The organism is Oceanimonas sp. AH20CE76, from assembly GCF_039654065.1.
Classification (GTDB): domain Bacteria; phylum Pseudomonadota; class Gammaproteobacteria; order Enterobacterales; family Aeromonadaceae; genus Oceanimonas; species Oceanimonas smirnovii.
This window is the reverse complement of record NZ_CP155481.1, coordinates 2555001-2610646: the sequence shown is the minus strand read 5'-3', so window position 1 is coordinate 2610646 and position 55646 is coordinate 2555001. Positions and strand designations below refer to the sequence as shown.

Below are 55646 nucleotides of genomic sequence, written 5' to 3'. Positions count from 1 at the left end.
TGCTCCTGCAGCGTCAGCCACTCCATTTCTGCCTCGGCCAGCTGTTGTTGCAGCGGGCTCTGATCTTTCAGCAGCTGCTGCAACCGGGCCTTGTGCTCGGCAGCGTAAATATCGGGGTCGGCCAGCTGCTGCTCTATAGCCGCCAGTTGCAGCTGGCAGCGCTCCATGTCTTTTTCCAGTTTGGTAATGGCCTTGCGCAGGGGCTGAGTCTGATGACGCAGCTCAGCCTGACGCCGCTTTTCAGCTTTGCGGGCCTGGGCCGAGTTGTCACCGGCGGTGCTGCTCTGAGCCGGTTGCTCGGCTTTATCCTGCTCGGTAAGCCACTGGTGATAATCATCGAGGTCGCCGTCAAACGGCTCAACCTTGCCGGCATCCACCAGATAGAATTCGTCGGTAGTGGCGCGCAGCAGGTGGCGGTCGTGAGACACGATAACCATGGCCCCTTCAAAGGCCTGCAGCGCCAGGGTCAGGGCCTCGCGCATATCCAGATCCAGATGGTTGGTAGGCTCATCCAGCAATAGCAGGTTGGGTTTCTGGTAAACGATCAGCGCCAGCACCAGCCGGGCTTTTTCGCCACCGGAAAAGGGACCTACCAGCTCTTTGACCTTGTCGCCATGAAAGTCAAAGCCCCCCAGATAATCCCGCATGCTCTGCTCGGTGGCGTTGGGATCGAGCCGTGCCAGGTGAGTCAGTGCTGACTCCTGCGGATGCAGACTTTCCAGCTGATGCTGGGCAAAGTAGCCCAGCGCCACGCCTTTGCTGGCTTCCAGCTTGCCGTGCAGGGGCGTCAGCTCACCCGCCAGCAACTTGATAAAAGTGGATTTGCCGGCACCGTTACGCCCCAGCAGACCGATGCGCGAACCGGGTACCAGGTTGAGCTTGATATTGGACAGAATTTCCTTGTTGCCATAACCGGCCGCCAGTTTTTCCATGGCAATCAGCGGCACCGGCAGGCTGGCCGGCGGACGAAAACTAAAGCTGAACGGGGAGTCGATATGAGCGGGCAGAATGCGCTCCATCTTTTCCATGGCCTTGAGCCGGCTCTGGGCCTGTTTGGCCTTGCTGGCCTTGTAGCGAAAGCGGTCCACGTAGCTTTGCATATGGCTGAGCGCTTTCTGCTGCTTTTCAAACATCGATTGTTGTAATGCCAGCTGTTCGGCTCGCATGCGCTCAAAATCGGAGTAATTGCCGGTATATTCGTTCAGCTGGCTGTTTTCGATATGAATAATGCGGTTGACCACGGCATCGAGAAAGTCGCGGTCGTGGGAAATCAATATCAGAGTACCGTCATAGCTTTTCAGCCAGCGTTCCAGCCAGATCACCGCGTCCAGATCCAGGTGGTTGGTGGGTTCATCCAGCAGCAGCAAGTCGGAGCGGCAGATCAGCGCCTGGGCAAGGTTAAGGCGCATGCGCCAGCCACCGGAGAAATCACTGACCGGACGGGCGTGAGCCTCGTTGGCAAAGCCCAGGCCATGCAGCAGGGCGGCAGCACGGGCGTGAATATGGTAACCGCCGTGGGTCTCAAGCCGGCCATGCAGCTCGGCAATGGCCATACCGTTGTGGCTGGCTTCGGCGGCTTCCAGCTCCCGGCACAGGCGACGATATTGCTGATCGCCGTCAATCACATAGTCGAGGGCGGAGCAGTCCAGCGCCGGGGTCTCCTGAGCCACACTGGCCAGCTGCCAGTCGGCGGGCAGGGCAAATTGGCCGCTGTCCACGCTCAGCTCGCCTTTGAGCAGAGCAAACAGGGTAGACTTGCCGCAACCGTTTTTACCCACCAGGCCGACTTTCTGGCCGCCGTGAATGGTGGCAGTGGCGTCTTTCAGCAGGGGGCGGCCGCCCCGGAGCAATTCAATCTGGCTGAGGGTGATCATAGAAACCCGAAGTTGTGCAAAAGCGGTATTCTAGCTGTTTTGCCCCGGCTATGACAGGGGCTGCCCAGCCAGTGCCAGCAATCCTGCTCAAACTGGGGGAAAGAAGCAAAGCCGTGAGCTTTGGCCAGGGCATCCGGATCTGCCGCCTTGGGCAACTCCCGCAGCATCTGCAGCAGGGCATACTGGCGCTGCCAGTTGCCGGCATCGCAGCCAAACAGGGCCCTGAAGTCTTCTTGCTCGTTATCGGCAAGGGTAAATCCTGCCGGATTGGCTGCCACGCGGGCAGGTAACTCAGCCATCGCCTCAAAAGGCAGTAATTGTTGTGCCGGCAGCTCATCATGCAAAGCGCGGCACAGACGGCCATAAGGTCCCTGCCAGGTCTGTTCGCCCTGCCAGCGGGCCAGCTTGCCGGTAATGGCAGCCAACAGCTCAGTGGGATAAAAGCGGCCGGCCTGCTGCGGCTGAGTCAGCCGGCAGGACAGTTCAATGCGGCTGACCCGGCTGCCTGCCAGGGCGTGCCAGGCAAACAGGGTGTCAGCGGGCAGAAAAGCGCCTTCACCCCTGGTCAGCGGAACGTGCTGGCGGCCAAGCTGCAGCAGGCCCGAGCCTTTATGCACCAGCAGCAGCACACCTTTAATATGGCGGCGGCGTTTGCCCGGGGTTAAGTGAGGCAGATCGAAAAGCTGATGATGAATACTGTAATGGGCGCTTGCGGTCATTGTGATTGGTTCGTTTTTGGCGGAAAATTTTCATCATGATAAATGGTACAGGATCCCCTTTCATGGAAACCCGTCGCAGAAAGCGGTTTATAGCCGGTGCCGTCTGCCCAGAGTGTCAGTCAGCAGATACCATGATGCTGTATATGGAGCATGGTGTCGAGAAGGTCGAGTGTGTGCAATGTGGTCACCGTAAAAGTCAGGCAGATGAAAACACCGAATCTGCTGCCGGCGGTGAGGTTATTGGTATTTTTCGCCCGGAATAATTGAATATTCCACAGTTTTTGTGTGCTTTTCGTGCGCTTGGCTTGTGACCGCTTGGTATGGAGGTGCCTTTCAGGCTAGACTGCTCTTGGCAGAGCGCAAGTTTCATTCCCTGTGTTTCCTTGAATTCTGCCGCAAATGGCCCCTCGGGGCCATTTTCTGTTTATGGCCTTCATTTCATCCCGCCGGCCCATCATGTATTCTATTCAGTACCATTTACAGGCAGGGTTAATCCCATGAAAGTATCCGATAACGCAGTGGTTACACTGGACTTTACTGTCAGCAACGCCGATGGCGAAGTGCTGGACACCACCGATAACAAACAGCCGCTGGAATATCTGCACGGCACCGGTTTTCTGGTCAGCGGACTGGAAACCCAGCTTGCCGGCAAAGCCGCTGGTGACGAATTTGATGTAACTCTGACCCCGGATCAGGCTTACGGCGATTATGACGACACTCTGGTGCAGTCTGTGCCCGGCGAGCTGTTTGACGGCATGGAAGTGTCTGAAGGCGACACTTTTGTGGCCGAGACCGATGACGGTCAGCGTCCGGTGACCATTCTGGAAGTGGCCGAAGAATATGTGAAAGTGGATGGCAACCATCCGCTGGCAGGCATGACACTGTGCTTCAAGGGCGTGGTACGCAAGGTGCGTGAAGCCACCGAAGAAGAGCTGGCCCACGGCCATGTGCATGGTGAGCACGATCATGACCACAGCGGCGGCTGCTGCGATCATCACCACTAAGAGTAATGGCAATAAAAAAGGCGCTGCGGCGCCTTTTTTATATCGTCTGTAGAGCCGTGCACGGCGAAGCAGCAGCGCGGTTACACTACGCCGACACGCTTCAGGTACATCCAGGTAACGGCTTCGCGCTGTTAGTAATGCGGCGGCGGGGTTTCTTCTGCCTGGCTGGCGATCTGACCGGGCTGAATTTCCTTGAGTTTTTTGCTCAGCAGGCTGAGCTGAAGCTTAAGCCGGGCAATTTCGCCACCCTGAGCGGTAATTTCCTGATTCAGTAGTTCTATGGTGTCGTCCTGAAAAGCCAGCCGGGTTTCCAGCTGCTCAAGCCGCTGCAGCACTTCGTCATTCATCATTCTGCTCACTGTTGGTGATTGTCCAGGTTTCGGCCAGGCCGGAAGAGCTGGCGCTGTAAAGCGTGTCGGGCGAAACAAAGGCGACACTATACACCATGGCGCTGGCGGGCCTTAGCTGAGTGTGTAAGCCAACCTGCCATTGCTGCAGGTGCGTGCCACTGTCAAGCTGCCAAAGATCCAGCCGGCGACTGGTGCCGCCGGTAGCCAGCAGGTTCTGTCCGGCATTCAGTCGGGCACTCACAAAAGTCTGGCCCCGTGCCGGTACTTTAAGTTGTGCCTGCAGCTCACCGCCGGGCAGGTGATGTATTTCGCCGTTACCCTGCGCGTCTGCACTAAAGGCATAGCTACCGTGTTCGTCCAGTTTAACCAGGTTGGCACTATTACTGTGCTGCCAGCTGGCCAGCAGGGCAGCATCTGTGGTCTGCCAGAAGTGCACCATGCCATCATGGCTGGCACTCAGGGCGTAGCGGCCGTTAGCAGAAAGATCCAGGCTGTTAATCACATTTTCATGGCCAAAATACTGCAACCGCCGGCCGGTGTTCAGGTTTACAAACTCCACTGTGCCATTTTGGTAACCCAATAGCAGCGCCTGGCCATTATTCGCCAGTGCCAGCGCTCTCAGGCTCTGCGGTAAGCTGTAAAAGCCCAGGTTCTGGCCGCTTTCCAGTGACCAGACAGCAACGGTGTGGCTGGTTGCCGTTGCTGCGGCATTACCGCCGGGGCTGATGGTCAGCAGCAATACAGGATCGGTTTCCTCGCCCTGATGCCACTGATAAAGCGGGGTGGCATCACCCTGCCGCCATACCTGTACCGGACCATTGCCTGAGGTAACCAGCGTAAAGCGGCCATTGGTTTCGGCGGCCAGTATGGCTCCGTTGGCCAGTGGTTGGCTGCTCAACGGAGCGTTACCGGCGTCACAGCCGGCCAGTATCAGGACAAGCATTGCCGCACCAATGAGGCCGGTGCCGCTTTTTATGTTTAAAGGGTTTCGCATGGACAAGTTGCAAGGTTAGTATAAATCCCTGAGTATAAGTCTCTCATTTTCCAAGGTGCCTGTGCACCCGATTCGGAGTTGATAATGAAAAAGCTGTTACAGGTCAGTTTGCTGGCTACCGCCGTGATGGCGGGCTTGAGTGGTTGTAATGACGAGCAGGCAGCCTCTGTTGCACCGGCAGAAAATGCCACTGCGGTTGAAGGCAAAGCGGCAGAAACTCAGGCTGCATCGTCAGCTGACGGTGCAGCGGAGCTGAGCAGTTTCGAGGATAAGTCTGCCTATGCCATTGGCCTGTCCATGGGGCGCTACATTGGCTCCACGCTCGAAAAACAGCAGGAGCTGGGTATTGACCTTAACAATGACGTAATCCTGCAGGGCGTAAAAGACGGTTTTGGTGCCGACGCTGACATGACGGAAGAAGAAGTCAAACAGGCACTGATGGACTATGACACTCATATCAATGAGCTGATTGAAGCCAAAGCCAAAGAAGAAGCGGCAGCCACTCTGAAGGAAGGGCAGGAGTTTCTTGAGAATAATGCCAAGCGCGACGGCGTTGAGGTAACCGAGTCCGGTCTGCAATATGAAGTGCTGACCGCTGCCGAAGGTGACCAGCCTGCTGCAGAAGATGTGGTCACGGTACACTACACCGGCACCTTGATTGATGGCACTACCTTTGACAGCTCGGTAGAGCGTGGCGAGCCGGCCAGTTTTCCGCTGAATCAGGTTATTCCGGGCTGGACCGAAGGGGTTCAGCTGATGCCGGTCGGTGCCAAATATAAATTCTTTATTCCCGCTGAGCTGGCTTATGGTGAAACCGGTGCCGGCTCCATTCCCGGTAATGCCGTGCTGATTTTCGAGGTAGAGCTGCTGGATATTGAAAAGGCCGCCGACGCTGAAGAAGCCGTGGCTGCACAGCAGGAAGAAGCTACTCAGCAGTAAGTGCAGCACTCGGGGCTGAGGCCCCGGTGAGTGCGGGGAGCAATTGTTGCCAGCCATCAGGCTGCGTCAGCAATTGCTCCTTTTTTGTTTTGGGCAGGCGCTTTAGCCGGTATTCCAGTTTCAGCGCTGTGGATTTGTCGGCCACCGGCTGTTGCCACACCAGGATAGCGGGACGTCGCGCCCACACATAGCGGGACGCCCGTCGCTGTATTTTATTATGCTCATGGCAGCGGCGTTCGGGCGCGGTACTGATGCCGCTGTAAAGGCTGCCATCCTGGCAGCGCAGCAAATAAAGAAACCATTGAGAAGGTGAGCTGGCCTGTGTCATGGAATGCGTTACACTCGAATCGTTCATAGCGGCAAATGCTAACGGGGTTTTTTATGAAAGCAAACGGAACCGGGCAGGCAGCCCTGCTGGGCGGCCTGATAGCCCTCGGGCTGATTTGGGGCGGCAGTTATCTCAAGGATGCGGTGCACATCTGGAAGCAGTCGGAGCGGGTGGTATCGGTAAAAGGGCTGGCCGAGCGGGAAGTGCGGGCCGATCTGGTATTGTGGCCCCTGAGCTTTTCGGTGTCTGCCGACAGCCTGGAAAATCTCTACACCGCCATTGATAAAGACAGAAGCAAGATCACCGGCTTTTTGCAGCAGCAGGGCTTTGCTCAGAATGAGCTGAGTTTTTCCGCACCCGTGGTGCAGGATCTGTGGGCGAATCAGTATGGCGAACAGCGCTCTCCGCTGCGCTACCGGGCCGATGCGGTTTTGCTGGTACGCAGCAATCAGGTGGATCTGGTAAAAAACTCCCAGCCCGCCGTGGCCGGGCTGGTCAGTCAGGGCGTGTTACTGACCCAGAGTTATGAGCACAAAACCCAGTATATTTTTACCGGCCTGAATGACATCAAGCCCGACATGATTGCCCAGGCTACGGCCAATGCCCGGGAAGCGGCCCGCCAGTTTGCCGATGATGCCGATGCACAGGTTGGCGGCATTCGCTCGGCCCAGCAGGGGTATTTCTCCATTGCAGATTTGGACAGTTACACGCCTGAGGTTAAAAAAGTGCGGGTTGTGACCAGTGTGGAATACCTGCTGGAATAATTCAGTCAAGCTCAAGGGTCAGCAGCTGGGGCGGATAGCATAAGCCGTTGCCGCAGCCCTGATAAGACAGAGTAAGCCGGCTGGCCCGGGTTAAATGCTGTAACGGCAGGACAAGGGTGAGGGGCTCACGAAAAACATGGCTTTTGCCAAAGTATTCGTCCTCGTAAGCCTCACCGGCAGGCAGCTGCCATTTGCCCAGCGCCAGGTTTTCGGCAGTCAGTTGCAGCTTGTCCCGGTAGAGATAGGCACCGGGAGCTATGTCGATGTTCAGCTGCAGTACCCTGTCTGTGCGCTCGTGTGTGATTACAAACGCTTGCTCTACTGGCATAACCTGATTCCCCGCAGGGGCTGATGCAGAGCGCTGCTCCAGCGCAAAGGGGGCCAGCATCAGAGTCAGTACGGCAAGGGCGACCATCAGCAGGGTGGGTTTCAAGGGCGTTCTCCTTGGTGTGTGCAGTAATATTTGAAAAACGGGACAAGTGACCCCATTTTTATCAACTTGACCCCATTGTAAGCCGTGAACGGCAAAAAGAGGTGATTGTGGGCAAAGTACTGTTGTTTTTAATTGGTGCCGGTTTGCTGGAAATTTTTGTATTTATCGAGGTGGGCTCAGCCATTGGTGCCTGGAGTACCATAGCGCTCATTCTGCTGACGGCCATTATCGGCATCAGCCTGGTACGTATTCAGGGTCTGCAGACTCTGATGGAAGCTCAGCAAAAAGTAAACCGGGGTGAAACGCCGGCGCGGGAAATGGTGTCGGGTATGATGCTGGCACTGAGCGGTGTATTGCTGTTGCTGCCCGGTTTTGTCACCGATTTTGCCGGTGTTCTTCTGTTGCTGCCGCCGGTGCGCACCGCCCTGGCGGAGCGCTTTTTGTCCCGGGCCCATGTGCGCGGTGACAAGGGCCATACCTTCAGTGCCGAGTATTACTACCACACTGAAACCCGGGTGAACGATGAGAGTAACAGAAAAGGCGTTACCTTTGAGGGCGAAGCCGAGCGCAAGGATGACAAATAACCGGCCCCTTCGGGAGCCGGAAGCCGGAAGCTCCCCAGTCCCCGGGCTTTCAACTCAGCGGATGGCGAATCTTCCAGGGAAAGCGGTGCCAGGCAAACAGGCAGGCGATGGTGCCGGCCAGCATATTGGCTAACAGAATACCGGTAAACATCCCTTCGGCACCTGCTATTTCAGCACCCAGCCAGGCCAGCGGCAGCAGCAGGCCAAATAACCGCAGGCCATTCAGCAGCAGGGAAATCATTGACACCCGCAAGCCGTTCAGTGCCGCTCCCAATAACATAAAGCAGCCCTGCAAGCCGTAGCTCAGGGGCACCAGCTGCAGATATTGCTGCAGCAGGCGGCTCACCTCAGCGCTGTCGGTAAACAGGCCGGCCAGCCAGGGAGCCAGCCACCACAGCAGTGCAAAAATAATAAACTGAAACAGCAACGCAAAACGCATGGTCAGCAACAGGCCATGGCGGCTGCGTTCATACTGGCCTGCGCCGGTATTCTGAGAAATAAAGGGGGCCAGCACCGAGCTCAGTGCCATCATGACAATCAGCACCACGGCTTCAATGCGGGACGCAGCTCCGTAGGCGGCTACCGTTTCGGTGCCAAAGTCTGCCAGTAACAGCATCAGCAGGGCGGTAGCCACCGGATTAAGCACACTGGTAAAAGACGCCGGAATAGCTACATGCAGCAACTGACGCCAGTGCTGTAACATTTCTCCCAGTGACGGAAGCTCCCAGCTCAGCAGTTGCTCCCGGCGCTGTAACAAAGTCAGGGCCACCAGCATGGCCATCAGCCAGGAGCAGGCACTGGCAATGGCGGCGCCGCGAATACCCATTGGCGGGAAAGGGCCCGCGCCAAAAATCAGTATAGGATCGAGTATGCCGTTGACCAGGCCTGCTATCAGCATGACCAGCCCCGGGGTTTTGGTATCACCGGTGGCTCGAATGGCGGCATTACACACCATGGGCACAATCAGCATGGGGCAGGCGGCATACCAGATAAACATGTAATCATGAATAAGGGGAAGCAGCACAGGCTGAGCACCCAGCAACGGAAATACAATATCCATGCTGGCCAGTCCCAGCCCAGCCAATATGAGTATCAACAACAGAGAAAACAGCAGGCTGTCGCTGGTAAAGCGGGCGGCCCGCTCGTGGCGGCCGGCTCCCAGTGCCTGTCCCAGACTGGCCGACAGGCCGGCACCCAGCCCCATGGCCAGTGAGGTCACCACAAAAGTGACCGGAAAAGTAAAGGTGACCGCCGCCAGTGGTGCCGTACCCAGCAGGCCGATAAAAAAGGTATCCACCAGGTTGAACGCCAGGATCGCCACTATGCCGAGCGCCATGGGACCGGTCATACGTGCCAGTTGCGGGCCGATTGGTGCAGTTAGCAAGGAGTTGGAGCGTTGCAAAAAATAACCCTGTGTTGGCAAACCCGTAAATGAAGAGATGGCGGTCATGATAACGCCGCTGGTGCGGGTATTTTAAAAAATTTTTACCAATCGCTCTTGAAGGCAGGAAAACCGCTCCCATATAGGAAGGCAACGGAACAGGTTTCGGCCATTGGCCGTTTATCTAACAAGGTAACAACACTCATCAGGAGAGTTATCGATGAACATTCGTCCATTGCACGATCGCGTCATTATCAAACGTATTGAAGCCGAGGCCAAGTCGGCCGGCGGTATCGTTCTTACCGGCTCTGCCGCAGAGAAATCCACTCGCGGTGAAGTGCTGGCTGTAGGTAATGGTCGCACGCTGGACAACGGTGAAGTAAAAGCCATGTCTGTAAAGGTCGGTGACAAGGTGATCTTTAACGAAGGGTTTGGCGTTAAAACCGAGAAGCTGGATGGCCAGGACGTACTGATCCTGTCTGAAGGCGACATTCTCGCCATCGTCGAAGAATAATCCGGTTCATCAACTTTAAAGGAAGATAAACAATGGCAGCTAAAGACGTAAAATTTGGTAACGACGCCCGCGTTAAAATGCTGAAAGGCGTAAATATCCTGGCTGACGCCGTCAAGGTAACCCTGGGTCCGAAAGGCCGCAACGTGGTGCTGGACAAGTCCTTCGGTGCGCCCAACATCACTAAAGACGGCGTATCCGTGGCCAAGGAAATCGAGCTGGAAGACAAGTTCGAGAACATGGGTGCCCAGATGGTGAAGGAAGTGGCTTCCAAGGCCAACGATGAGGCCGGTGACGGCACCACCACTGCTACTGTACTGGCTCAGTCTATCGTTAACGAAGGCCTCAAGGCCGTGGCCGCCGGCATGAACCCCATGGATCTGAAACGCGGTATCGACAAGGCCGTTGCTCAGGCCGTGATCGAGCTGAAAGCCCTGTCCGTACCCTGCAAAGACACCAAAGCCATTGCTCAGGTAGGCACCATCTCTGCCAACTCCGATGAAAAAGTCGGTACCCTGATTGCCGAAGCCATGGAAAAAGTGGGCACCGACGGTGTGATTACTGTGGAAGAAGGCCAGGGCCTGGAAGACGAGCTGGATGTGGTAGAAGGCATGCAGTTTGACCGCGGCTACCTGTCTCCTTATTTCATCAACAAGCAGGAAACCGGCACCGTTGAGCTGGATGATCCCTTCATTCTGCTGGTTGACAAGAAAGTGTCCAATATTCGCGAACTGCTGCCGGTACTGGAAGGGGTGGCCAAGCAGTCCAAGCCGCTGCTGCTGGTTGCCGAAGACGTGGAAGGCGAAGCCCTGGCCACTCTGGTAGTGAACAACATGCGTGGCATCGTGAAAGTGGCCGGTGTTAAAGCCCCGGGCTTTGGCGACCGCCGCAAGGCCATGCTGCAGGATATCGCCATTCTGACCGGCGGTACTGTTATCTCCGAAGAAGTGGGCATGGAGCTGGAAAAAGCGACTCTGGAAGATCTGGGCCGTGCCAAGCGCGTGGTGATCAGCAAAGACAACACCACCATCATCGACGGTGTGGGTGAAGCCGAGGCCATTAACGCCCGTGTAGCGCAAATTCGCCAGCAAATTGAAGAGTCTTCTTCCGATTACGACCGCGAGAAACTGCAGGAGCGCGTGGCCAAGCTGGCCGGCGGTGTTGCCGTGATCAAGGTGGGTGCTGCCACCGAAGTGGAAATGAAAGAGAAGAAAGCTCGCGTCGACGACGCCCTGCACGCTACCCGTGCAGCCGTTGAAGAAGGCGTGGTGCCCGGTGGTGGCGTTGCGCTGGTGCGTGCCGCTTCCAAGCTGGCCAGCCTGACCGGTGACAACGAAGATCAGAACGTGGGTATCAAGGTGGCCCTGCGCGCCATGGAAGCCCCGCTGCGTCAGATTGTTACCAACGCCGGCGAAGAAGCTTCCGTAGTGGTATCCAAGGTGAAAGCCTCCGAAGGCAACCAGGGTTACAACGCCGGTAACGACACCTACGGCGACATGCTGGAAATGGGTATTCTGGATCCCACCAAAGTAACCCGTTCCGCACTGCAGTTCGCTGCTTCCGTAGCCGGCCTGATGATCACCACTGAAGCCATGGTGACCGAACTGCCGAAAGACGATGCCCCGGCCATGCCTGACATGGGCGGCATGGGTGGTATGGGTGGCATGATGTGATTTAAGTCACATTATTGCCTGCCGGATTATTCCTGCATCAGAAACCGGACCGAAAGGTCCGGTTTTTTTATGTCTTCTTGATGGCAGATTTGAATTGCTCTTCTGTTGTCTGGTGTATTTTGGGTATGATGACCGGTGTTTTTATCGTTCACATCAGCCAGGTGAAACACCATGAAGCACATCGCTGTTATGATTTTGTGTCTGATATCATGGGGAACGCTGGCCCGGGAGCCGGTTATACTCAGTATTTCCGGTAGCATGACACAAGATGGCCATCATCATGAGCTGGCAGAATTTACGCTGTCTCAACTGCAGGCTCTGCCCGGGAAAGAAATCACAACCCAGCATCCCTGGTCTGAACAGCTCCATACCTACAGAGGCGCAGATTTATCAGCCCTGCTGGCGAATTTGTTTGCCGGACAAGATATTCATACTTTGTATCTGCAGGCTCTGAACGGCTTCAGTGTCGCCGTTGACTGGCAGCAGCTGGCTCCTTATCAACCCGTGCTGGCCTGGAGTGAGGATGGCGTTATCATGAGCCGGCGCAATAAAGGTCCGTTATGGCTGATGCTGCCTTATCATCGTCTGTCTGAAATACAGCAGGCTGAATTTTTGCACTATATGGCCTGGCAGCTCAGACATATCACAGTAAAAACGGCACTTCAGTGAAAAGATTGTTTATTCCTGTTCCCGGCACGGATCCGCTGGGGGCTTCACATTCGGTTAAACGGGCGCTCATAGTGCTGCTTGCACTGTGCATGCTGCTATTTGGTCTGGGGGCCGCATATTCTTTGCAGAATATACGCCAGCACAGCACCTTGCTGGAGCAGCGTAACTATGAACTGCCCTGGTCACTGATGCAGCTGAAGCTGGAAATGAACCGTTTTCTTGATGGTGTACGGCTGCTTCATGCCGGTGCTATCAGCCACGATGAACTGATGCTGCGTTACGATATTTTATGGAGCCGAACACCGGTGCTGCTCAGCCAGCAGCTGAAAGACACGCTGACTGACAGACCTGATCTATGGCAGCTTATTCAGCAGATTGAAGACAGGGTTCGTGGCATGGAGCCGCTGGTCAAGGCGATTCGTCCCGGTGAGCCCGGCTATCAGTTGCTGTTGGCGGAACTCAGCCCTTATGCCGAGCCGCTGGCCCGTACCATGACGGCCACCATGCACAGTAACGTGCTTTTTTATGCGGAATATGACCAGGCCTACCGTGAGCTGGGCCGGCAATTGTATATCTGTATTGTGAGTCTTGCCGTCTGCGGCGTGCTGCTGCTGTTTATGCTGGCCATGGAATTATGGGGATACCGTAAGCGTCTGCTGCATGATCCGCTCACTGGTCTGCCCAATCGTTTTTCGCTGCACTATCGGCTGGAGCATTTAATTGCCCGTCAACGGCCTTTTAGCCTTACCCTGATTGAGCTGGAAGAGGTGGCCCGCATTCGCCAGCAGTTCGGTTTTGAAGTGGCAGACAGGTTACAGCAGATACTGGCACAGCGGTTACGGCAATGTCTTCTATCCGGCGAGCATTTATCGGCTTACGGGCGTGATGGTCTGATTGTGACAACAGAGGGTATGCTGGAGCTGGCAGAAATTCGCGCTCAGCTTACCCGAATCCGCCAGAAGCTGATCACTGCGGAAAACATCAGCGGCCATGACTTTTACCCTACGCCTCAGATAGGCGTCGTATTATATCCGGCTGATGCTGACAATATGGTGGATCTGCTGGCTCGTGTTGAGCTGGCGCTGGAGCTGTGCCGGCGGGATCAGCTGCCTTATGTGATTTTTGACTCATCACTGCTGAAAGATGCCGAGCGCCGGCAACAGTTGGCGCGGGATTTGCCTGCGGCACTGGCAAGTGACAGTCTGACACTGCAGTTCTATCCACTGGTTACGCCGTCCGGGGAATGTGCCGGGCTGAGGTTGTCGCTGCAATGGCGGCATCCCCGTTTTGGTGAAGTGGCCGGCAGCGAGCTGCAGCGTATGACAGAGCAGTATCAGCTGTCGGAGCGGCTGCTGCTATGGGCAGTCAGTCGTCTTGCCGAGCGCTTACCCGAGTGGCGAATGTTTAATTCAGCGCTGTTTATTTCGCTGCCGTTACCGCTGTCGGTGTTGCGCGCGTCGTTGAGCGAGCGGCTTACCAACCTGCTTGAACGCCACGGTCTGGGAGGAGACGCGCTGATAATGGAGCTGACAGAGGCTGAACTGCAGCAAGCCGGCCAGCAGGCAGAGGCAGTGCTGACGGCACTGCAGCAGCAGGGCATAAGGGTGATGCTGACAGAGTTTGGATCCGGATGCTCACAATGGGGGCAACTGGTGCAATTGCCCTTGAGCTGGCTGCAGCTGGATGCGTTCTGGTGCAGTGGTATTGAGCAGCGCGCCGGCGCCAGAGAGCAGCTTACCCGTTTGTTTGAGCTGGCCCGGGTGCTTAAGCTGCCGGTATTGTGTTGTGGTATCAGTTCGGCAGCAGAAGCCGGTCTGGTTACCACCATGGAGGGCTGCACGTTGTTGCAGGGACCTTATGTCAGTCCGTCTCTGGAAGCCATGGAAGTACGGGAATGGCTGGAGCACAGAGGAGGCCCCGCCAGACTGACCGACTTCGAACTTAGTCCAGACGCATAAACTGACTCAGTGTGGAAGCCAGCAGCTGAATTTTGTGCACCATACGTGCCAGTAACGCCTGATACTCTTCCTCTGAGCAGGAAGACAGCATCTCCAGCTCATCAGCCAGCTCTGCTACATAGGGCATAAAGTGATCGGCATGCGTAGTGAACTGGCTGTCTTCGCTCAGCACAGCACTGAACCTGGCCTGGCCCTTGGTGCGCAGGGCGGTGAGCTTTTTATCGGCATCTATGGCCTGATGGTACAGCTCTTTCAGCGTATCGTTCAGCCGATCTATTACCGAGTCGTGCATAATGTTTCCTTAACTGGGTTGCAGAATTAAATCAATAGGGGTTTTGCTGACTTCACCGCCAATTTCACGTACCAGGCGGGGCACCAGAAAGCCCGGCAGTCGTGCCAGCAGTCCGGCCATCAGTGCCCTGGCTTTGTCATCGCTCACGGCAAAATGAGCGGCTCCGGCTACTTTATCGAGCTGATGCAGGTAATAAGGCAGCACACCCGCAGCAAACAGACGTTCCGACAGTGCTTCCAGGGTGTCGGTATTGTCATTCACGCCGGCCAGCAGCACGCTCTGGTTCAGCAGAGTGATGCCGGCACGCTGCCAGCTGTGCAGCCGGGCAGCCAGATCATCGTCAATTTCGTTGGCATGGTTAATGTGCAGCACCAGTACTGGCCGCAGCCGGCTTTGGCTCAGCCGCTCACGCAGGGCCTCGGTCAGCCGTGCCGGTATGACCACCGGCAGCCGGCTGTGAATACGCAGTCGCTTCAGGTGCGGTATGGTTTCGAGCTCGTTCAGCAGGGCGGCAATATGCTCGTCCTTGGCCATTAAAGGATCACCGCCGGAGAGGATCACCTCGTTAATTTCAGGGTGAGCTGCAATATAGTCTGCCGCCGGTTGCCAGCCGCCCTGGCCCGGGCTGTTATCTTCATAGGGAAAATGACGGCGGAAACAATAGCGGCAGTTCACCGCGCAGCCACCGCGCAGCACCAGCAGCACGCGGGAGCGGTATTTATGCAGCAGGCCGGGCAGGGCGCTGTCGTGCTCATCCAGCGGATCGGTAATAAAGCCGGGTACTTCGGTGAACTCATCGACAAGAGGCAGTACCTGGCGCAGCAGCGGATCGTCTGGATCACCCGGACGCATTTTGTCGGCAAAAGGGCGGGGCACCCGCATGGAAAACAACTTGCGGGCGGCAAAGCCTTCCTGCCAGGGCGTGTTGTCCAGACCAAGATAGTCCAGCAGCTGCTCGGGTCTGGTAAAGGCGCGGGCCAGCTCTTTTTGCCAGGGAATATGTAATTCGCCCGCGTTTAGGGGTATCATTGCCGGCATTTTCTGCAACTCTGTCAATCTACGAGGGTAAAATGGCCTCTTATAGTACCAATGAATTCAAGTCCGGTCTCAAGATTATGCTGGACGGCGAGCCTTGCGCCATTATCGAGAACGAATTCGTTAAGCCCGGCAAAGGTCAGGCCTTCAACCGCGTAAAAATTCGCCGCCTGCTCAATGGCAAGGTGCTGGAAAAAACCTTTAAGTCCGGCGACAGCGTAGAAGCTGCCGACGTAATGGACGTGGAGCTGGCCTATCTTTATAACGATGGCGAGTTCTACCATTTCATGAATAACGATACATTTGAGCAGATTGCTGCCGATGAAAAGGCGGTAGGTGATACCAAGCTGTGGCTGAAAGAGCAGGATGTATGCACCCTGACTCTGTGGAATAACGCTGCCATTTCCGTGACACCGCCAAACTTTGTTGAGCTGGAAGTGGTAGAAACCGATCCGGGCCTGAAAGGTGACACTGCCGGTACCGGCGGCAAGCCTGCTACCCTGAGCACAGGTGCCGTGGTGCGGGTGCCGCTGTTTATTCAAATCGGTGAAGTGCTGCGTGTAGATACCCGCTCCGGCGAATACGTGTCCCGCGTAAAATAAGCTTTGGCTTTACATATAAAAAAGGCGCCTTTGGGCGCCTTTTTTATTGTAAAGCAGCTGTAAGCTATCAGCCTGTCTCTTAGTCACAAGTCGAGTCCATGGAACAACTCATAGGACTCGACGTAATTCATCAGGGTGAACCAGCCACTCCATAGCGCTTTCGTTCCTACCCGACCATTCCTGGCGGTGTTATGCCAGCGGCCAAGTCGGGCCAGAGCATAATAGGCCCAGTACAGCGAAGGGGGATGTGTCGGGAAGGCTGCCTTCTTCTCTGTCTTACGCCAGAGCAATCGCCATGCAATCGGGGGCAGCAGGCATTCGCAGCTCACCGCTTTTGCATCTTCCCGATTCTGCGCCACTTCTTTCAACTGCATCAAGCGAACGGCGATGAACGCTTTCACCACCGCTATCCGGCGCAGGTTTTCCCGAGTCTGCATGCGCACGTCTTCCACCTTGGTGCCTTCGGATTTCCACACCCGATGGAACTCCTCAATTCGCCAGCGTAGCTCATAAAAACGGACAATACGCAGGGCGGCTGCGGCATCAGGCAGCGGCTCTGATGTATACAGGATCCACTGCAATGGGTCTTTCCTGTCCTGATCGACTTCCTGACAGTACACCACGTTCAACGTCAGGGTTTTCTCCGCGTTGGCGCGTTGTGGCTTTTTGATGGTCAGCTGGGTATAGCTCAAGGCTACATGGGCGGTTCGGGCCGGTCGTCCACCTCGCTGAGCCACATAGACCTGGTAACACGCCACGGGCTTCAGTGCCTGCAGCACATCATGCAGTTTGCCTGTCGAGGTCTCGTCGTCGAGGACATTACGGTTATCGGAGGCGCGCACCACAAAGCGATGTTGATGCTGCTGCTGGTAAGCGAGATATTCATAGATATCAGCCTCCCGGTCACACACATCGATGATATGGCTCATGTCATTAACTCGGCCGGCCAGTGTTTCCATACCGCGTTGCCATTTATAGCTTTCTTTTTTAGTCCGTTCACGACACTGCAGCTGATGACCTTTTCCGGTTTGTTTCTGCTCACGGTGCCAGTAATACTGGTTAGCCAACCCAATCACGCACTCATTATCGGCATCCAGCATCAGCGTGGAATGGGCATAGAGGGTTCTGCCTTTGGCTGAGGCTTTCTTGTTACTGGCGGAGTTGACCTCGCCCAGCTCCTCACGCACCGCATGCTTGTAGCTGAGTCCGGTGGTGTCCTGTAACGCCAGCACCAGCGGGCGCACTGAGGCAATGGCAAGGGTACGTTCAAACCCGGCGTCAGCAATGGTGTCCGGTGAAATCACCTCGTTGCGAATAAAACGGTATGCCCCTTCAATGCTGGCAGGATCGACCGCAGCCTCGGCAACAGAGCCGTCAGCGCGTGCCGCCATGTCTGCCGCCATCTTGGTCAGTCTTCTGGTTCGACGGGGGTCACCCAGCCTGGCATTTCCGAAAATCAATGTTGCCCACTGGGTTGGATCGGCTTCAAACATGGCACGCTCTTTGAGTCAAAATGCCATTAGATCATAGTGATAGGGCGTTTGAGAATAACATTAGGTGGAAAAGGTTGGCCGTAGTGCACTACTGCCAACCTTTTATTTTCAATTGATGTCAAGAAAAACTTGTGACTAAGAGACAGGCTATCAGCTTTAAGCTGTAAGTCAAACACGACTCCCGTGCCTGTGAGCTCGGAGGCCTGTATAAACCGGGCCACAATGAGCCCGATTGCTGACAGATGACGGTGATTTTCTTACAGCTGACAGCTTACCGCTTATAGCTGTTATTCTTTGCCGTAAACGTTGTTTTCCTGCTCGCGCACGCGAATAAAGGTGGTGCGCTTGGTCAGTTCTTTCAGACGCTGGGCACCCACATAGGTGCAGGTAGAGCGCACGCCGCCGAGCACGTCGTTCACTGTGTTGTCGACCGGACCACGGTAGGCCAGTTCAACGGTTTTACCTTCCGCTGCGCGGTATTTGGCTACACCGCCGGCGTGCTTGTCCATGGCGCTGGCAGAGCTCATGCCGTAGAACTTCATAAATTGCTGGCCGTCACGCTCAATCAGCTCGCCACCGCATTCTTCATGGGCCGCCAGCATACCGCCCAGCATCACGAAGTCGGCACCGCCGCCAAAGGCTTTGGCGACATCGCCGGGGCAGGTGCAGCCGCCGTCACCGATGATCTGACCGCCCAGACCGTGGGCCGCATCGGCACACTCGATAATGGCCGACAGCTGAGGGTAGCCCACGCCGGTTTTAACACGGGTGGTGCACACTGAGCCGGGGCCAATGCCTACTTTAACAATGTCGGCACCGCACAGGATCAGCTCTTCCACCATTTCACCGGTCACCACGTTGCCGGCAATAATGGTGTGCTTGGGGCACTGCTCACGCACACGGGAGACAAAAGAAGCAAAGTGCTCGCTGTAGCCGTTGGCCACGTCAATGCAGATAAAGCCCAGGTCATCAGACAGCGCCAGAATTTGCTGCAGTTTTTCAAAGTCTTTATCTGAAGTGCCGGTAGAGACAATAACGTGCTCAAGCACATCGGTGCCGGACTCGGTAACAAAGGCCTGCCATTGTTCTACGGTGTAGTGTTTGTGAACCGCGGTCAGCATGTCATGACGGGCCAGGGCTCGGGCCATTTCAAAAGTGGCGACTGTGTCCATGTTGGCGGCGATCACCGGTACGCCAGACCAGCGGCGACCTGAATGCTTAAAGGTGAACTCCCTGTTCAGCTCGACCTGAGCACGGCTGTTAAGGGTGGAGCGCTTGGGGCGAAACAGCACATCCCTAAAGCCCAGTTTCAAGTCTTCTTCGATACGCATTGGTATTACCTCAGTAAATGACAGGCACAAAAAAACCGGGGGTTTTTTAGGCCCCCGGTTTTAGGCATTCTAGCCACGACGAACTTTTTTGCAACTATTCCTGACCTTTAGTTCAGATATTTTATTGCGGGAGTGTCAGTCAAGGCCAAAACCATCTTGTTACTTTGCTCTGCACTGGCCATTCACAGGGGGTTTGACGTTGCTTTTGCGAGGGAAGTGCTGCTGACAACAATGCTCACCCAGGAAGAGTAAGGGCTTTTGTTCTGGTTAAAATTGCGTCATTATTGGAAAAACCACAGGGTGAGGACGGCGTCATGTTCAGGATCACAGGATTGGATCATCTGGTGTTGCGGGTGCGTAATCCGCAGCGCATGCTGAATTTTTACTGCAAGGTACTGGGGTGCACCCTGGAGCGGGAAAAAGCTGATATCGGGCTGTATCAGCTGCGAGCCGGCGATCAGCTGATCGATTTGGTCGACATTCGCGGTCCTCTTGGGGGCGAAGGAGAAGCGGCGGATCATTGCCGGGCCAATATGGATCATTTCTGTTTGCGTATCGATCCTTTCGAGCCTGATGCCTTGCTCAATTACCTTAGTTTGTCCGGCGCTATCTGTGAGCGTCCGGCCATGCGTTATGGTGCTCAGGGAGAAGGGCTGTCTATTTACCTGTTTGATCCTGAAGGCAACCAGATCGAGCTGAAAGGAGATACAAAGGCTGCCAGTCAAGACTGATTCCGGATACACTCGCCATTTTTACCGAGTGCATTTTTATGACGATACCTGCCTGGTCTCCCACCGCCGATGTCACCCTGCTGCGCCGGCGTGCCGAATTGCTTTCCGGGATCCGTGACTTCTTTGCCAAACGCGGCGTACTGGAGGTAGATACGCCTACCATGGCGGCGGCGGGCGTGACGGATCTGCATCTGGAAAACTTTGTCACTCATTTTGTCGGGCCGGGCATGGCACAGGGTCAGCAGCTCTACCTGCAGACGTCGCCGGAATTTCATATGAAACGACTGCTGGCGGCCGGCAGCGGGCCTATCTACCAAATCTGTAAGTCTTACCGTAACGAAGAGTCAGGCCGCTTGCATAATCCCGAATTTACCATGCTGGAGTGGTACCGGCCCGGCTTTGATCATCACAAACTGATGGATGAAATGGCTGAGCTGCTGCAAGGAGTGCTGGGTTGTGCTGTACCGGAGCGTATCAGTTATGCCGGTGTGTTTGAGCGTATTTTGGGCGTCTGCCCGCTGACCGCGACGCTTGATGAATTACGTGAGGCCGGCAAGGGGCTGGGAGCTGATGATTTACTGGCGCAGGAAAAAGATCGCGATACCCTGCTGCAGCTGTTGTTTGCCTTTGGGGTTGAACCTGTGATTGGCCAGACAGCGCCCTGTTTTGTGTATGACTTTCCTGCCAGTCAGGCGGCACTGGCGCGCATTAATCCGTCTGATACCCGGGTGGCAGAGCGCTTTGAGGTATATTTTAAAGGCATAGAGCTGGCCAATGGGTTTCATGAACTGACCAATGCGGCCGAGCAGCGCGCCCGCTTTGAGCAGGATAATGATTTGCGCAGGGCGCGGGGTCTTGCTGTCAAGCCGGTGGATGAATACCTGCTGGCGGCATTGCAGGCTGGCCTGCCCGACTGTGCCGGTGTGGCGCTGGGCATAGACCGGCTGATGATGCTGGCGCTGGGAGCAGACCGGCTGGAGCAGGTGATCGCCTTTCCGGTCACCCGAGCGTAAAACTTCAGCTTTAAGTTTTAAGCTGTCAGCTATAAGCAGGTCGGTGTGGAGCGCAGTTACGGCGCCGTGATTGCAAGCACCGCTGTGTTGCTTACAGCTTCCAGCTGATCGCTTACAGCTCCCCTCTAAGGGGCCGGCGGGTAGTTCTCGAGCAGCTCGGCAACCTGCTGATAAATATGCTCCCGGCGGTCCCGGCCGCGACTGCCGTCACTCGGAAAAGCATCGGGGTGGCGGCTGGTCCAGACCACCTTGCCGGTGTCAGGCTGAGTCAGTCGCAGCACCAGATGCAGCTCCCGGCGGGCACCGTAAATCCGCTCTTCCTCCCAGAAGCCATTACGGCCAAACATATTGGGCATGGTGGTCAGCAGGCGCATCTCTTCGTCCAGCCGGTAGTCGAGCCATAACGAGGCCAGCGGTGCTTCTGTAACGGCCAGGCCGCTAACGGGTAACAATGCCCTGGCAGCATCGGCAATGCGGGCACCGTCCAGCGAGGTGGTGTCCATGTCCGGGCTCAGAGCCACTGTGTTAAAACGGCTGAAGTCGGCTTCTTCAGAATAATCGTAAGGGGCGGCACAGCCGCTCAGCAGCCATATCAGAGCCAGTATTCTTATCATCATTGCCTCCCATCAGGCCGGGTTATCGGCATCAGCGGTCGTGAATGTGCGGCCATGCTCTCCCACCAGGCGAATATCCACCTGCTGGTGCGGAATGCGAATATCGTGGCGGCGCAGTCGCTCCAGCAGCAAATTGTGCAGTTCGTGGGTCATGGGCATGCGGTGGCCCATGTCGTTCACATAGACCCGTACTTCATACACCAGCGCCGAGTCGGTCAGCTCCACCAGAAAGGCTTCAGGCACCGGGTTATCAAGGATCAGGCTGCATTCGGCAATGGCGTCCTGCAGCAGCTGCTGCACCGTCTCCACATCCGCATCGAGCCGTACCCGTACATAGAGTTTGACCCGGGTAATGGCATCGGACAGGGACCAGTTGACAAACTGCTCGGTAATAAAGGCCTTGTTAGGCACGATAATTTCCCGTCTGTCCCAGTCCACTATGGTGGTGGCCCGGGTTTTGATTTTGGAAATGGTGCCGGTGAGATCGCGAATGGTAACGGTGTCACCGATTCGAATGGGCTTTTCAAACAAAATGATCAGGCCCGACACAAAGTTGGCAAAGATTTCCTGAAGACCAAAACCCAGCCCTACCGACAGCGCCGCCACCAGCCATTGCAGCTTGGACCAGTCAATGCCCAGCATGGCAAAGGTGGCAAAGGCCCCGAACAGCAGCACCAGATATTTGGAAATGGTGGTAATGGCAAAGCCGGTACCCGGTGACAGATTAAGATGCTGCAGCACACTCAGCTCCATCAGCCCCGGCAGGTTGCGGGCGGTGATCAGGGTTAATACCATCAGAAAAACGGCAAGCACCAGATCTTTCAGGGAAATGGGCACCAGGGTATCTTCGCCGGCCAGACTGCTGGACACATGCCAGACTTCAATGCTGTCGAGAAAACTGAAGGCGGTGTTGATCTCGGACCACAGTAACATCAGGGTCAGAATATAGCCCAGCATCAGCACCGAGCGCAGCAGCCCCAGAGACTGAGCGCTGATGGCATCCAGATCCACCTCGGCCACAGCGGCGGCTTCCGCTTCCGGGCTGGGAGGCGTCTCCTGAGGCTCGTCCCGCTCTTTCTCCTTGCGCTGAGCCAGGATCTCGGCGCGTCTTGCCTTGGCACGCTCAAAGGCCAGCCGCCGGCGCTGCAGCAGCATCCAGCGGCGAACCGAATAATAAGCCATCACAAAGCCCAGCCCGGCCAGCACCGAGACTTCCAGCTGGCGCAGCAGAGTGTGGGCGGTAAACAGATAGCCCATGATGGCAGCGGCACCGGCCAGCAGCGGTGCCGTGATCAGCAGCCCCCACAGCAGATGATTGGCCAGGGTCAGGTGTTCCTTTTTGGGAGCGGAGACCAGCAGCGGCATGTCCTGACGGTATAACCGCCAGGAAAACAGGCTGATCATCACACTGATGTAAATAAAGGCCAGCCGGCCAAGGGTGTCATAAAGGGAAAACTCCCTGAACTCCCGGGCGGTGTAAAACAGCAGCAACATCGGCAGCAAACTCAGCATCAGAGTGCGGAATTGCCGCCAGACCCGGCGTACCTGCTCGGCGGGAAGATTGAAGTGCATCACCAGCAGGCCCTTGGGCAGGGTCAGGTTACCAATGAGCAGCAAAATAAATACCGGCAGCATCAGCGCCCGCAGCGCTTCGGCCAGGGACACCACAATGGGAGAGGCCAGTGGTGAGTCGATGGCATGAGACAGCAAAGACAACAGCGCGGTAATGGGCAGGGCGGTAAGCACACTCAGCAGCAGGGTATTAAAGGTGTAACCGTATTTGTCCTGAGTGACATTACCGATGCGCGGGCTGATGCGCGCCAGATAATCGCGCAGGCTGCGCCGGCTGAGCAGCCACAAATACAGCACCACCATGGAGCTGATGCCATAAAGCGTCAGGCTCGCTCCTCCCTGCTGCTGCAGCGCGCGGGGCAGGGCGGTCCAGGTGGCGGTACGGGTCAGCCAGTCCAGGGTTTCCATCAGGGCCGCAGGAAAATTACTGTCTACCGGGCGCAGATCCGGCAGCCAGAACAACCGCTCTTCGGTCAGGGCCCGAATTTCTTCCAGCTGACCATTTTGCCGGCTGTAGGCTACCTTGAGCCGGGTTTGTTCATGAATTTCATTATCGGTAACCGCCAGCAGCCGTTCCAGCAGGCGGGCCCGGGTAGTGAGCAGTTCATCAAGCAACAATTGCTGCTCTTCGCTCAGGCTCTGCTCCAGGGTCAGCAACCGGTTGCGGTAGCTGTTATTGGCAAGATCATCAAAATCTTCCTGATAGCCATATCTGTCTACCCGGCTCTGCACGATGCGGGCTTCCAGCTGGTGCAGCGGGTAGGGAGCGGGCAGTTCGCTCAGGCGATTACGCAGGTTCTCACCAAAACCGCGGCTCACTTCCAGCCATTCCAGCTGTTCTTTCAGGTTGTTTTTAAGGGTGCTGAGTTCGTTAACGGCACTTTCTACCGCCTGATTTTCCAGCTGTAAAGACTCTATGGTACGGCTGCGCTCGGCCAGGGTAACGGAAAGCTGCTGATTGCGCTCCTGCTCTCGGGCAAGCAGGGGGGAGTCAGTTTCTACTTCGTCCAGTAACCGTTCGCTTTCAGCAATGGCGGCTTCCGTAGTAGCCCGGCGCAACTCATTCTGCCGGTTTTGCAGGGCATCTATGTAATTGTCGAGATCGGTCAGCCGGAATTGCAGTATGTCCAGCCGCAGCTTGTTGAGAGTATCCCGGTTACCCGCCGACAGCTGCTCCAGCTCCAGCATCTGAATACGCCGCTGTAGTGCCTGCTCGCGAACCATGCTGAGAATGCGGTTAGCATTTTGCTGGCGGCTAGGGTTTTCGGTAAATTGCTGCTGATCCAGATTTTGCTGAGTCTGGCGTAGCTGCTGGCGCAGTTCGTCGAGCTGACTGTGAACGCCACTATTGCTCAGCTCCTGCAGGTTCAGGGTGTTGGTCAGCTCTTCCCGCTGGCGGCGCAGCTCAAGCCGGCGGGCCTGAGCATCTACCAGCGCCTGATCCAGATCCACGCCGTCGAGCAGCGGAATATTTTCGGTGGAGGTGCCTTTAAGTCCGGCTTTTTGTTGCTCCAGTTTTTTCAGTGCCGCCGGATATTCTTCCATAAACTGGCGCAGGCTGTCGGTCTGACTGCGGTAGCGCTCTCCTTCCCGTACCAGCTGCAGCGCCTGATTATAACTGTCGCGCAGCTTTTGCAGCTCAGGCTTGTCTCCTTCCGGAACTTCCTTCAGCAAGGCTTCTATATCGGCTACGCTTTGATCTGCCGGCACCGGGGCCGGCAGCAACAACAGCATAAAAAACAGCAGTACAGGGGCAAACACGGCAACCTCTCTCAGCGGGGCTGGATTAATCAGGGTTGAACAAGACGACCGAACTCGGTGCCCATGCGGGTGCTGGTGCCGGGAGTGAGTGTTTCACTCAGCGTGACGGCATCTGGCCCGAATAAACACACTACCGTGCTGCCCAGCTTGAACCGGCCCATTTCATCACCTTTGGCCAGGCGCGGAGCCGTATCAGCATTATAGTCCCAGCGTTGCACTCGTTTGCCCGGCGGCGGCGTCACGGTGCCGGCCCAGACGGTTTCAATGCTGGCCACTATGGTGGCCCCCACCAGCACCATGGCCATAGGGCCGGCGCTGGTATCAAAAATACACGCCACCCGCTCGTTGCGGGCAAACAGCTCCGGTACGCGAGAAGCGGTGAGCGGGTTGACCGAAAACAGTTCGCCGGGCACATACACCATGGTCTTGAGCACGCCGTCCAGCGGCATATGAATGCGGTGATAGTCTTTGGGAGCCAGATAAATGGTGGCAAAGTCACCGTTCATAAAGGGCGCAGCCAGCGCCTTGTCGCCACCGAGCAGGGTGCGGGCACTGAAGTCATGGCCCTTGGCCTGAATAATACGGCCCTGCTCAATGGGTGCCAGCTGGCTGATGGCACCGTCTACCGGCATGGCCAGCACCTCGTCGCCCGGTACCAAAGGGCGCGCGTCTTCTTTCAGCGGGCGGGTAAAAAATTCATTAAAGCTTTTATAGTGTTCCGGCTCGCTGTAAGCAGCTTCGCTCATGTCCACCTTATAGCGGCGAATAAATTGTTTGATCAGCCACTGGGTCAGAGCACCGGCCTCGGCGGCGGCGAGTTTGCCCACCAGGCGTGACAGAGCGTGCTTGGGTAACAGGTATTGCAGCAGAATTTTCAGATGATCTTTCATTGTGATTGAGTACCGTCAGGAATTGGGGTGATAGCGATCAGGCTTGTCGGCCATGGCATCCATAATGCGGTGATAGCTGTCCAGCCGCTCTGCATGAATACGGCCCTCGGCCGCAGCCTGCTGCAGCAGGCAGCCCGGATCGCTGCCGTGCTTGCAGTCGCGAAAGCGGCAGCCGCCCAGATAATCGCGAAACTCACGAAAACACCAGGCCACCCGCTCGGGAGCCAGATGCCAGAGAGAAAACTCGCGAATGCCGGGAGAGTCGATAAGTGAGCCGCCGGTGGCAAAATGATAGAGCCGGGCCGTGGTGGTAGTGTGCTGACCCAGACCGGAGTTATCGGATACGGCACCGGTTTGTGCTTCCACCTCAGGCATGATGGCGTTTACCAGCGACGACTTGCCCACACCGGACTGACCCACAAAAATACTGGTGTGGCTGCTCAGTGCCTGTTGCAGTTCATTCAGGCCTTCACCGGTGTCACAGCTCACCAGCAGCACCCGGTAGCCAATGTCGCGGTAGCGCTGCAAATCGCGCTCAGCGTCACGGCGCTGTTCGTCGCTCAGCAGGTCCACCTTGTTGAGCACCAGCATGGGTGGCATTTCCACGTCTTCGGCGGCCACCAGATAGCGGTCGATGATATGGCAGCTCAGCTCCGGCAGCACCGCAGATACCACTACTATCTGATCGATATTGGCCGCTACCGGTTTGATGCCGTCGTAATAGTCAGGGCGGGTGAGCACTGTGGTGCGCGGGTGTACTGCTTCCACCACGCCGCTGATGCCCTGCAAGGCCTCTGTGCCGGGCCGCCATACCACATGGTCTCCGGTTACCAGCGAGCCCAGGGTGCGGCGCAGATTGCAGCGATGAATGTTACCGTCACTGTCTTCAATGTCAGCATGCTGACCAAAGCGGCTGATCACCACCCCTTCCTGCGGGGCACCCAGCTGGGTGTCGTCAATGACTTCGGACTGCTGTTTTTTCAGGCGGCGGCTGTGGTTATCGCTAACGCGGCGCTTCTGGCCTTTACTCAGACGTTTCTTCTTGGTCACGCTGTTCCTCGAACCTGTTTTTACTGCCGGCTATGATACACTTTCCCGTTCAACCTTGTCCTTATTTGCCAAGCCGCAGGAACGCAAACCATGACGCAAAGTGCAGAAAACCTGGTATGGATCGATCTGGAAATGACCGGCCTTGATCCCGATGAACACAGAGTGATTGAAATTGCCAGCATAGTGACTGATAAGGATCTCAATATTCTGGCAGAAGGGCCTGTGCTGGCTATTCACCAGAGCGAAGCCGAGCTTGGCAAAATGGACGAGTGGAACGTGAACACTCATACCGGCTCGGGCCTGGTGGCCAGAGTGCAGGCCAGCACCATTACTGAAGATGAAGCAGTGAAACAGACGCTGGCGTTTTTGCGTCAGTGGGTGCCGGAAGGCAGCTCGCCCCTGTGTGGTAACTCCATCGGTCAGGACAGGCGTTTTATGGTGCGGCACATGCCGGCGCTGGAAGCCTTTTTTCACTACCGCAATGTGGATGTGAGCACGGTAAAAGAGCTGGTACGCCGCTGGAAACCGGAACTGCTGGAGCAATTTACCAAAAAAGGCAGTCATCAGGCCCTGGACGATATTCGTGAGTCCATTGCCGAACTGCAGTTCTACCGCCGGCATGTGTTTACCATTTAAACGCAAAACAGCCAAATTTTAGTCGTTTGGCGACAATTTCAGCAAACGGCTAACCTGCTTTAAAAAAGGCTTGCATTCGATCGGTTCGTGCTTATACTACGCCTCCCGTAGCCAAGAGGAATTGCGAAGCAAGCCACTGGTTACAACAGACTGAATACAGTCAGCGCAGGAATAGCTCAGCTGATATTGAGCTTAACCTTGCTGAAGTTGATGAGGGTCGCGTCGCGGCTCCATGCACCAGTTAAAAGTATTACGCGGGAATAGCTCAGCTGGTAGAGCACAACCTTGCCAAGGTTGGGGTCGCGAGTTCGAATCTCGTTTCCCGCTCCAAATTTAAAGCACGGGTTACCAGACCGGTGTTTGAAGCAAGTTAAAATCCACGGGAATAGCTCAGCTTATAGAGCTTGATCTTGCTGACGTTGATGAGGGTCGCGCCGCGGCTCCATGCAAAAGTTAAAAGTTTTATGCGGGAATAGCTCAGCTGGTAGAGCACAACCTTGCCAAGGTTGGGGTCGCGAGTTCGAATCTCGTTTCCCGCTCCAAATTAAAAAGCCGACTTCATAGTCGGCTTTTTGCTTTTCTGAGCCTGCATAATTCGCGTATAAGCCTGCTGCGGCTTCGTATCGTGCTATCAGCGCGCATGCGCAGACATACCTTTATCCACGGCGCGAATAAGGCGGGCGGTTTTTCGGTTTTGCTGTTCCAGCTTGCCGCTCTGCTGCGCCAGTGCCCAGTCAATGTGCTCGCGCACCATATCGTCCACGTTATCACGCTTTTCTTTGAGCGCCTGCACCACCATGGGGCTGGCGGGCGCATTGCCCAGTGCCACGGCAATATTGCGCAGCCAGCGGCGATGACCAATACGGCGAATGGGGCTGCCTTCGGTTACTTTCAGAAAATGGGTTTCGTTCCAGCTGAACAGCTCCAGCAGTTGTGGCGCATGCAGCTGCTTCCTGGGCGCAAAGTCCGGCTCCTGGCTGGCGCCGGCAAAGCGGTTCCAGGGGCAGATTAACTGGCAGTCGTCACAGCCGTAGATGCGGTTGCCCATCAAGGGGCGAAACTCTTGCGGAATGGGGCCGTCCAGTTCAATGGTGAGGTAGGAAATACAGCGGCGGGCATCCACTACATAGGGCTCTACAATGGCCTGGGTAGGGCAAATGGTCAGGCAGGCCACACAATTGCCGCAGCCTTCTTCCACCGGCGAGTCTACCGGCAGCGGCAAATTTACCAGCAGCTCGCCCAGAAAGAAAAAAGAGCCCTGCTCCCGGTTGATCAGCAGCGAATGTTTGCCGGTCCAGCCCAGACCAGCATTGGCTGCCAGCGGCCGCTCCAGCACCGGGGCCGAGTCGACAAAGGGACGGGCCACCAGCTGCTCTGCCCGGCTCTGAATTTTTTCTGCCAGTTTTTTTAGCCGGTTACGTAATACCTTGTGATAATCCCGGCCAAGGGCGTAACGGCTGATGTAACCTTTCTCAGGATCGCTCAGAACATGGGCGATGGCAGCGTGCTCGGGCAAATAACTCATGCGTACCGAAATTACCCGCAGAGTGCCCGGCAGCAGCTCATGGGGGCGGGCGCGCATCATGCCATGGCGCTCCATATACTCCATGTCACCGTGATAGCCCTTTGCCAGCCAGCTGCCGAGCAGGGGCTCTTCACCGGACAAATCGGTCCCGGTAATGCCGGCCTGGTCAAAGCCTAGCTCTGCTGCCCAGAGCTTGATATCGTGAGCCAATGCATCTAAGTCGGGAGTGGTCATGAGCATTACCGGTCTGGAAAAGCCCCATATTCTAACACAAGGGCTCTGGCTGCCGGAGCAGATCCAACAAGGAGAGCGTCAGGCGGCTGCCGCCATGGGCATGGCCATGTTTGAGCTGATGTCCCGGGCCGGGCTGGCGGCCTTTGAACTGGCCCGCCGGCAATGGCCTCAGGCCCGGCACTGGTGGGTATTTTGTGGTGGTGGTAATAACGGCGGTGATGGTTATGTGGTGGCCCGGCTGGCCCGTGCCGCCGGCATTCATGTGCAGCTGGTGCAGATGGGCGATGCCGAAGCCCTCAGCGGAGATGCCGCCACCGCGCGGGATCATTACCGGGCTGACGGCGGAGCCATCGAGCAGCTGGGGGCGCTGCAGGGAACACCCGATCTGGTGATCGACGCCTTGCTCGGCACCGGCCTCAGCGGCACGCCCAGGGGCGTAGCCCTGCAGCATATTGCGGCCATTAACCGGCTGAATGTGCCCGTGCTGGCCATGGATGTGCCATCCGGTCTGTGTGCCGGCACCGGCTGTATTCCTGCCGAGGCGGTATCCGCTCATACCACCATCAGCTTTGTGGGTCTGAAAACCGGCCTGCTGACCGGGCGCGGACCAGACGTGTGCGGACATGTTTGCCTGGCGGACCTGGGTATTCAGCACCGGCTGCCGTCAATGCCGGTTGTTGAACTGTTACACTGGCATACCCAGCGAAAGGCACTGCCAGCGCGCCGCCGGGGAGCGCACAAAGGAGAAACCGGCCGCTTGCTGGTGGCTGGCGGTTATGCCGGTATGAGCGGAGCTATTCGCCTAGCCGGTGAAGCGGCGCTGCGCTGTGGCACCGGTCTGGTGCGGCTGGTGAGCCATGCCAGCCATGTGCACTGGCTGAACCTGACCCGGCCCGAGCTGATGACCGCCACCTTTCCGGAGTTTAGCCAGTGGCATTGGTGTGATGCGCTGGTGACAGGCCCGGGGCTTGGCCGCAATGACTGGAGCCGGGCATTGATGACGGCAGCGCTGAATGCCGGCAAACCCATGGTGATCGATGCCGATGCCCTGCATTTGCTGCAGGGCAAAGCACCGGTACAGGCAGTATTAACCCCTCACTCCGGTGAGGCCGCCGCTTTGCTGGGGTGTACGGCTGCTGAAATAGAAACCAACCGATTGGCGGCGGTGCAAGAGCTGCGGGAACAAACCGGAGCCGTTGTGGTCCTGAAAGGAGTAGGAACCCTGATTGCCGGCCCCAGTGGCACAGCACTGTGCCCTCATGGTAATCCGGGCATGGCATCGGGGGGTATGGGAGACCTGTTATCTGGTATAATCGGCGCTTTTCTGGCCCAGGGGCTTGCGCCGGAAAGTGCCGCCCGTCTGGGGGTATGTCTGCATGCCTGTGCCGGCGACATGGCCGCCGCACAGGGCATGACCGGCATGCTGGCATCAGATTTGCTTTACCCTGTAAGAAGCCTTATCAATCAAACGGATGATTATGACAACAATAAGCCTGACACTGGCCGATGAGGCCGCCACTCTGGCTTTGGGCAAGGCCCTTGCCCAAAGCAGTGATACTGCCTGTGTCATTTTTCTGCATGGTGAACTGGGAGCGGGAAAAACAACCTTCAGCCGGGGAGTGATTCAGGCGCTGGGGCATACCGGCAAGGTAAAAAGTCCTACTTACACTCTGGTGGAGCCTTATCAGTGCGGTGAACGTGCCGTCTATCATTTTGATCTCTATCGTCTGGCGGATCCGGAAGAGCTGGAGTACATGGGCATTCGTGATTACTTTACCGGCAACAGCCTGTGTCTGGTGGAGTGGCCGGAGCGGGGCGCAGGGATGCTGCCTCAGGCCGATCTGGATATTACTCTCAGCTATGACGGTGATGGCCGTGTGGCAATGCTAACTGCCCATACCGACACCGGCCGCGCCGTGCTCAAGGCGGTATCATGATGAGAACCCTGCTGACGCTGTTTCTGGTACTTTGCTCTGTCAGTGTCTGGGCCAATCAGCTGGAAGGTATTCGTATCTGGCCGTCACCGAACAATACCCGCATTGTGCTTGATATGCAGGCCAGCCCCCGTTTTGATCATTTTATGCTGAATGGTCCGCACCGGCTGGTGGTGGATCTGGAGCAAACACAGAACCGGGTAAACTTTTCTGCCATTAAAAACAGCAGTGAGCTGATCACCCGGATTCGCGATAGCAAGCCGCCCAGGGCGGGCAGTTACCGGCTGGTATTTGAGCTGACGTCATCAGCCAGCCCGGTGGTGTTTCCGCTGGCTCCCGCCGGTAACTACGGACACCGGCTGGTGATCGACTTGCCGTATCAGGATCAAAGCAGAAAGCCCGAGCCTCCTGAGCGTAAAATGGCTCCGGCGGGCTTGCGTGAGCTGGTGGTGGCCATAGATGCCGGCCACGGCGGTGAAGATCCCGGTGCGGTTGGCCCCAAAAAGAACCATGAGAAGCACATTACCCTGGCTATCTCCCGCAAGCTGGCGGATCTTATCAACAAGGAGCCGGGCATGCGTGCAGTACTGACCCGCACCGGTGACTATTATGTGAACCTGAACCAGCGTTCCGAAATTGCCCGCAAGGCCCGAGCCGATCTGCTGCTGTCCATTCATGCCGACAGCGTGGCAAATCAGGGCCCTCGTGGCGCATCGGTCTGGTTGCTGTCATCCAACCGCGCCAACCGGGAAATGGCCGGCTGGCTGGAAAAACAGGAGCGTCAGTCCGAGCTGCTGGGCGGTGTGGGGGAAGTGATTTCCCAGACCGATGGAAATCCTTATCTCACCCGCACCTTTCTTGATCTGTCCATGGACCGCTCCCGCGCCGATAGTTATGCCATCAGTGAACACATATTGGCGGAAATGGCCAAGGTGGTGCGCCTGCATAAACGCAAGCCCGAACACGCCAGCCTGGCGGTGCTCAAGTCGCCGGATATACCGTCTTTGCTGATTGAAGCCGGGTTTATTTCGAACCCCCATGAAGAGCAGTTATTGCTGACGTCGTCCCATCAGCAAAAAATTGCGCAGGCGCTGCTCAATGGCGTTAAATCCTATTATCGGCAAAACCCGCCCAACGGCACCATGATGGCGGCCAAGGCGGCACCGGGCTCATCCATTCGCCATACGGTAAAAAGCGGTGAAAGCCTGTCGATCATCGCCCGCCGGTATGGCGTCTCGGTCAGCCGCATCAAGGGTCACAACGATCTAAATACCGATGTGGTACGGGTAGGGCAGGTGCTGAATATTCCGGGTAGTTAAAAATGGCAATACAAATATTACCGGCCCGTCTTGCCAATCAGATTGCCGCCGGTGAAGTGGTGGAGCGGCCGGCCTCTGTGGTGAAAGAGCTGGTGGAAAACAGCCTGGATGCGGGGGCTACCCGCATTGAGGTAGATATTGAAAAAGGCGGGGCCAAGCTGATCCGTATTCGTGATAACGGCTGTGGTATCGGCAAAGACGAACTCACCCTGGCCTTGTCACGCCATGCTACTTCCAAGGTCAGCACCCTTGACGACCTGGAGGCCATTGTCAGCCTGGGCTTTCGCGGTGAGGCACTGGCGTCAATCAGTTCGGTATCAAGGCTGTTGCTGACGTCCCGCACCGCGGCTCAGGAAGAAGCCTGGCAGGCCATGGCAGAAGGCCGTGATATGGCGGTGCAGCTGCAGCCGGCCTCTCACCCTCAGGGCACCACGGTAGAGGTAAGTGATCTGTTCTTTAATACGCCGGCCCGCCGGCGCTTTCTGCGTACCGAGAAAACCGAGTTTGGTCATATCGATGAAGTGTTGCGGCGTATTGCGCTCAGTCGCTTTGATGTGAATATGACACTGCGCCACAATGGCAAGCCGGTGCGTCAGTACCGCTCCGGCAAGTTGCCGTCACAGCATGACAAACGGCTGGCAGCGGTGTGTGGCCAGGCTTTTGTGGGGCCGGCGCTTAAATTTGACAGCGAGCATCATGGTTTGCGGCTGTGGGGCTGGCTGGCACCACCGTCTGCGGCCCGCAACCAGCCTGATTTGCAGTATACCTATGTGAACGGCCGCATGATGCGTGACAAGTTGTTTAATCATGCGGTGCGTCAGGCCTATGGAGACAGACTGCCGCCCGAAGGTCATGCTGCTTTTGTGCTCTATCTGGAGCTGGACGCTCACGAAGTGGATGTCAACGTGCACCCGGCCAAACATGAGGTGCGGTTTCATCAGGCCCGGCTGGTGCATGACTTTATTTTTCAGGTGCTGCAGCAAACCCTGGAGCAGGAGCACAGCGCACCGGCTGCAGAGCCGCAGCAAGGCTTTTCCGGTGAACCCGATGCCAGCTACGACGCTCAGTATGATGAAGCTGCAGTGTCGCCGGCCCCCCGCTATACACCTGCAAGTCATGGCTACGGCCGGCAAACCGAGCGCAGTGACAGTGGTCTGAGCCGCCAGCAGTGGCAGGGGCTTGACAGCCTGCTGACCACGCTGCCCCGTGACGATACGTCTGTACCGGTATCTACAGAAACCCCAGCAGATGCTATGCCACTGACATTGGAGCAGCAGCGGGCACTGGTGGTGTTTTACCGGAAGCAGCTATGGCTGTGTGAACTGAATCTGGCCCAGGCCTGGCTTAATGGGCGATCCCTTTTTGCTGTCTGGCAACAAGGACTGACGCCTCAGCCTCTGTTGCTGCCAATACGACTGGCGCTGAGCACGGAGCAAAAAGCACAGACTCATGCTCATCAGGCGCTGCTGCAAAAGCTGGGGCTGGAGTTGAAAAGCGGCCCCGGTGACACCATTATTCTCGTCCGGGTGCCACAACCTCTGCGTCATGCGGATCTGGCCCGCTTGTTTCCCGAGCTGCTGGCTCGGCTGGAGCAGGAAACGGCCAGTCAGCCGCAGGCCTTGTGTCAGTGGCTGGCGCAGCAGGCCATTGCCGATAACGAATGGAACTGGCAAAAAGCCACGGCGTTGTGGCAGCAGCTGCTGCCTGAACTGGCTGATCCATTACCGGAATTTATGTGTCCGGTGGATGTTACTGAGCAACTTAACAGGTGGACATATGGGCACTAAGCCCCTGGCAATATTCCTGATGGGGCCAACTGCCTCGGGTAAAACCGGTCTGGCCACCGAGCTGTGCCGGGCATTGCCTTGCGAGGTGATCAGCGTCGATTCGGCGCTGGTCTATAAAGGCATGGATATCGGCACCGCCAAGCCTACTGCAGAAGAGCAGGCTATCACGCCGCACCGGCTGATTGATCTGATTGATCCGCTGGATGCCTACTCTGCCGCTGATTTTCGTCGCGACGCCCTGGCTGCCATGGCGGAGGTGACTCAGGCCGGGCGTATTCCGCTGCTGGTAGGCGGCACCATGCTGTATTTCAAGGCGCTGCTGGAAGGATTGTCCCCCTTGCCTTCGGCAGACTCTGCAGTGCGTGCCGGCATAGAAAGTGATGCTGCCGCGCGGGGCTGGACGGCATTGCATCATGAGCTTGCCCAAATCGATCCTGTCTCGGCGGCGCGTATTCATCCCAACGATCCTCAGCGCCTGTCCAGAGCATTGGAGGTTTTTCGAATTTCCGGTAAAACGCTCACAGAATTAACCCAAAGCAAGGGTGATCCCTTGCCTTACAAAGTGTTACAGTTTGCGATTGCACCGGCTGAGCGTGCCACGTTACACCGCCGCATTGCCGAGCGCTTTGAGCTGATGCTGAACCAGGGATTTGAGCAGGAAGTGCGGGCATTATATGAGCGGGGAGATCTGCACACCGAGCTGCCGTCTGTTCGCTGCGTAGGCTACCGGCAAATGTGGGATTACCTGGCCGGTAATGTTGGCTATGATGAAATGGTACAGCGTGGTATTGCCGCCACCCGTCAGCTGGCCAAGCGACAGCTGACCTGGCTGCGGGGCTGGCCTGAGCTGACCTGGCTCGATACCGACGACAAGGACGCCGGACGGCAACTGATTGAGCAGGTAATACTGGCCCAGTCAGTAAAACAATAATAAATTTCCACTATTACAAAAGATAAGGACAACAAAAATGGCTAAGGGGCAATCACTGCAGGATCCGTTTCTGAACGCACTGCGCCGGGAGCGGGTACCCGTCTCTATTTATCTGGTCAATGGCATCAAGCTGCAGGGCCAGATAGAGTCGTTTGACCAATTCGTTATTCTGCTGAAAAACACCGTCAGTCAAATGGTGTACAAGCATGCCATCTCTACCGTGGTACCGGCCCGTCCGGTGCAGCACCTGAGTGTACCGTCAGGCAGCCATCAGGAACAGGCCGACAGTGAGCAGGATCAAGATTGAGTTACGCTGAATTAGTGATGGCCGGCAGACGGAGGACCCCCTATGTTTGAACGTTATCAGGGTGGTGAGTCCGCCATTTTGGTGCATATTAATTTCACTGACGACAGTGAGCGGGAAGATCTTGAAGAGCTTGAACTGCTGACTGATTCAGCAGGAGTCACCACCTGTGCCGTGGTCACCTCGAGCCGGGCAGCTCCCCAGTCCAAGTTCTTTATCGGCACCGGCAAGGTAGAAGAGCTGGCGGCACTGGTGCAAATGCACCAGGCCGATGTGGTGATTTTCAATCACAGTCTGTCTCCTGCCCAGGAACGTAACCTGGAGCGTGAAGTCAAGTGCCGGGTACTGGATCGCACTGGTCTTATTCTCGATATTTTTGCTCAGCGTGCGCGTACCCATGAAGGCAAATTACAGGTAGAGCTGGCTCAGCTCAGCCATTTATCTACCCGGCTGGTGCGTGGCTGGACCCACCTGGAGCGACAGAAGGGCGGTATCGGCCTGCGTGGTCCGGGTGAAACCCAGCTGGAAACTGACCGCCGGCTGTTGCGAGAGCGCATCAAATATATTCGCAAGCGACTTGAAAAAGTATCCCGCCAGCGGGAGCAGGGCCGGCGTGCGCGTCAGCGCAACGAAATTCCTACCCTGTCTCTGGTAGGCTATACCAACGCCGGCAAGTCGACCCTGTTCAACCGGCTGACCCAGGCCGGGGTATACGCCGCGGATCAGCTGTTTGCCACTCTGGATCCGACCTTGCGAAAAATTGAGTTGCCCGATGCAGGGCCGGCTATTCTGGCTGATACAGTGGGTTTTATTCGTCATCTGCCGCACGATTTGGTGGCAGCCTTCAAGGCGACGCTGCAGGAAACCCGGGATGCCGACCTGTTGCTGCATGTGGTGGACTGTGCTGATGAACAGATGCGGGACAATATCGACGAGGTAAACTCGGTACTGGAACAGATCGAATCCGATGAAATTCCGGTACTCATGGTTTACAACAAAATCGATAAGCTTGATCAGCCGTTACCCCGTACCGAGCGGGATGACGAAGGCCGTCCGCGGGCAGTGTGGGTATCAGCGCAACAAGGTCTCGGTATTGACGGTCTGTTAGAAGCACTGAATGAGCGTCTGGCCGGCACCCTGATCGAACACAGACTGACGTTGCCGCCATCGGCCTCGCGGCTGCGCAGCCGGCTTTATGCGCTTAACGGCATAGTGGCAGAAGCTTTTGGCGAACAGGGTGAATACGTGGTGGATATTCGTTTGCAGCAAGCTGACTGGCACCGGCTGCTCAAACAGGAAGGTGAGCAACTGGAAAGCTTTATAAGCGATTGATTGCCTGAGTGATCCATTGCTTGGTAGAGTTAATTTCATAAACCAGAAAGACGGAGATACAAATGGCTTGGAATGAGCCTGGAAATGGTGGCAAAGACCGTGATCCCTGGGGGAATGACGGCAAGCATCAGGGCCCGCCGGATCTGGACAAGGTGATCCGCAACCTGAGCGGAAAACTGGGAGGAGTACTGGGTGGTCGCGGCTCTGGTAATGGCGGCGGTGGCCTCGGCTCTTTTGGAGTGATAGTGGCGCTGGTGATAGCGGTGGCCGTGTGGGTAGTCAGTGGTTTCTACACCATTGGCGAAGCTCAGCGTGGCGTGGTGCTGCGTTTTGGCAAGTTCTATCAGACGGTAGAACCCGGCCTGAGCTGGAAAGCTACCTTCATTGATCGTGTCTATCCGGTAGATGTGGAAACCGTGCGTTCACTGCCGGCATCCGGCTTTATGCTGACCCGGGATGAAAACCTGGTTCGGGTAGAAATGGATGTGCAGTACCGCGTTATCGAACCCCGTGACTACCTGTTCAACGTCACCAATGCCGACGACAGTTTGCATCAGGCTCTCGACAGTGCCCTGCGCTATGTGGTGGGCCACAGCACCATGGACGACGTGCTGACCGTGGGTCGTGAACGGGTACGTCAGGAAACCCGGGAGTTGTTGCAAGAGATCATTGATCCCTATCAGCTCGGTTTGATGATCCTGGATCTGAACTTCCTGCCGGCCCGCCCGCCGGAAGAAGTGAAGGATGCTTTTGACGATGCCATCGCCGCTCAGGAAGACGAACAGCGCTTTATTCGTGAAGCAGAAGCCTATGCCCGGGAAATTGAGCCCAAGGCCCGTGGTCAGGCTCAGCGCCTGCTGCAGGAGGCCGAAGCTTACAAGCAGCAAATTGCATTGCGTGCTGAAGGTGAAGTGGCCCGCTTCCGTGAACTGCTGCCCCAGTATGAACTGCAGCCGGAGCTGACTCGTCAGCGTATTTACCTTGAAACCATGGAAGAGATTTACAGCAAGGTTAACAAGGTAGTGGTGGACACCCCGGAAGGCAGCAACAGCCTGATATATCTGCCGCTGGATAAGCTGATGGAGCAACAGGCGACGCGTGAAGCCCGAGTGGATCCCAATGTGATCACGTCCGACTATCTGAACAACAACAATGTGCCTTCCGGACAGGACAGCGGTCAGCTCAGACCCGGCTCCGACCGAAGCAACATTCGTCCGACGTCAGGGAGAAACTAAGCGATGAAAAGAGTATTAATCGTGGTGCTGGCCCTGCTGGCGATACTGCTTTTCTCTTCGGTATTTGTGGTTGCCGAAGGGGAGCGGGGCATAGTACTGCAGTTTGGCAAGGTCAAGCGCGAGCAGGATTCCGAACTGCCGGTTATTTACCAGCCGGGTCTGCACTTCAAGGTGCCGATGATCGATCAGGTGCGCAAGCTGGATGCCCGCATTCAGACCCTGGATGATCAGGTGGATCGTTTCGTCACCTCAGAGAAAAAGGATCTGATCATCGATTCCTACGTGAAGTGGCGTATCGACAACTTTGCATCCTATTATCTGGCCACCGGTGGCGGCAATCGTCTGCAGGCAGAAAGCCTGCTGCGTCGTCGTATCAACAACAGCCTGCGTTCGGAGATCGGCAGCCGTACCATTCGTGACATTGTGTCCGGTGAGCGGGGTGATGTGATGGAAAGCGCGCTGAAAGGCTTGCTGGAGTCATCTTCCGAGCTGGGGATCAAAGTAGTGGATGTGCGCATCAAGCAGATCAACCTGCCTACCGAGGTGTCCAACTCCATCTATCAGCGTATGCGTGCCGAACGGACCGCTGTGGCCCGTGAGCATCGCTCTGAAGGCCGTGAACAGGCCGAGATCATCAAGGCCGAAGCGGATCGTCGGGTAACCATTATGATCGCTGATGCCCAGCGTAATTCCCGTACTCTGCGTGGTGAAGGGGACGCTGAGGCAGCCAGGATTTATGCTGATGCCTATGCCGCGGATCCGCAGTTCTTTACCTTTATCCGTAGCCTTGAAGCCTACCGCAAGAGCTTTGAGCAGGGTGGGGATATGATGATCCTGAAACCGGACGGCGACTTCTTCCGCTTCCTGAAGGATCCGCAAGGCAATTAATCAGTCTGCTGAATCAGTAAAAAGCCCGGGAAACCGGGCTTTTTTTTGAGCGTGATAATATTTTCAGCAATCCGGCCGTCCAGCAGTTCCGGCCTTGGTCAAAATTTGGTAGACTCCATTTTTAACAACTCGACAGTTAGAGAAAATGGGACAAAACGTTGTTGTACTAGGCACCCAGTGGGGTGACGAAGGCAAGGGCAAAGTTGTCGATCTGCTGACCGACAAGGCTCGTTATGTTGTACGTTATCAGGGTGGCCACAACGCCGGGCACACCCTGGTTATCGACGGCAGAAAGACCGTCCTCCATCTCATTCCCTCAGGTATCCTGCGCGACAATTGCACCTGTATCATCGCCAACGGCGTTGTGCTGTCTCCTGACGCTTTGCTGAAGGAAATGGCCGGCCTGGAAGAAAGTGGTGTGCCGGTGCGGGAACGCCTGAAACTGAGCGAAGCCTGCCCGCTTATTCTGCCTTACCATGTTGCCATGGATCAGGCCCGCGAAAAGGCCCGTGGTAATAAAGCCATTGGCACCACCGGGCGTGGTATCGGCCCTGCTTATGAAGACAAAGTAGCCCGTCGCTGTCTGCGCGTGGGTGATTTGTTCGACATGAACACCTTTGCCCATAAGCTGAAAGAAGTAGTGGAATACTATAACTTCCAGCTCAAGGGTTTCTATGGCGTTGAAGAAGTATCTTACGATGAGATACTGGAGCAGGCCAAAGGCTACGCCGAGCTGCTGACCAGCATGGTGGTTGATGTAACCGACCTGCTCGACAAGGCCCGCCGCAGTGGTGAGCGCATCATGTTTGAAGGCGCTCAGGGCACTCTGCTCGACATCGATCACGGTACCTACCCTTACGTCACCTCATCCAACACCACCGCCGGCGGCGTGGCCACCGGCTCCGGTTTTGGCCCCTGCTATGTGGATTATGTGCTGGGCATTATCAAGGCCTACACCACTCGCGTGGGCTCTGGTCCGTTCCCTACAGAGCTGTTTGACGATATCGGTCAGCACCTGGGTGTGAAGGGGCATGAGTTTGGTGCTACTACCGGCCGCAAACGTCGTACCGGCTGGCTCGATATGGTGGCCATGAAGCGCGCCATTCAGGTGAACTCCATTACCGGCTTCTGCCTGACCAAGCTTGATGTGCTCGACGGTCTTGACGAGATCAAGATCTGTACCGGCTACAAGATGCCTGATGGCTCGGTGCAGGATGTGCCGCCCATGGCTGCTGAAGGCTATGAGACAGTGACACCGGTATACGAGTCCATGCCCGGCTGGAGTGATAACACCTTCGGCGTGACCACGGTAGAAGGCCTGCCTCAGGCGGCGCGTGATTATATCAAACGCATTGAAGAGCTGACCGGTGTACCGGTAGATATTATCTCTACTGGCCCGGATCGTGCCGAAACCATGATACTGCGTCACCCGTTTGAAGCCTGAGCTTTAAACTGCACGCAATAAAAAAACGCCGGCTCACTGAGCCGGCGTTTTTGTTTGATTCACTTTGGTCATTCCGGCTAAGGCCGGAACCCATTCTGCAGACGTTGATGTCGTCAGTCATGGACTCCGGGTCAAGCCCGGAGTGACGATAGTCTGCAGATCAGCGGCTGCGCTCGACTGCCATATGGGCCAGATCAATCAGGGCGGCCTTGTGCTCGGAGTCGGGCAGTACATGCAGTGCATCAATGGCTTTCTGCGCTTCTTCCCGGGCGCGCCGGCGACAATATTCCAGGGCTTGGGTCTGCTCCAGAATCGCCATGATCTCATCCAGATGATCCATGCCGGTGCGGTTAGTGATGGCATCACGAATACGCTCACGCTGAGCCGGCGTGCCATTTTCCATGGCTCGCAGCAGGGGTAGCGTGGGCTTGCCCTCTGCCAGGTCATCGCCCACATTTTTGCCCATGTCACTGGCATCGGAGCAATAGTCCATCACATCGTCCATTAACTGAAACGCTGTGCCCAGATACTTGCCGTAATCCAGCATGGCCTGCTCGGTGGCTTCAGGCTGATGAGTCAGCACGGCGGCAAGCCGGGTCGCTGCCTCAAACAGCTTGGCGGTTTTGCAGTAGATCACCTGCATATAGCTGGCTTCGGTAGTATCCGGGTCATTGCAGTTCATTAACTGCAATACTTCCCCTTCAGCGATGACGTTGGTGGCTTCACTCAGCAGCTGCATAATGCGCATGCTGTTCAGCTCTGTCATCATCTGAAAGGAGCGGGTATAAAGAAAGTCGCCCACCAGCACGCTGGCAGCGTTACCGAACAGCGCATTGGCGGTATCCCGGCCCCGGCGCAGGTCCGATTCGTCTACCACATCGTCGTGTAGCAGGGTGGAGGTATGGATAAACTCCAGCAGCGCGGCCAGCTTGATGTGGTCAGTGCCTTCGTAGCCCAGTGCCCGGGCGCTGAGCACGGTGAGCATGGGGCGCATGCGTTTGCCGCCGGCGCTGACAATATAAAATCCCAGCTGATTGATCAGACTGACGTCTGACTGCAGGCGGGTCATGATGAGTTCGTTGACCGCTTGCATGTCCTGCTCGGTCAGTTGTTTGATCCTGTGAATATCTACCATAAAAGTTATAAGCCGGACGATGCAGTGTGAATTCAATAATGTTAGGATTTTACACGATTCGTCAAAGGGATAAACCTGTCCGGGCAGGCATGGTCTGCAATGCGGACGGGCATCATTTTTTTGCGCTCTCTCCCCTTGTCTCAGGGGATCAATTTGCGTACAATGCGCGACCATTGTAAAACAGTTTTAGTGCACAGCCCTTCAGCGGGCATAAGTGCCATATTCGGAGTTAAAATCATGTACGCGGTAATCCAAAGCGGCGGAAAACAGCACCGTGTAGCCGAAGGCCAGGTTGTTCGTCTGGAAAAACTGGACGTAGAAACCGGCGCTTCTGTCGAGTTCGACAAAGTGCTGATGGTAGCCCAAGGTGAAAACGTTAAAGTAGGTGTACCCTACGTTGATGGTGGCAAGGTAACTGCTGAAGTAGTTACTCACGGTCGTGGCAAAAAAGTCAAGATCGTTAAGTTCCGTCGTCGTAAGCACTCTCGCAAACAGCAGGGTCACCGTCAGTGGTTCACTGAGGTGAAAATCACTGGTATCAGCGCCTAAGAGAGGAGTTAAGTTCCATGGCACATAAAAAAGCAGGCGGCTCTACTCGTAACGGTCGCGACTCAGAAAGCAAACGTCTTGGTGTAAAGCGTTACGGTGGTGAATCTGTCCTGGCGGGCAACATCATCGTTCGTCAGCGCGGCACCAAATTCCATGCCGGCGACAACGTAGGCCTGGGCAAGGACCACACTCTGTTCGCCAAAGCCGACGGCAAGGTGAAGTTTGAAGTTAAAGGTCCTCAGAACCGTAAGTTCGTCAGCATTGTAGCCGAGTAAGCTACGATCAGGACTTTAAAAAGCCCCGCCAACCGGCGGGGCTTTTTGCTTTAATAAAGGCACGTTCGGCAAGAGCCGGATAGACAGGCTCAGAAAACGAATGGGAGAGCAGTGAAATGAAATTTGTCGATGAAGCGGAGATCCGCATCGAGGCGGGCGACGGCGGTAATGGTTGTGTAAGCTTTCGCCGGGAGAAGTATATTCCCAAAGGCGGCCCCGATGGTGGTGACGGCGGCGATGGCGGCGATGTGTATATGCTGGCCGACGAAAACCTCAACACCCTGATCGACTATCACTTCGAGCGCTTTCATCGTGCCGAACGTGGCGAGAATGGCCGGGGCGGCAATTGTACTGGCAAGCGCGGTAAGGATCTGGTGCTGACGGTGCCCGTGGGTACCCGTGCCAAGGATGAAATGACCGGCGAGATCCTCGGCGATCTTACCCGCCATGGCCAGAAACTGCTGGTGGCCAAGGGCGGTTTTCACGGTCTGGGTAACACCCGTTTCAAAAGCTCGGTAAACCGGGCACCGAGGCAAAAGACCAACGGCACCCCGGGAGAAATCCGTAATGTGCTGCTGGAGCTGCTGCTGCTGGCTGATGTGGGTCTGCTGGGCCTGCCCAATGCCGGCAAATCCACCTTTATCCGTTCGGTATCGGCAGCCAAGCCCAAGGTGGCGGATTACCCCTTTACCACCCTGGTGCCCAACCTGGGGGTAGTGCGTTGTGACGGCCAGAAAAGCTTTGTCGTGGCAGATATTCCCGGTCTGATTGAAGGTGCTGCCGATGGTGCCGGCCTTGGCATTCGCTTTCTCAAGCATCTGGAACGCTGCCGTATACTGCTGCACATTATTGACGTGCTGCCCGTTGACGGCTCGGATCCTGCCGATAACGCCGACATTATTGTCAACGAGCTGAATCAATACAGCGAAGAGCTGGCTGCCAAACCACGCTGGCTGGTATTTAACAAGCTGGATCTGGTGGATGACGAGCAGGCCGAAGAAGTCATTGCCCGCGTCACCGAGCTGCTTGACTGGCAGGGTCCGGTACACCGCATGAGCGCCATCAGCAAGAGCGGTACCCGTGAGCTGACTCAGGCACTGATGGCCTTCCTGGACGAGCACCCGCGCACTCAGGAAGAGCTGGAAGCAGCCCGTGAGCCGGTCAGCTTCAAGTGGGATGAATATCATCAGTCAGCCATGCACGAAGCGGAAGATGAGGATGATGACTGGGACGATGAAGAAGATGACGGTCACGTTATCTACACCAAGGAGTAAGCGGACAGCATGATGTTATCCATGATAGTGGCCATGACTCGAAACGGTATTATCGGCAAGGATAATGACATGCCTTGGCACCTGCCGGCGGATCTGGCCTACTTCAAGCAAACCACCCTGGGCAAGCCGGTGATCATGGGACGTAACACACATGAGTCCATCGGCCGGCCGCTGCCCGGGCGGCGCAATGTGATTGTCAGCCGCTCGCTGAGAGAGGCACCGGCCGGCACTGAGCTGGTGTCGTCTCCTGAAAAAGCCATTGCGCTGCTGAATGGTTACGAAGAGGTCATGGTCATGGGCGGCGGCCAGCTCTATGCCGCCTTTCTGCCGCTGGCGGACCGGCTTTATATTACTCGTATAGAAGCCAATATTGACGGTGATACCCGTTTTCCTGCTCTGGATGAGCAAGCGTGGAAACTGGTGCGTGAAGAGGTGCGTGCCGCCGATGAGCGCAATGAGTACGACTGCCGGTTTCAGGTGCTGGAGCGGGGTTAATTACCACTCAGGCATGCACAGGGCAGGGCGTGCTGATGCGCTCACCGGTTTCCCAGTGCAGCAGCGTCAGGCTGCCACCCCACACACAGCCGGTGTCCAGCGCATGGATGCCGGCTGTGTCACACTGACCTTCCAGTGCCGCCCAGTGACCAAACACCAGCGGCGGATCCTGATGTTCACTGCGCAGCTCAAACCAGGGTTTAAGTGTTGCCGGCACCTTGTCCAGACCTTCCTTGAAGTCAAAGTCCAGCCGGCCATCGGCATAACACAGCCGCATACGGGTAAGGGCATTAATGGTAAAGCGCAGCTGATCAAGTTCGTCCAGATCCTCACGCCAGCGGTCCGGCTGGTTGCCGTACATATCTCGTAATCGATCCAGATAGTGCTCAGAACGCAGTTCAGTTTCAGCGAATCGTGCCGCCGCACGCGCCTGTTCAACCGACCACTGGGGCGGAATACCGGCATGGGTCATTATAAAGCCATGTTCGCTGTGCTCTGCCAGCAGTGGCTGCTGCCGCAGCCAGAACAGTAGGTCAGTACTGTCGGCAGCCTGCAGAATGCGTTGAACTTTGTCTGCTTGCTTGGGCTTGCGCAGGCCGGCAGCAACCGCCAGCAGATGCAGATCGTGATTACCCAGCACTGTGGTGGCGGCATTGCCCAGGGCCATGACCCGGCGCAGACAACCCAGGGAGTCTGGCCCCCGTGCCACCAGATCACCGGTCAGCCAGAGCTGATCCCGGGACGGAGTAAAGCCCACGCCGGCCAGTAACTGGTTCAGCTCGCTCAGGCATCCCTGCAGATCGCCGACAATATAGGTGGCCATCAGTTGATCAGATTCGGCTGGGCCAGACGAAAGGGAGCTATGGGGGCCTCAAACTCGCTGCCGTCATCCCGGCGCAGGGTATAAAAGCCTTCCATCACGCCCACCGGTGTCTCCAGGCTCACACCACTGGTATAGGTATAATCATCCCCCGCTGCAATGGCGGGCTGTTCGCCCACCACACCACTGCCTTCCACTTCAATACGTTTGCCGTTGGCATCAGTGATCAACCAGCGCCGGCTGATCAGCGTAACGGTTTCATCACTTTGGTTGTCAATGGTGATGGTATAGGCAAATACATAATGCTCATCTTCCGGCGACGAACGATCCGCAAGATAGCGGGGCACCGGAGTAATATGAATGGCAGCAGCAGACATCAGGACTCCTTCTTTTGTGACAGGGCATTGGCCAGCGTAACGTATTGCGCCAGGGTCAGCTGCTCCGGACGAGTGGAAGGATCCAGGCCCAGGGCAGTGATCTCGTCCGCAGTAAACAGGTGGCTCAGGCTGTTACGAATGGTCTTGCGGCGCTGACCAAACGCATCTGCGGTGATCCGGGAAAGATCCTTGAGGCTCTGAGCCGGATGCGGCGGTGTCTCAAATGGCAGCAGCCGCACTACCGCCGAGTCCACCTTGGGCGCAGGCTTGAAGGCCTCCGGTCCCACTTCCAGCACGGGGACGACTTCACAGTAATATTGCGCCATCACACTGAGACGGCCATAGGCCTTGCTGCCCGGACCGGCAGCGAGCCGGTTCACCACTTCCTTTTGCAGCATAAAGTGCATGTCCTGCACCAGTGCCGAGAACTCAAATAAATGGAACATCAGCTGGGTGGAGATGTTGTAAGGCAGGTTACCGAAAATTTTCAGTTTTTTGCCGGGTTCGCACAGGCTGCTGAAGTCAAACTTCATGGCGTCGGCCTGATGAATATTGAGCTTATCTTTCAGAAAGGGGTGGGTTGCCAGACGGGCAGCCAGGTCCCGGTCCAGCTCGACAACATTCAGGCGTTCAATACGCTCGCACACCGGGCCGGTAAGCGCACCCAGACCAGGACCGATTTCGACCATGGTAAAGTCGTCGGACGGATGAATGGCATTGACTATCTGATCGATGGTGTAATCATCGTGCAAAAAGTTCTGACCAAAACGTTTACGGGCCTTGTGGCCTTGGTGGACCTTGCTATTCATCGCGTTTTTCTATCATCTCAATGGCTTGGTTTAGTGCGCACAGCATGCTGCCCGCGTCAATCTGGTCGGTGCCGGCCAGCTCCAGGGCAGTGCCGTGATCGACCGAAGTACGAATAAAGGGCAGTCCCAGGGTAATGTTAACGGCCTTGCCAAAGCCGATGTATTTCAGCACCGGCAGACCCTGGTCGTGATACATGGCGAGAAAGGCATCGGCATCTTTCATGTATTTTTCATTGAATACGGTATCGGCCGAGAGCGGGCCAACCAAATCCATGCCTTCTTCACGCAGTTCGTTCAGGGCAGGAATAATGACATCAATTTCTTCCCGCCCAAGGTGCCCGTCTTCTCCGGCGTGGGGGTTCAGGCCACACACATAAATACGCGGGCTTGCAATGCCAAATTTGCTTTTCAGCTCGGCATGCAGAATGCGGGTAATTTTGGTCAGACGCTCATGGGTAATGGCTTTTGACACATAAGCCAGCGGAATATGAGTAGTCACCTGGGCGACTCTCAGTCCGGGGGTGGCCAGCAGCATGACCACATCAGGCACATTGGCCTGCTGGGCAAAAAACTCGGTGTGGCCACTGAAAGACACGCCGGCCTTGTTGATAATACCCTTGTTGACCGGGCCGGTTACCACCGCATCAAACTCGCCGGTCATGTTGCCGTCGGATGCCCGTTTCAGGGTTTCCAGCACATAAAGGCCGTTGGCTTCATCCAGCACGCCAGGAGTGGCGGGTCTGGCCATTTTAACCGGTGCTACTGTCAGGGTGCCGGCCATTTGTGGCCTGGGTTCAGCCTGTGGATCATAGGTAAGCAGGGTGATATCCCGGCCCAACAGTTCAGCCCGGGCTTTAATCAGCTCCGGGTCGGCAATTACTACCAGCTCGGCCGGCCAGTCCAGGTCGGCCAGCGCCAGCATCAGCTCCGGGCCTATGCCAGCGGGCTCTCCGGGGGTGATGGCTATGCGTTTACAACTCACGAGTCACCATTAAGTTATTGAGTGTCGACAATACGTATATAAGCCTGATCCTTGAGCTCATCGAGCCAGGTCTGTACTTCTTCGTTAAAGCGACGATTGAAAATCAGTTGATAGGCCCGCTGTTCGGTGGCCTGCTCGGTGGCATCCTGCACACGCTTGTCTTCCAGACGCACCAGATGCCAGCCATGCTCAGAGCGAAACGGTGCGCTCAGCTCGCCAGGTTGCAGCTGAGTGACGGTGTCACGAAAGCTGCTGACATATAGCTCCGGAGAAGCCCAGCCCAGATCACCGCCATTCACGGCAGAGCCGGTATCATCAGAGTGTTGCTCGGCCAGCTGGGCCATGGTGGCATCACCATTGCGAATGGAGCGGGCAAAGTCTTCAAGCATGGATTGTGCTTTTTCTTCACTCAGAATAACCGATGGCTTGATCAGAATATGCCGGGCGCGCACTTCCAGTGCCTGCACCGTTTGTTGCTGGCTGCCTTCCATATCCAGAACCGTCAGAATATGCAGGCCGGCACCGGAGCGGATGGGGCCGATAATATCACCTTTTGCATGATTTCTCACCGCCTCGCTGAACAGAGACGGCATTTCGCCCATGGTCATCATGCCCCAGTCGCCACCTTCAAGCGCTTTGGGACCGGCGCTGTGGGCGATGGCCAATTTACGAAAATCGGCACCATTTTTCAGTTGCGCCAGCAGCTGTTTTGCCTGGCTGTCGGCCTGACGCAGTTGTTCGCTGCTGGGATTGGCGGGCAGGGGCAGCAAAATGTTGCCCACCCGGTAGCGGGCATTGCTCTGGCCCTGCTCCCGAATCATTTGTACTACCTGTTTGACTTCCTGATCAGAGATATTAATTCGCCGGCGTACCTGATTGCGGGCCAGCTCACTCATCAGAATTTCGTTACGGATCTGCTCTCTGAACGCAGGCCAGCTCTGGCCATTGGCCGCAGTGTCCGCTTGTAGCTGCTCAAGGGTTTTACCTTCACCTTTGGCAATATTTACCAATGCCTGCTCCAGCTGAGTATCGGTAATACGTAATCCCAGGCGCTCAGCCAGCTGTAGTTGCAGACTTTCCAGGATCAGGCGCTCAAGAGCCTGTTTACGTAAACTCTGCAGATCGGGCAGAGGCTGGCCAGCAGCGTTGGCACCGCTACTAACCTGCTTTACCAGCGCATCAAGCTGGCTTTCCAGTACCACATCGTTATTGACCTGAGCCACGGTTTTGTCCAGTACCTGTGGCGCGGCATGACCGCTAAATGACAGCAAGCCCAGTCCGGCGGCCATCAGTAAATTCTTGCATCTTTGGTTCATGACAAATCCTGTGCGCAATGAAAATCAGTTGTTTAAGTTAAAGGGGCGATAATAGGGCAGCAGCTCGGTACCCGGCTCAAATTTACTGCCTGTGCCCAGCGAGCTGAAGCCTTTCAGCTCAAAGCGCAGTCCTATGCTGGTTTCCTGGTTGGCTTCAGCAGGAGTACGCAGTTTGTCTTCTTTCTGCCATTGCTCCCATACCAGGCTTACTGCCCAGCAGCAGGAGTCGTAGCGCAGTCCAATCAGACTATCGAGATTACGATGGAGTTCAATATCCCGGTAATAAGCGCCAATAAATCCCCATTGCGGTGCCAGTGGCCAGAATACCGTACCACCTATCTGGTTGAGATCCTGGCTAATACTATCGGAGAAGTAACCTGAACTCAGGTGACGAAAGCCCAGCTGGGCCAGTTTGCCCTGCTCGTTATATTCCAGGGTAATATTACCGGCCGCCAGCTGATGGTTGCGGGTGTCCTGCTGCGCCTCAGCGTGAACAAACCAGTTGTTGTCGAGGTTAAGATCACCTTCAAAGGTGAGAAAGGAGCGCTTGGTTTTATCCAGTTGTTCACTGGGAAACAGTTTCACTCGTGGCGCTGTGAAGTTAAAGGTCTGCGCCAGTGCCAGACGAAGGCGTTCGGTGCCGGCATTATCATAAATACGGCTGGTAAAGCCGGCGGTCAGCTGGTTGGCATCACTGATGCGGTCCAGGCCGGCAAAACGTCGATCGCTGAACAGGCTGTAATAGTCCTGGCGCATGGTGGTGCTGTCATACAGGCCAATATGATCCTGATCGTCGTAGGGCACATACAAATACTGAATTTGCGGCTCTAGGGTCTGCGTGAAATCCTGCTCAAACCAGCGTGCCCGGCGGTCAAACACCAGGCTGCCGTTCAGGCGCAGACGAGGTAACAGCCGGTCGGCACTGGAGTCCAGGCTGTTTTCATCAAATCCCCATGTATCGCGGTAATGAGCGCCAAGGGTATTGGGTATATCCTGCTCATAGTGAGTGTAATAGGCGCCTGCATCTGCCTTCAGCTGGACGCCGGGCTGATCAATCAATGAATAAATAATACGCGGTTCAATATGAAAGCGTGTGGCCTGGTAAGCTTGCTTATCGCTGTTTTCAAAGCGCGCCAGCTCGGCATCCAGTGCCGCATCAAAATCGCCAAAACCACGGTAGCTGTTGAGTGTCAGTGACGGCATCAGCTGAAAGGGCTGAGTAGGCAGTTCCGATTCCGATTTCAAAATCTGATAATCACGGACTTCTGTGGTCAGCTGCCAGTGCCGGTCATAATAACCGCCGTTGAGTGACTGCATCAGCTGATCATCCACCACTGTGCCTACTGGCGGATCAAAGTCATCCAGGTAGCTCTTATCCCAGCTGGCGACCTGAGTGTAGTTGACATTACCCCGCCAGTGGCCTGCTCTGTCAAAACGGGCATTATGCTGCCAGCTGAACAGCCAGCGAGCATCATTCTGCCATTCTTCAGCAGCCAGCGCCGGATCATTGGCCTGCTTTTTGTCTTCAGGCAGAAATTCGCCATAAAGCACACCACTCTGGCCCTGAGTGGGTAAATAGCGAAACTCCAGCTGCGCCATGGTGCCCCGCTTTTCCATATAGCGAGGTGTAACGGTGGCATCGTAGTTAGGCGCAATGTTCAGGTAATAAGGCAAACGGATATCGGTGCCATTACTGCTGCTGATATCGAAAGAGGGATACAGAAAACCGCTCTGACGTTCGTCTTTTACCGGAAACTTGATATAAGGAAAGTAAAAAACAGGCACATTACCTGCCCACAGCACGGCATTCCAGGCTTCACCAAAAACTTCATCCTGCTCCACAGAGACGGTGCTTGCTTTCAGCTGCCATGCTTCTTCACCGGGCGGGCAGGTGGTGTAACTGGCCCCTTGCAGATCAACTTCACCTTTTTGATTGTTCAATGTGACCTTGCGGGCTGTACCCCGGCCCGGGTCGCCGTGCAGCTGATAGCGAGCCTGATCAAGCTGGCTGTCTTTAGTGGTCAGATTACCGGTCAGGGTACTATCGCTTTTTACTGTGATGGTGCCGTCAGTCAGCTGAATATTGCCCGTCGCCATGACATCCCGGCTTTGCTGCTCCAGCTCCATATAATCACTGCTAAAGCGTCGCTGCCCCTGCAGCACCTCTACATTGCCCTGATAGAGAATTTTGCCGTCTCTGGTGGCATTAAGTACATCGGCAGTAACAGTAATGGGAGCATTGGCATCGGTTTGTCCTTCCACCCGCAGTGGCACATGGCTGAAACAACGGCTGAAAGAAATAGGATTGGCATCCTTGTCTTGCTCATCAAAAGGAGCCGTGCCGGCAACCTGTGCCTGAGCCAGACCGGATGCAAACAGCAGGGGAAGGCCGATAATCCGTTTTTTCATGAGGTGATGCTCTCGTTCCTGGTGTTGGCGACACCGCCCGTGATCCTGCGGGCTGGTTGAGCTTTTGGTGTCATTCTTTTATGGTAGCGGGCTATGATAAAGCATTCTCGCTGCCAGCTCTATGCCGGCCCCGACTACAAATATTTTTATCCGCCGACCTTATGACACTACCTTTGTTTGCCACCGCTATTGCTTTTGCCCGAACCCTGACCATTTTCCTGTGGGAGTCCCGCTGAATGCTTTCACATATTAAAGGTAAAATAATTGGCTGCCTGCTCGGGTTTTTGATTGGCAATGTACCCGGTGCCCTGTTGGGTTTGTGGCTGGGCCATCTGGCTGACAAAAAGCTGGCCAACGCCTGGGGCTTTGTAAAAGATGCCCAGCAGGAATTTCTTTATGCCACTTTTGCCACCATGGGGCATCTCGCCAAGTCCAGTGGTCGGGTGACCAGTGAAGAAATCCGGCTTGCCGAGCAGCTGATGGTACAGATGCGTCTGCGTCCGGATCAAAAAGCTGAGGCACAACAGGCTTTTCGTGATGGCAAGGAAAGCGACTTTCCGTTAACAGAAACCCTGCGCCGGTTTCGGGCGCGTACCCGGGACAGCCGCAATCTGCTGCGCTTTTTTATGGAAGTGCAGCTGCAGCTGGTGTTTGCCGACGGCGAGCTGCACCCGGCGGAGCGCCGGCTGCTGCACACCATTGCCACTGAACTTGGCTTTTCTGCTCAGGAACTGGAGCAGTTACTGGCCTTTGCTGAAGCCCAGCTGCATATGTATCGCGAAGGCCGTGCCGGCGGCTTTACTCCGCCTCCGGCCAAGGACAGACTGCGCGATGCCTACCGTATTCTGGAAGTGGAAGACAGCGCGGACGATGCCACGGTAAAGCGCGCCTACCGCCGGCAAATGTCCAAACACCACCCCGACAAGCTGGTGGCTCAGGGGCTGCCCAAAGAAATGATGGAAATGGCCAAAGAAAAAGCCCAGGACATACAACAGGCCTGGGAAACCATTAAAACCGCCCGTAATATTCGCTGAAAAAGGGAATAGGGATTTGGGAGCAGGGGTTCGATTTCCCTAATCCCCGGTCCCTATTCACCAATTCCTGCTGTTAAACCAGCCTGTTCTGCTTCCGCCCTTGAGCAAATGCTTCGATATTATCAATCAGCTGATCTGCCAGTCGCTGCATGGAATCATGGCTGGCCCAGGCGATGTGCGGTGTCAGGATAAAGTTGGGGTATTGCAGCGCCTGCATCAGCGGATGATCGGCGGGCGGCGGCTCGGCGCTGACCACATCAAAGCCGGCACCGCCGATGCGCTGTTCCCGCAGTGCGTTCAGCAGCGCTTCTTCATCCACCAGGCCGCCGCGGCCCACGTTAATCAGCAGAGCATCAGGCTTCATCATGGCAAACTCCCGCTCGCTGATGACATGATGAGTATCCTTGTTCAGCGGGCAATGCAGGCTGATCACATCGGCCGTTTCAATGACCTGTTCAAACGGCAGGCGGCCATGGCCTGCCGGCTGACCCTTACGGGCGGCAACGATCACCTTCATACCCAGCGCCTTGGCCAGCCGCTCCAGATCTCTGGCAATCGTACCATAACCAATCAGTCCCAACGTCTGGCCTTTCAGATCACGAACTGAATAGTCGAAATAACAAAACTGTCCCGATTGCTGCCAACGACCATGCTCTACAGACTGACGATACGCATACAGGTTACGGCTGAGCGCCATCATCAGTGACAGTGCATGTTCAGGCACGGCGCTCTCGGAATAATTACGGATATTGCACACGGCAATGCCGGCGTTGCGGCAAGCGTTGAGATCGATATTATCACTGCCAGTGGCGGCCAGTGCCACCAGCTTTAATGAGGGCAATCTGGCAATGACATCGGCGCTGATATGCACTTTGTTTACGATGGCCACATCGGCGTGCTGCAATCGCTCAATCACCTGCTCGGGAGTGGTGTCGGCATAATCCTGCCAGTGATGATCAAGGTTTGGCCGGCGCAGCTTCACGTCCGGAGCCAGTGTCTTGCGATCGAGAAAGACCAGTTTCATTGGGGGTTACTCCTTTTAAAAAATCTGGTGCGCCCGGAGGCAGAGGCATCCAGCCATGACGCGTTATCCAGGCGGCCATAATACGGCTTGAAAAAAGCGGTGAGTGAATGGTAATCGATTCATAATCGGCTTGTTCGCGGGCACTGGCATGGCGGCGCAGCTTCTGATTAAGCAAAGAAACCGGCTGCCGTGTGCTGAACAAGTCCAGCACCGGCCAGTCGGAGCGTGACAGACTCATAGCCAGCATTTGCTGGGTGGCTTTATCAGAAGGAGTGGCATTCAATACCATAAGGCCGCTGGGAGCCGGCAGGGTGCCGGTTTGTATCAGTTGCTGATACCAGAGAGAAGCGCTGCCCTGGGTCAGCACCACCTGGGGAAGTTCGGGCTGGCGCTCAAATATGGGAGCCAGGCGTTCGCCCAGCGTGGTCACCCAGGTTTGCTGAGCGTCGGATACTTTCTCGGCAGCAGGATCAAAATAGCTCTGCTGAGGATCAGGCAGCAGCAGCACCAGCTCCCAGCCACGATCCTGCCACCATGGTGCCATGGCCAGCCACTGATGCAGTTGCTGTTGCTCTGGCCAGATCAGCAGCTGGCCCAATGGCTCGGGCCGTGCTGCAGCAAAGCGTAGCACGGCAGCTTGTGGCTGGTATTCCCGATATTCGCTCCAGTCAAAGCGCGCCATGGCTGTTGAGGTGAACAAGCAGCCTAACAAGCACCATGCCGCCCGTTTCATCAGCTCACCTCAAAAGGTGCCGGAGCGGTAAATTCCAGCCGGTGCTTATATCTGGGATGTTTGAATGCCAGATAGGCCGCATGCAGTTGCAGCTGAGAAGCCATGGCCAGCGCCTCACCCTCGGCATAGAGATTGTCGCCCAGTATGGGATGACCCAGGCTCAGCATATGCACCCGAAGCTGATGGGATCGACCGGTTACGGGAGTCAGTTCCATCAGGCTGCGGTGGTTTTCACGACGCAGGCAGCGCCAGTGCGTGAGCGCCGCCTTGCCCTGTTCATGATTCACCATATGCCGGGGGCGGTTGGGCCAGTCGCAGCACAGGGGCAGATCCACGCTGCCCTTGTCTTCGTCCGGCCGGCCATATACCCAGGCATAGTAGCGTTTTTCAGTTTCCCGCTCGCGAAACTGACGGCTCATCTCCCGGTGTGCCTTGGGGTTCAGCGCCATCACAATCACGCCCGATGTGGCCATATCCAGCCGGTGCACTACCTGCACCGTCGGAAACACGCGGGATACCCTGAGCGACAGGCTGTCAAAGTGCACCGGATCCCGTCCGGGAACACTCAGCAAACCACTGGGCTTGTTCAGTACAATAATGCTGTCGTCCCGGTACAATATTTCAAAAGGTGGATCCGCCGGCGGATCATAATGCAGCAATACCATGGTCTGGCTCAGTATCCTTATTGATGACTTACCACAATAAACCGAATTGCATCCAGCTTTAAGCGGGTATGGCTGAGCAGATTATCCAGTTCGGCTTTCAGCTCCACAACATGATCAATTTCACTCTGCCGTACGTTCGGGTTTACCTTGGCCAGCTGCTGAAGTCGGGTCAGTTCCTGCTCCATGGACTCATGCATGCGAGTGCGGGCGGCTTCTACCAGCTGCTCCATCTGTTGTTCGGCCACCGGTGTGGCCAGCTGCAGTTGCTGATGAATAAAGCTCTGTGATGCGTTCACCAGTTTGCTGCCCAGATGGCGGTTAATGGGGCTGAGTTGTTTGTCAAAGGCCTCAAAGCTGACTTTATCAGCCAGGTTATTACCGTTTTTATCCAGCAGCAGACGAATGGGAGCGGGCGGTAAAAAGCGGTAGAGCTGAGTATGATGAGCCGATTCGGCCACAAAAATCAGCTCTACAAACTGAGTGCCTACCGGCAGCGCCTTATTCTTGAGAATGGCCACAGAGGTGGTGCCTATTTCGGATCCCAGCACCAGATCGATGCCGCCGCGGATCATGGGATGATCCCAGCTTACAAATTGCAGATCGTCCCGGCCCAGAGCGGTATGCCGATCAAACGTGATGCTGGTGCCATCTTCGGGCAGGGCTGGGAAGCTAGGGATCAGCATCTGCTCGGTGGGGCGCAGCACAATGGCATTTTCACCCTTGTCGTCCTGATGAATGCCCACTTCATCAAACAGCTTGATGGCAAAAATGGCCAGCGTCGGATCGTCGTCTTTTTCGGCCAGTTGAGCCGCCAGATCCTGATGAGTAAAGGTGCCGCTGGAATTGAGCTCAAGCAGCCGGTCACGGCCTTGTTCCATCTGATCAATCAGCTTGCGTGTCATGATCTGAGTATCGGCAATCAACTGATTCAGGGCGTCGGTATCCTGACCATGACCAGCCAGAATTTCCAGCAAGCGCTCGGACATTTGCTGATAAACCGGCTGGCCTACGGCGTTGGGCTTGCTGAACGCATCCATACCCTGCTCATACCAGAGGGTCAGCGCCTGCTGGGCGGTGCCTTCCAGATAGGGCACATGAATATCGATATCATGCTGCTGGCCAATACGATCCAGACGACCGATACGCTGCTCCAGCAGATCCGGGTTCAGGGGCAGGTCAAACAGCACCAGCTGATGAGAGAACTGGAAATTACGGCCTTCCGAGCCAATTTCGGAGCAGATCATCACCTGAGCACCGCCTTCCTGCTGAGCAAAGTAGGCGGCTGCCTTATCCCGTTCCAGTAATGACATACCTTCATGGAATACGGTTCCGCGAATGCCTTCCCTGGTGCGCAGTATTTCTTCCAGTGCAAGAGCCACCCCCGCCTTGGCGGTGATAATCAGAATCTTGTTATTGCGGTTTTCCTTAAGAAACTCAAGCAGCCATTCAACCCGGCTGTCGAACTGGGTCCAGCTGCTGTCGCCGCCTTCAAACTGGCGGTAGATCTCTTCCGGATACAGGGCTTGTAACGCCTGAGCGGCATTATCCTGATGGCTTCCCATCATACTGGCCACGCGAATGGCAGTCTGATATTGGCTGGGCAGAGGCAGAGGAT

At 56.1% G+C, this 55646-nt stretch carries 55 protein-coding genes and 2 tRNA genes (2 of these 57 cut by a window edge); 30 read left to right on the top strand and 27 right to left on the bottom strand.

Annotation, left to right across the window (positions count from 1 at the left end):
* Together N2M06_RS12755 and N2M06_RS12750 are read right to left on the bottom strand one after the other, a co-directional pair.
* Window positions 1-1874: the 5' portion of an ABC transporter ATP-binding protein gene (locus N2M06_RS12755; protein ID WP_346350943.1), read on the bottom strand. The gene continues 25 nt to the left of window position 1, outside the view; 1874 of the gene's 1899 nt are visible here — the first part of the coding sequence; it begins with the start codon at window positions 1872-1874; the stop codon falls past the left edge of the window.
* Entirely contained in the window at window positions 1871-2593 is a 723-nt protein-coding gene (locus N2M06_RS12750) for a hypothetical protein (RefSeq protein ID WP_346350942.1), read from the bottom strand. The genes N2M06_RS12755 and N2M06_RS12750 overlap by 4 nt, the downstream gene beginning before the upstream one ends.
* 62 nt (window positions 2594-2655) lie before the next feature.
* Here N2M06_RS12750 and N2M06_RS12745 point away from each other — a divergent pair, with 62 nt between their 5' ends.
* Entirely contained in the window at window positions 2656-2856 is a 201-nt protein-coding gene (locus N2M06_RS12745; RefSeq protein WP_019935272.1) for a YheV family putative zinc ribbon protein, read from the top strand.
* A 234-nt stretch (window positions 2857-3090) separates the two neighbouring features.
* The gene (gene slyD, locus N2M06_RS12740; protein ID WP_019935273.1) at window positions 3091-3597 is read left to right on the top strand and encodes a peptidylprolyl isomerase; all 507 of its coding nucleotides are present in this window, start codon (window positions 3091-3093) and stop codon (window positions 3595-3597) included.
* A 131-nt stretch (window positions 3598-3728) separates the two neighbouring features.
* Here slyD and N2M06_RS12735 read toward each other — a convergent pair whose 3' ends face one another.
* Together N2M06_RS12735 and N2M06_RS12730 are read right to left on the bottom strand one after the other, a co-directional pair.
* A complete protein-coding gene (locus tag N2M06_RS12735; RefSeq protein WP_346352180.1) occupies window positions 3729-3944 on the bottom strand; it encodes a SlyX family protein in 216 nt (71 codons plus the stop codon).
* Entirely contained in the window at window positions 3937-4890 is a 954-nt protein-coding gene (locus tag N2M06_RS12730; RefSeq protein WP_317075854.1) for a hypothetical protein, read from the bottom strand. The genes N2M06_RS12735 and N2M06_RS12730 overlap by 8 nt, the downstream gene beginning before the upstream one ends.
* Window positions 4891-5025: 135 nt before the next feature.
* Here N2M06_RS12730 and fkpA point away from each other — a divergent pair, with 135 nt between their 5' ends.
* On the top strand, window positions 5026-5880 hold the full coding sequence (gene fkpA / locus N2M06_RS12725; RefSeq protein WP_019935276.1) for an FKBP-type peptidyl-prolyl cis-trans isomerase: 855 nt from the start codon (window positions 5026-5028) through the stop codon (window positions 5878-5880).
* On the opposite strand, the gene N2M06_RS12720 is transcribed toward fkpA, so the two are convergent.
* Window positions 5867-6235, bottom strand: a complete 369-nt coding sequence (locus tag N2M06_RS12720; RefSeq protein WP_346350941.1) for a GIY-YIG nuclease family protein — start codon at window positions 6233-6235, stop codon at window positions 5867-5869. The two genes, fkpA and N2M06_RS12720, sit on opposite strands and share 14 nt — an antisense overlap.
* Window positions 6236-6261: 26 nt before the next feature.
* On the opposite strand from N2M06_RS12720, the gene N2M06_RS12715 reads away from it, so the two are divergent.
* Window positions 6262-6972 (top strand): SIMPL domain-containing protein, encoded by a 711-nt coding sequence (locus N2M06_RS12715; protein WP_346350940.1) that lies wholly within the window; start codon window positions 6262-6264, stop codon window positions 6970-6972.
* A gap of 1 nt (window position 6973) precedes the next feature.
* On the opposite strand, the gene N2M06_RS12710 is transcribed toward N2M06_RS12715, so the two are convergent.
* The gene (locus tag N2M06_RS12710; protein WP_346350939.1) at window positions 6974-7405 is read right to left on the bottom strand and encodes a protein-disulfide reductase DsbD domain-containing protein; all 432 of its coding nucleotides are present in this window, start codon (window positions 7403-7405) and stop codon (window positions 6974-6976) included.
* Window positions 7406-7512: 107 nt separating this feature from the next.
* Here N2M06_RS12710 and N2M06_RS12705 point away from each other — a divergent pair, with 107 nt between their 5' ends.
* Entirely contained in the window at window positions 7513-7989 is a 477-nt protein-coding gene (locus N2M06_RS12705; protein WP_346350938.1) for an FxsA family protein, read from the top strand.
* Window positions 7990-8038: 49 nt separating this feature from the next.
* Here N2M06_RS12705 and N2M06_RS12700 read toward each other — a convergent pair whose 3' ends face one another.
* Complete coding sequence (locus tag N2M06_RS12700; RefSeq protein WP_019935281.1) at window positions 8039-9337, bottom strand: MATE family efflux transporter; 1299 nt, start codon at window positions 9335-9337, stop codon at window positions 8039-8041.
* A 253-nt stretch (window positions 9338-9590) separates the two neighbouring features.
* Here N2M06_RS12700 and N2M06_RS12695 point away from each other — a divergent pair, with 253 nt between their 5' ends.
* The 4 genes from N2M06_RS12695 (at window position 9591) to N2M06_RS12680 (ending at window position 14181) form a co-directional block, all read left to right on the top strand.
* A complete protein-coding gene (locus tag N2M06_RS12695; RefSeq protein WP_019935282.1) occupies window positions 9591-9884 on the top strand; it encodes a co-chaperone GroES in 294 nt (97 codons plus the stop codon).
* A gap of 32 nt (window positions 9885-9916) precedes the next feature.
* Window positions 9917-11554, top strand: a complete 1638-nt coding sequence (groL, locus tag N2M06_RS12690) for a chaperonin GroEL (protein WP_346350937.1) — start codon at window positions 9917-9919, stop codon at window positions 11552-11554.
* A gap of 171 nt (window positions 11555-11725) precedes the next feature.
* The gene (locus N2M06_RS12685; protein ID WP_317075857.1) at window positions 11726-12223 is read left to right on the top strand and encodes a molybdopterin-binding protein; all 498 of its coding nucleotides are present in this window, start codon (window positions 11726-11728) and stop codon (window positions 12221-12223) included.
* Window positions 12220-14181, top strand: coding sequence for an EAL domain-containing protein (locus N2M06_RS12680; RefSeq protein ID WP_019935286.1), 1962 nt, complete (start codon window positions 12220-12222; stop codon window positions 14179-14181). The genes N2M06_RS12685 and N2M06_RS12680 overlap by 4 nt, the downstream gene beginning before the upstream one ends.
* Here the strand turns inward: N2M06_RS12680 and priC are convergent.
* Window positions 14165-14473, bottom strand: coding sequence for a primosomal replication protein PriC (gene priC / locus N2M06_RS12675; protein WP_317075859.1), 309 nt, complete (start codon window positions 14471-14473; stop codon window positions 14165-14167). The two genes, N2M06_RS12680 and priC, sit on opposite strands and share 17 nt — an antisense overlap.
* Window positions 14474-14482: 9 nt before the next feature.
* Window positions 14483-15502, bottom strand: coding sequence for an EF-P beta-lysylation protein EpmB (epmB, locus tag N2M06_RS12670; RefSeq protein WP_346350936.1), 1020 nt, complete (start codon window positions 15500-15502; stop codon window positions 14483-14485).
* Between the two features lie 41 nt (window positions 15503-15543).
* Between epmB and efp the strand changes: the two genes are divergently transcribed.
* Window positions 15544-16110, top strand: a complete 567-nt coding sequence (efp, locus tag N2M06_RS12665) for an elongation factor P (RefSeq protein WP_019935289.1) — start codon at window positions 15544-15546, stop codon at window positions 16108-16110.
* Window positions 16111-16193: 83 nt separating this feature from the next.
* On the opposite strand, the gene N2M06_RS12660 is transcribed toward efp, so the two are convergent.
* Window positions 16194-17603 (bottom strand): IS4 family transposase, encoded by a 1410-nt coding sequence (locus N2M06_RS12660; protein WP_346350935.1) that lies wholly within the window; start codon window positions 17601-17603, stop codon window positions 16194-16196.
* Window positions 17604-17890: 287 nt separating this feature from the next.
* The gene (locus tag N2M06_RS12655; protein ID WP_019935290.1) at window positions 17891-18934 is read right to left on the bottom strand and encodes a GMP reductase; all 1044 of its coding nucleotides are present in this window, start codon (window positions 18932-18934) and stop codon (window positions 17891-17893) included.
* Window positions 18935-19248: 314 nt separating this feature from the next.
* Here N2M06_RS12655 and N2M06_RS12650 point away from each other — a divergent pair, with 314 nt between their 5' ends.
* Entirely contained in the window at window positions 19249-19665 is a 417-nt protein-coding gene (locus N2M06_RS12650) for a VOC family protein (RefSeq protein WP_317075861.1), read from the top strand.
* Between the two features lie 38 nt (window positions 19666-19703).
* Window positions 19704-20678, top strand: a complete 975-nt coding sequence (gene epmA, locus N2M06_RS12645) for an elongation factor P--(R)-beta-lysine ligase (protein ID WP_346350934.1) — start codon at window positions 19704-19706, stop codon at window positions 20676-20678.
* Between the two features lie 125 nt (window positions 20679-20803).
* On the opposite strand, the gene N2M06_RS12640 is transcribed toward epmA, so the two are convergent.
* Genes N2M06_RS12640 through rsgA form a run of 4 tightly spaced genes read right to left on the bottom strand, consistent with a single transcriptional unit; the run spans window position 20804 to window position 26565 of the window.
* The gene (locus N2M06_RS12640) at window positions 20804-21295 is read right to left on the bottom strand and encodes a DUF4136 domain-containing protein (protein ID WP_346350933.1); all 492 of its coding nucleotides are present in this window, start codon (window positions 21293-21295) and stop codon (window positions 20804-20806) included.
* A gap of 9 nt (window positions 21296-21304) precedes the next feature.
* Entirely contained in the window at window positions 21305-24625 is a 3321-nt protein-coding gene (gene mscM, locus N2M06_RS12635) for a miniconductance mechanosensitive channel MscM (RefSeq protein WP_346350932.1), read from the bottom strand.
* A 29-nt stretch (window positions 24626-24654) separates the two neighbouring features.
* A complete protein-coding gene (gene asd, locus N2M06_RS12630; protein ID WP_346350931.1) occupies window positions 24655-25515 on the bottom strand; it encodes an archaetidylserine decarboxylase in 861 nt (286 codons plus the stop codon).
* A 15-nt stretch (window positions 25516-25530) separates the two neighbouring features.
* Window positions 25531-26565, bottom strand: coding sequence for a small ribosomal subunit biogenesis GTPase RsgA (gene rsgA / locus N2M06_RS12625; protein WP_019935296.1), 1035 nt, complete (start codon window positions 26563-26565; stop codon window positions 25531-25533).
* Window positions 26566-26655: 90 nt separating this feature from the next.
* On the opposite strand from rsgA, the gene orn reads away from it, so the two are divergent.
* The 3 genes from orn (at window position 26656) to N2M06_RS12610 (ending at window position 27743) form a co-directional block, all read left to right on the top strand.
* Window positions 26656-27201, top strand: coding sequence for an oligoribonuclease (orn, locus tag N2M06_RS12620; protein ID WP_317075867.1), 546 nt, complete (start codon window positions 26656-26658; stop codon window positions 27199-27201).
* A gap of 254 nt (window positions 27202-27455) precedes the next feature.
* Window positions 27456-27531: transfer RNA gene (locus N2M06_RS12615), tRNA-Gly, on the top strand.
* 136 nt (window positions 27532-27667) lie between these two features.
* A tRNA-Gly gene (locus N2M06_RS12610) sits at window positions 27668-27743 on the top strand.
* A gap of 89 nt (window positions 27744-27832) precedes the next feature.
* Here N2M06_RS12610 and queG read toward each other — a convergent pair.
* Window positions 27833-28960 carry a tRNA epoxyqueuosine(34) reductase QueG gene (queG, locus tag N2M06_RS12605; protein WP_346350930.1) on the bottom strand — a complete coding sequence of 376 codons (1128 nt, stop codon included), beginning with the start codon at window positions 28958-28960 and terminating at the stop codon, window positions 27833-27835.
* On the opposite strand from queG, the gene N2M06_RS12600 reads away from it, so the two are divergent.
* The 10 genes from N2M06_RS12600 to N2M06_RS12555 all read left to right on the top strand — a co-directional run bounded on the left by N2M06_RS12600 (window position 28959) and on the right by N2M06_RS12555 (window position 40134).
* Window positions 28959-30470: an NAD(P)H-hydrate dehydratase gene (locus N2M06_RS12600; RefSeq protein ID WP_346350929.1), complete on the top strand. Its 1512-nt coding sequence runs from the start codon at window positions 28959-28961 to the stop codon at window positions 30468-30470. The two genes, queG and N2M06_RS12600, sit on opposite strands and share 2 nt — an antisense overlap.
* A complete protein-coding gene (gene tsaE, locus N2M06_RS12595; protein ID WP_211212446.1) occupies window positions 30436-30897 on the top strand; it encodes a tRNA (adenosine(37)-N6)-threonylcarbamoyltransferase complex ATPase subunit type 1 TsaE in 462 nt (153 codons plus the stop codon). The genes N2M06_RS12600 and tsaE overlap by 35 nt, the downstream gene beginning before the upstream one ends.
* Window positions 30897-32213 carry an N-acetylmuramoyl-L-alanine amidase gene (locus N2M06_RS12590; RefSeq protein ID WP_026344868.1) on the top strand — a complete coding sequence of 439 codons (1317 nt, stop codon included), beginning with the start codon at window positions 30897-30899 and terminating at the stop codon, window positions 32211-32213. Before tsaE ends, N2M06_RS12590 begins: the two co-directional genes overlap by 1 nt.
* Before the next feature lie 2 nt (window positions 32214-32215).
* Window positions 32216-34000 (top strand): DNA mismatch repair endonuclease MutL, encoded by a 1785-nt coding sequence (mutL, locus tag N2M06_RS12585; RefSeq protein ID WP_346350928.1) that lies wholly within the window; start codon window positions 32216-32218, stop codon window positions 33998-34000.
* Window positions 33990-34931, top strand: coding sequence for a tRNA (adenosine(37)-N6)-dimethylallyltransferase MiaA (gene miaA / locus N2M06_RS12580; RefSeq protein ID WP_019935303.1), 942 nt, complete (start codon window positions 33990-33992; stop codon window positions 34929-34931). Before mutL ends, miaA begins: the two co-directional genes overlap by 11 nt.
* Window positions 34932-34968: 37 nt before the next feature.
* Window positions 34969-35238 (top strand): RNA chaperone Hfq, encoded by a 270-nt coding sequence (gene hfq, locus N2M06_RS12575; RefSeq protein ID WP_019935304.1) that lies wholly within the window; start codon window positions 34969-34971, stop codon window positions 35236-35238.
* A 42-nt stretch (window positions 35239-35280) separates the two neighbouring features.
* Window positions 35281-36567, top strand: a complete 1287-nt coding sequence (hflX, locus tag N2M06_RS12570) for a ribosome rescue GTPase HflX (RefSeq protein WP_019935305.1) — start codon at window positions 35281-35283, stop codon at window positions 36565-36567.
* A 62-nt stretch (window positions 36568-36629) separates the two neighbouring features.
* The gene (gene hflK, locus N2M06_RS12565; RefSeq protein WP_019935306.1) at window positions 36630-37802 is read left to right on the top strand and encodes an FtsH protease activity modulator HflK; all 1173 of its coding nucleotides are present in this window, start codon (window positions 36630-36632) and stop codon (window positions 37800-37802) included.
* Between the two features lie 3 nt (window positions 37803-37805).
* A complete protein-coding gene (gene hflC / locus N2M06_RS12560) occupies window positions 37806-38690 on the top strand; it encodes a protease modulator HflC (RefSeq protein ID WP_019935307.1) in 885 nt (294 codons plus the stop codon).
* A gap of 145 nt (window positions 38691-38835) precedes the next feature.
* The gene (locus tag N2M06_RS12555) at window positions 38836-40134 is read left to right on the top strand and encodes an adenylosuccinate synthase (RefSeq protein WP_019935308.1); all 1299 of its coding nucleotides are present in this window, start codon (window positions 38836-38838) and stop codon (window positions 40132-40134) included.
* Between the two features lie 160 nt (window positions 40135-40294).
* On the opposite strand, the gene ispB is transcribed toward N2M06_RS12555, so the two are convergent.
* Entirely contained in the window at window positions 40295-41269 is a 975-nt protein-coding gene (gene ispB, locus N2M06_RS12550; RefSeq protein WP_019935309.1) for an octaprenyl diphosphate synthase, read from the bottom strand.
* 237 nt (window positions 41270-41506) lie between these two features.
* Here ispB and rplU point away from each other — a divergent pair, with 237 nt between their 5' ends.
* From rplU to folA, 4 genes are all read left to right on the top strand, one after another.
* On the top strand, window positions 41507-41818 hold the full coding sequence (gene rplU, locus N2M06_RS12545) for a 50S ribosomal protein L21 (RefSeq protein WP_019935310.1): 312 nt from the start codon (window positions 41507-41509) through the stop codon (window positions 41816-41818).
* A gap of 17 nt (window positions 41819-41835) precedes the next feature.
* The gene (rpmA, locus tag N2M06_RS12540) at window positions 41836-42093 is read left to right on the top strand and encodes a 50S ribosomal protein L27 (protein WP_019935311.1); all 258 of its coding nucleotides are present in this window, start codon (window positions 41836-41838) and stop codon (window positions 42091-42093) included.
* A 116-nt stretch (window positions 42094-42209) separates the two neighbouring features.
* The gene (gene cgtA / locus N2M06_RS12535; RefSeq protein ID WP_019935312.1) at window positions 42210-43367 is read left to right on the top strand and encodes an Obg family GTPase CgtA; all 1158 of its coding nucleotides are present in this window, start codon (window positions 42210-42212) and stop codon (window positions 43365-43367) included.
* A gap of 9 nt (window positions 43368-43376) precedes the next feature.
* On the top strand, window positions 43377-43862 hold the full coding sequence (folA, locus tag N2M06_RS12530) for a type 3 dihydrofolate reductase (RefSeq protein ID WP_346350927.1): 486 nt from the start codon (window positions 43377-43379) through the stop codon (window positions 43860-43862).
* A gap of 7 nt (window positions 43863-43869) precedes the next feature.
* Here the strand turns inward: folA and N2M06_RS12525 are convergent, their stop codons facing one another.
* Genes N2M06_RS12525 through lptD form a run of 6 tightly spaced genes read right to left on the bottom strand, consistent with a single transcriptional unit; the run spans window position 43870 to window position 50575 of the window.
* Entirely contained in the window at window positions 43870-44685 is an 816-nt protein-coding gene (locus N2M06_RS12525; RefSeq protein WP_346350926.1) for a symmetrical bis(5'-nucleosyl)-tetraphosphatase, read from the bottom strand.
* A complete protein-coding gene (apaG, locus tag N2M06_RS12520) occupies window positions 44685-45059 on the bottom strand; it encodes a Co2+/Mg2+ efflux protein ApaG (protein ID WP_019935315.1) in 375 nt (124 codons plus the stop codon). The genes N2M06_RS12525 and apaG overlap by 1 nt, the downstream gene beginning before the upstream one ends.
* Complete coding sequence (gene rsmA, locus N2M06_RS12515; RefSeq protein WP_019935316.1) at window positions 45059-45868, bottom strand: 16S rRNA (adenine(1518)-N(6)/adenine(1519)-N(6))-dimethyltransferase RsmA; 810 nt, start codon at window positions 45866-45868, stop codon at window positions 45059-45061. Before rsmA ends, apaG begins: the two co-directional genes overlap by 1 nt.
* Window positions 45861-46850: a 4-hydroxythreonine-4-phosphate dehydrogenase PdxA gene (gene pdxA / locus N2M06_RS12510; protein ID WP_026344870.1), complete on the bottom strand. Its 990-nt coding sequence runs from the start codon at window positions 46848-46850 to the stop codon at window positions 45861-45863. The genes rsmA and pdxA overlap by 8 nt, the downstream gene beginning before the upstream one ends.
* A 14-nt stretch (window positions 46851-46864) precedes the next feature.
* Entirely contained in the window at window positions 46865-48166 is a 1302-nt protein-coding gene (gene surA, locus N2M06_RS12505) for a peptidylprolyl isomerase SurA (protein ID WP_346350925.1), read from the bottom strand.
* 24 nt (window positions 48167-48190) lie between these two features.
* Window positions 48191-50575 carry an LPS assembly protein LptD gene (gene lptD, locus N2M06_RS12500; RefSeq protein WP_346350924.1) on the bottom strand — a complete coding sequence of 795 codons (2385 nt, stop codon included), beginning with the start codon at window positions 50573-50575 and terminating at the stop codon, window positions 48191-48193.
* A 236-nt stretch (window positions 50576-50811) separates the two neighbouring features.
* Here lptD and djlA point away from each other — a divergent pair, with 236 nt between their 5' ends.
* On the top strand, window positions 50812-51609 hold the full coding sequence (djlA, locus tag N2M06_RS12495; RefSeq protein ID WP_346350923.1) for a co-chaperone DjlA: 798 nt from the start codon (window positions 50812-50814) through the stop codon (window positions 51607-51609).
* Window positions 51610-51682: 73 nt separating this feature from the next.
* On the opposite strand, the gene N2M06_RS12490 is transcribed toward djlA, so the two are convergent.
* The 4 genes in view from N2M06_RS12490 to rapA are tightly spaced (at most 32 nt apart) and all read right to left on the bottom strand, a layout consistent with a single transcriptional unit that may run on beyond the window.
* Window positions 51683-52633: a D-2-hydroxyacid dehydrogenase gene (locus N2M06_RS12490; RefSeq protein ID WP_317073878.1), complete on the bottom strand. Its 951-nt coding sequence runs from the start codon at window positions 52631-52633 to the stop codon at window positions 51683-51685.
* The gene (locus tag N2M06_RS12485; protein WP_317073879.1) at window positions 52566-53333 is read right to left on the bottom strand and encodes a DUF3530 family protein; all 768 of its coding nucleotides are present in this window, start codon (window positions 53331-53333) and stop codon (window positions 52566-52568) included. Before N2M06_RS12485 ends, N2M06_RS12490 begins: the two co-directional genes overlap by 68 nt.
* A gap of 32 nt (window positions 53334-53365) precedes the next feature.
* Window positions 53366-54025, bottom strand: a complete 660-nt coding sequence (locus N2M06_RS12480; RefSeq protein WP_211212447.1) for an RluA family pseudouridine synthase — start codon at window positions 54023-54025, stop codon at window positions 53366-53368.
* Between the two features lie 23 nt (window positions 54026-54048).
* On the bottom strand, window positions 54049-55646 hold the 3' portion of the coding sequence (rapA, locus tag N2M06_RS12475; protein ID WP_346350922.1) for an RNA polymerase-associated protein RapA. The gene runs 1276 nt beyond the window's last position; 1598 of the gene's 2874 nt are visible here — the last part of the coding sequence; its start codon lies off the right edge, out of view; the stop codon is at window positions 54049-54051.

Excerpts from the sequence above, each read along its gene's own strand:
- rplU (WP_019935310.1), top strand. The coding sequence starts at position 41,507 with ATGTACGCGGTAATCCAAAGCGGCGGAAAACAGCACCGTGTAGCCGAA.
- apaG (WP_019935315.1), bottom strand. The coding sequence starts at position 45,059 with ATGTCTGCTGCTGCCATTCATATTACTCCGGTGCCCCGCTATCTTGCG.
- N2M06_RS12650 (WP_317075861.1), top strand. The coding sequence starts at position 19,249 with ATGTTCAGGATCACAGGATTGGATCATCTGGTGTTGCGGGTGCGTAAT.
- groL (WP_346350937.1), top strand. The coding sequence starts at position 9,917 with ATGGCAGCTAAAGACGTAAAATTTGGTAACGACGCCCGCGTTAAAATG.
- N2M06_RS12555 (WP_019935308.1), top strand. The coding sequence starts at position 38,836 with ATGGGACAAAACGTTGTTGTACTAGGCACCCAGTGGGGTGACGAAGGC.
- folA (WP_346350927.1), top strand. The coding sequence starts at position 43,377 with ATGATGTTATCCATGATAGTGGCCATGACTCGAAACGGTATTATCGGC.
- rpmA (WP_019935311.1), top strand. The coding sequence starts at position 41,836 with ATGGCACATAAAAAAGCAGGCGGCTCTACTCGTAACGGTCGCGACTCA.
- orn (WP_317075867.1), top strand. The coding sequence starts at position 26,656 with ATGACGCAAAGTGCAGAAAACCTGGTATGGATCGATCTGGAAATGACC.
- N2M06_RS12715 (WP_346350940.1), top strand. The coding sequence starts at position 6,262 with ATGAAAGCAAACGGAACCGGGCAGGCAGCCCTGCTGGGCGGCCTGATA.
- slyD (WP_019935273.1), top strand. The coding sequence starts at position 3,091 with ATGAAAGTATCCGATAACGCAGTGGTTACACTGGACTTTACTGTCAGC.
- N2M06_RS12590 (WP_026344868.1), top strand. The coding sequence starts at position 30,897 with ATGAGAACCCTGCTGACGCTGTTTCTGGTACTTTGCTCTGTCAGTGTC.
- djlA (WP_346350923.1), top strand. The coding sequence starts at position 50,812 with ATGCTTTCACATATTAAAGGTAAAATAATTGGCTGCCTGCTCGGGTTT.
- N2M06_RS12730 (WP_317075854.1), bottom strand. The coding sequence starts at position 4,890 with ATGCTTGTCCTGATACTGGCCGGCTGTGACGCCGGTAACGCTCCGTTG.
- N2M06_RS12745 (WP_019935272.1), top strand. The coding sequence starts at position 2,656 with ATGGAAACCCGTCGCAGAAAGCGGTTTATAGCCGGTGCCGTCTGCCCA.
- queG (WP_346350930.1), bottom strand. The coding sequence starts at position 28,960 with ATGACCACTCCCGACTTAGATGCATTGGCTCACGATATCAAGCTCTGG.
- asd (WP_346350931.1), bottom strand. The coding sequence starts at position 25,515 with ATGAAAGATCATCTGAAAATTCTGCTGCAATACCTGTTACCCAAGCAC.
- N2M06_RS12735 (WP_346352180.1), bottom strand. The coding sequence starts at position 3,944 with ATGAATGACGAAGTGCTGCAGCGGCTTGAGCAGCTGGAAACCCGGCTG.
- miaA (WP_019935303.1), top strand. The coding sequence starts at position 33,990 with ATGGGCACTAAGCCCCTGGCAATATTCCTGATGGGGCCAACTGCCTCG.
- N2M06_RS12750 (WP_346350942.1), bottom strand. The coding sequence starts at position 2,593 with ATGACCGCAAGCGCCCATTACAGTATTCATCATCAGCTTTTCGATCTG.
- N2M06_RS12655 (WP_019935290.1), bottom strand. The coding sequence starts at position 18,934 with ATGCGTATCGAAGAAGACTTGAAACTGGGCTTTAGGGATGTGCTGTTT.
- rsmA (WP_019935316.1), bottom strand. The coding sequence starts at position 45,868 with ATGAATAGCAAGGTCCACCAAGGCCACAAGGCCCGTAAACGTTTTGGT.
- N2M06_RS12695 (WP_019935282.1), top strand. The coding sequence starts at position 9,591 with ATGAACATTCGTCCATTGCACGATCGCGTCATTATCAAACGTATTGAA.
- N2M06_RS12640 (WP_346350933.1), bottom strand. The coding sequence starts at position 21,295 with ATGATGATAAGAATACTGGCTCTGATATGGCTGCTGAGCGGCTGTGCC.
- epmA (WP_346350934.1), top strand. The coding sequence starts at position 19,704 with ATGACGATACCTGCCTGGTCTCCCACCGCCGATGTCACCCTGCTGCGC.
- ispB (WP_019935309.1), bottom strand. The coding sequence starts at position 41,269 with ATGGTAGATATTCACAGGATCAAACAACTGACCGAGCAGGACATGCAA.
- N2M06_RS12720 (WP_346350941.1), bottom strand. The coding sequence starts at position 6,235 with ATGAACGATTCGAGTGTAACGCATTCCATGACACAGGCCAGCTCACCT.
- N2M06_RS12660 (WP_346350935.1), bottom strand. The coding sequence starts at position 17,603 with ATGTTTGAAGCCGATCCAACCCAGTGGGCAACATTGATTTTCGGAAAT.
- cgtA (WP_019935312.1), top strand. The coding sequence starts at position 42,210 with ATGAAATTTGTCGATGAAGCGGAGATCCGCATCGAGGCGGGCGACGGC.
- N2M06_RS12700 (WP_019935281.1), bottom strand. The coding sequence starts at position 9,337 with ATGACCGGTCCCATGGCGCTCGGCATAGTGGCGATCCTGGCGTTCAAC.
- surA (WP_346350925.1), bottom strand. The coding sequence starts at position 48,166 with ATGAACCAAAGATGCAAGAATTTACTGATGGCCGCCGGACTGGGCTTG.
- N2M06_RS12490 (WP_317073878.1), bottom strand. The coding sequence starts at position 52,633 with ATGAAACTGGTCTTTCTCGATCGCAAGACACTGGCTCCGGACGTGAAG.
- efp (WP_019935289.1), top strand. The coding sequence starts at position 15,544 with ATGGCCTCTTATAGTACCAATGAATTCAAGTCCGGTCTCAAGATTATG.
- N2M06_RS12525 (WP_346350926.1), bottom strand. The coding sequence starts at position 44,685 with ATGGCCACCTATATTGTCGGCGATCTGCAGGGATGCCTGAGCGAGCTG.
- mutL (WP_346350928.1), top strand. The coding sequence starts at position 32,216 with ATGGCAATACAAATATTACCGGCCCGTCTTGCCAATCAGATTGCCGCC.
- N2M06_RS12600 (WP_346350929.1), top strand. The coding sequence starts at position 28,959 with ATGAGCATTACCGGTCTGGAAAAGCCCCATATTCTAACACAAGGGCTC.
- hflK (WP_019935306.1), top strand. The coding sequence starts at position 36,630 with ATGGCTTGGAATGAGCCTGGAAATGGTGGCAAAGACCGTGATCCCTGG.
- hflC (WP_019935307.1), top strand. The coding sequence starts at position 37,806 with ATGAAAAGAGTATTAATCGTGGTGCTGGCCCTGCTGGCGATACTGCTT.
- lptD (WP_346350924.1), bottom strand. The coding sequence starts at position 50,575 with ATGAAAAAACGGATTATCGGCCTTCCCCTGCTGTTTGCATCCGGTCTG.
- hflX (WP_019935305.1), top strand. The coding sequence starts at position 35,281 with ATGTTTGAACGTTATCAGGGTGGTGAGTCCGCCATTTTGGTGCATATT.
- N2M06_RS12685 (WP_317075857.1), top strand. The coding sequence starts at position 11,726 with ATGAAGCACATCGCTGTTATGATTTTGTGTCTGATATCATGGGGAACG.
- fkpA (WP_019935276.1), top strand. The coding sequence starts at position 5,026 with ATGAAAAAGCTGTTACAGGTCAGTTTGCTGGCTACCGCCGTGATGGCG.
- epmB (WP_346350936.1), bottom strand. The coding sequence starts at position 15,502 with ATGATACCCCTAAACGCGGGCGAATTACATATTCCCTGGCAAAAAGAG.
- hfq (WP_019935304.1), top strand. The coding sequence starts at position 34,969 with ATGGCTAAGGGGCAATCACTGCAGGATCCGTTTCTGAACGCACTGCGC.
- priC (WP_317075859.1), bottom strand. The coding sequence starts at position 14,473 with ATGCACGACTCGGTAATAGATCGGCTGAACGATACGCTGAAAGAGCTG.